The organism is Geodermatophilus sp. URMC 65 (genome assembly GCF_053502545.1).
Window position 1 is genome coordinate 4819418 of record NZ_CP199954.1, and the last position, 56908, is coordinate 4876325.

52 protein-coding genes and 2 riboswitches (2 of these 54 cut by a window edge) are annotated in these 56908 nt (G+C 75.5%); of the genes, 36 read left to right on the top strand and 16 right to left on the bottom strand.

Translation table 11 applies throughout. The features are described from left to right. On the bottom strand, positions 1-564 hold the start of the coding sequence (locus ACWIX7_RS23345; RefSeq protein WP_448618785.1) for a glycosyltransferase family 4 protein. 633 nt of this gene lie to the left of the window's left edge; the window shows 564 of its 1197 coding nt (coding positions 1-564); the start codon lies at positions 562-564; the stop codon falls past the left edge of the window. 93 nt (positions 565-657) lie between these two features. On the opposite strand from ACWIX7_RS23345, the gene ACWIX7_RS23350 reads away from it, so the two are divergent. Both ACWIX7_RS23350 and ACWIX7_RS23355 read left to right on the top strand, forming a co-directional pair. Next, positions 658-1764, top strand: a complete 1107-nt coding sequence (locus tag ACWIX7_RS23350) for a glycosyltransferase family 9 protein (RefSeq protein WP_448618786.1) — start codon at positions 658-660, stop codon at positions 1762-1764. Further along, a complete protein-coding gene (locus ACWIX7_RS23355; RefSeq protein WP_448618787.1) occupies positions 1761-2834 on the top strand; it encodes a glycosyltransferase in 1074 nt (357 codons plus the stop codon). Before ACWIX7_RS23350 ends, ACWIX7_RS23355 begins: the two co-directional genes overlap by 4 nt. Here the strand turns inward: ACWIX7_RS23355 and ACWIX7_RS23360 are convergent. After that, positions 2755-3777, bottom strand: coding sequence for a Brp/Blh family beta-carotene 15,15'-dioxygenase (locus ACWIX7_RS23360; RefSeq protein WP_448618788.1), 1023 nt, complete (start codon positions 3775-3777; stop codon positions 2755-2757). The two genes, ACWIX7_RS23355 and ACWIX7_RS23360, sit on opposite strands and share 80 nt — an antisense overlap. A 152-nt stretch (positions 3778-3929) precedes the next feature. Here ACWIX7_RS23360 and ACWIX7_RS23365 point away from each other — a divergent pair, with 152 nt between their 5' ends. The 3 genes from ACWIX7_RS23365 to ACWIX7_RS23375 are packed head-to-tail and all read left to right on the top strand — an operon-like array spanning position 3930 to position 6506. Beyond that, the gene (locus tag ACWIX7_RS23365; protein ID WP_448618789.1) at positions 3930-4106 is read left to right on the top strand and encodes a hypothetical protein; all 177 of its coding nucleotides are present in this window, start codon (positions 3930-3932) and stop codon (positions 4104-4106) included. Positions 4107-4152: 46 nt separating this feature from the next. Next, positions 4153-5577: an NADP-dependent succinic semialdehyde dehydrogenase gene (locus tag ACWIX7_RS23370; RefSeq protein WP_448618790.1), complete on the top strand. Its 1425-nt coding sequence runs from the start codon at positions 4153-4155 to the stop codon at positions 5575-5577. Next, positions 5574-6506, top strand: coding sequence for a quinone oxidoreductase family protein (locus ACWIX7_RS23375; RefSeq protein ID WP_448618791.1), 933 nt, complete (start codon positions 5574-5576; stop codon positions 6504-6506). Before ACWIX7_RS23370 ends, ACWIX7_RS23375 begins: the two co-directional genes overlap by 4 nt. Before the next feature lie 61 nt (positions 6507-6567). Here ACWIX7_RS23375 and pdxY read toward each other — a convergent pair whose 3' ends face one another. After that, positions 6568-7419, bottom strand: a complete 852-nt coding sequence (pdxY, locus tag ACWIX7_RS23380; protein WP_448618792.1) for a pyridoxal kinase PdxY — start codon at positions 7417-7419, stop codon at positions 6568-6570. Positions 7420-7526: 107 nt separating this feature from the next. Between pdxY and ACWIX7_RS23385 the strand changes: the two genes are divergently transcribed. Further along, on the top strand, positions 7527-8702 hold the full coding sequence (locus ACWIX7_RS23385; protein ID WP_448618793.1) for a cysteine--tRNA ligase: 1176 nt from the start codon (positions 7527-7529) through the stop codon (positions 8700-8702). A gap of 990 nt (positions 8703-9692) precedes the next feature. On the opposite strand, the gene ACWIX7_RS23390 is transcribed toward ACWIX7_RS23385, so the two are convergent. Continuing rightward, the gene (locus tag ACWIX7_RS23390) at positions 9693-10286 is read right to left on the bottom strand and encodes a TVP38/TMEM64 family protein (protein ID WP_448618794.1); all 594 of its coding nucleotides are present in this window, start codon (positions 10284-10286) and stop codon (positions 9693-9695) included. 61 nt (positions 10287-10347) lie between these two features. Here ACWIX7_RS23390 and ACWIX7_RS23395 point away from each other — a divergent pair, with 61 nt between their 5' ends. The 9 genes from ACWIX7_RS23395 (at position 10348) to ACWIX7_RS23435 (ending at position 21106) form a co-directional block, all read left to right on the top strand. Continuing rightward, positions 10348-11481 carry a hypothetical protein gene (locus ACWIX7_RS23395; RefSeq protein ID WP_448618795.1) on the top strand — a complete coding sequence of 378 codons (1134 nt, stop codon included), beginning with the start codon at positions 10348-10350 and terminating at the stop codon, positions 11479-11481. Between the two features lie 19 nt (positions 11482-11500). Further along, on the top strand, positions 11501-12043 hold the full coding sequence (locus ACWIX7_RS23400; RefSeq protein WP_448618796.1) for an N-acetyltransferase family protein: 543 nt from the start codon (positions 11501-11503) through the stop codon (positions 12041-12043). 89 nt (positions 12044-12132) lie between these two features. Further along, positions 12133-15366, top strand: a complete 3234-nt coding sequence (gene icmF / locus ACWIX7_RS23405) for a fused isobutyryl-CoA mutase/GTPase IcmF (protein WP_448618797.1) — start codon at positions 12133-12135, stop codon at positions 15364-15366. Between the two features lie 8 nt (positions 15367-15374). Continuing rightward, positions 15375-16175, top strand: coding sequence for a helical backbone metal receptor (locus ACWIX7_RS23410; protein WP_448618798.1), 801 nt, complete (start codon positions 15375-15377; stop codon positions 16173-16175). Positions 16176-16385: 210 nt separating this feature from the next. Continuing rightward, positions 16386-17525 (top strand): globin domain-containing protein, encoded by a 1140-nt coding sequence (locus ACWIX7_RS23415; RefSeq protein ID WP_448618799.1) that lies wholly within the window; start codon positions 16386-16388, stop codon positions 17523-17525. Continuing rightward, entirely contained in the window at positions 17522-18277 is a 756-nt protein-coding gene (locus tag ACWIX7_RS23420; RefSeq protein WP_448618800.1) for a DivIVA domain-containing protein, read from the top strand. Before ACWIX7_RS23415 ends, ACWIX7_RS23420 begins: the two co-directional genes overlap by 4 nt. A gap of 86 nt (positions 18278-18363) precedes the next feature. Beyond that, positions 18364-19602 carry a globin domain-containing protein gene (locus tag ACWIX7_RS23425; RefSeq protein WP_448618801.1) on the top strand — a complete coding sequence of 413 codons (1239 nt, stop codon included), beginning with the start codon at positions 18364-18366 and terminating at the stop codon, positions 19600-19602. Between the two features lie 123 nt (positions 19603-19725). Beyond that, entirely contained in the window at positions 19726-20691 is a 966-nt protein-coding gene (locus ACWIX7_RS23430; RefSeq protein ID WP_448618802.1) for a serine hydrolase domain-containing protein, read from the top strand. Positions 20692-20722: 31 nt separating this feature from the next. Further along, positions 20723-21106 carry a hypothetical protein gene (locus tag ACWIX7_RS23435; RefSeq protein ID WP_448618803.1) on the top strand — a complete coding sequence of 128 codons (384 nt, stop codon included), beginning with the start codon at positions 20723-20725 and terminating at the stop codon, positions 21104-21106. Between the two features lie 4 nt (positions 21107-21110). Here the strand turns inward: ACWIX7_RS23435 and ACWIX7_RS23440 are convergent, their stop codons facing one another. Beyond that, positions 21111-21566 (bottom strand): MaoC family dehydratase, encoded by a 456-nt coding sequence (locus ACWIX7_RS23440; protein ID WP_448618804.1) that lies wholly within the window; start codon positions 21564-21566, stop codon positions 21111-21113. 104 nt (positions 21567-21670) lie between these two features. Between ACWIX7_RS23440 and ACWIX7_RS23445 the strand changes: the two genes are divergently transcribed. The 3 genes from ACWIX7_RS23445 (at position 21671) to ACWIX7_RS23455 (ending at position 24359) form a co-directional block, all read left to right on the top strand. Then, complete coding sequence (locus ACWIX7_RS23445; protein WP_448618805.1) at positions 21671-22840, top strand: CaiB/BaiF CoA transferase family protein; 1170 nt, start codon at positions 21671-21673, stop codon at positions 22838-22840. Next, on the top strand, positions 22837-23601 hold the full coding sequence (locus tag ACWIX7_RS23450) for a crotonase/enoyl-CoA hydratase family protein (RefSeq protein ID WP_448618806.1): 765 nt from the start codon (positions 22837-22839) through the stop codon (positions 23599-23601). Before ACWIX7_RS23445 ends, ACWIX7_RS23450 begins: the two co-directional genes overlap by 4 nt. Positions 23602-23759: 158 nt before the next feature. Beyond that, a complete protein-coding gene (locus tag ACWIX7_RS23455; RefSeq protein ID WP_448618807.1) occupies positions 23760-24359 on the top strand; it encodes a YceI family protein in 600 nt (199 codons plus the stop codon). A 12-nt stretch (positions 24360-24371) separates the two neighbouring features. On the opposite strand, the gene ACWIX7_RS23460 is transcribed toward ACWIX7_RS23455, so the two are convergent. The 4 genes from ACWIX7_RS23460 to ACWIX7_RS23475 form a co-directional block, all read right to left on the bottom strand. Beyond that, positions 24372-24815 (bottom strand): acetyl-CoA hydrolase/transferase C-terminal domain-containing protein, encoded by a 444-nt coding sequence (locus ACWIX7_RS23460; RefSeq protein WP_448618808.1) that lies wholly within the window; start codon positions 24813-24815, stop codon positions 24372-24374. Then, positions 24812-25258 carry an alpha/beta fold hydrolase gene (locus tag ACWIX7_RS23465; RefSeq protein ID WP_448618809.1) on the bottom strand — a complete coding sequence of 149 codons (447 nt, stop codon included), beginning with the start codon at positions 25256-25258 and terminating at the stop codon, positions 24812-24814. The genes ACWIX7_RS23460 and ACWIX7_RS23465 overlap by 4 nt, the downstream gene beginning before the upstream one ends. Positions 25259-25475: 217 nt before the next feature. Further along, positions 25476-26009: a cysteine dioxygenase gene (locus tag ACWIX7_RS23470; protein ID WP_448618810.1), complete on the bottom strand. Its 534-nt coding sequence runs from the start codon at positions 26007-26009 to the stop codon at positions 25476-25478. Positions 26010-26237: 228 nt separating this feature from the next. Continuing rightward, a riboswitch (SAM riboswitch) is annotated at positions 26238-26350 on the top strand. A gap of 43 nt (positions 26351-26393) precedes the next feature. Next, entirely contained in the window at positions 26394-27320 is a 927-nt protein-coding gene (locus ACWIX7_RS23475) for a hypothetical protein (RefSeq protein ID WP_448618811.1), read from the bottom strand. 77 nt (positions 27321-27397) lie between these two features. Between ACWIX7_RS23475 and ACWIX7_RS23480 the strand changes: the two genes are divergently transcribed. Both ACWIX7_RS23480 and chrA read left to right on the top strand, forming a co-directional pair. Further along, on the top strand, positions 27398-28372 hold the full coding sequence (locus tag ACWIX7_RS23480; protein WP_448618812.1) for a sulfotransferase: 975 nt from the start codon (positions 27398-27400) through the stop codon (positions 28370-28372). Between the two features lie 23 nt (positions 28373-28395). Beyond that, complete coding sequence (gene chrA, locus ACWIX7_RS23485; RefSeq protein WP_448618813.1) at positions 28396-29769, top strand: chromate efflux transporter; 1374 nt, start codon at positions 28396-28398, stop codon at positions 29767-29769. Between the two features lie 12 nt (positions 29770-29781). Here chrA and ACWIX7_RS23490 read toward each other — a convergent pair whose 3' ends face one another. Further along, entirely contained in the window at positions 29782-31434 is a 1653-nt protein-coding gene (locus ACWIX7_RS23490; RefSeq protein ID WP_448618814.1) for a Na+/H+ antiporter, read from the bottom strand. A gap of 102 nt (positions 31435-31536) precedes the next feature. On the opposite strand from ACWIX7_RS23490, the gene ACWIX7_RS23495 reads away from it, so the two are divergent. The 4 genes from ACWIX7_RS23495 (at position 31537) to ACWIX7_RS23510 (ending at position 36121) form a co-directional block, all read left to right on the top strand. After that, positions 31537-31818, top strand: a complete 282-nt coding sequence (locus ACWIX7_RS23495; protein ID WP_448618815.1) for a DUF1905 domain-containing protein — start codon at positions 31537-31539, stop codon at positions 31816-31818. 88 nt (positions 31819-31906) lie between these two features. After that, positions 31907-33586, top strand: coding sequence for a PP2C family protein-serine/threonine phosphatase (locus ACWIX7_RS23500; RefSeq protein WP_448618816.1), 1680 nt, complete (start codon positions 31907-31909; stop codon positions 33584-33586). An 82-nt stretch (positions 33587-33668) separates the two neighbouring features. Beyond that, complete coding sequence (locus tag ACWIX7_RS23505; RefSeq protein WP_448618817.1) at positions 33669-34445, top strand: cyclase family protein; 777 nt, start codon at positions 33669-33671, stop codon at positions 34443-34445. Further along, positions 34442-36121 (top strand): thiamine pyrophosphate-binding protein, encoded by a 1680-nt coding sequence (locus ACWIX7_RS23510; RefSeq protein WP_448618818.1) that lies wholly within the window; start codon positions 34442-34444, stop codon positions 36119-36121. Before ACWIX7_RS23505 ends, ACWIX7_RS23510 begins: the two co-directional genes overlap by 4 nt. Before the next feature lie 341 nt (positions 36122-36462). Here the strand turns inward: ACWIX7_RS23510 and ACWIX7_RS23515 are convergent, their stop codons facing one another. Then, entirely contained in the window at positions 36463-37560 is a 1098-nt protein-coding gene (locus tag ACWIX7_RS23515) for a C40 family peptidase (protein ID WP_448618819.1), read from the bottom strand. Positions 37561-37574: 14 nt separating this feature from the next. Then, positions 37575-37715, bottom strand: a riboswitch (cyclic di-AMP (ydaO/yuaA leader). 764 nt (positions 37716-38479) lie between these two features. On the opposite strand from ACWIX7_RS23515, the gene ACWIX7_RS23520 reads away from it, so the two are divergent. The 5 genes from ACWIX7_RS23520 (at position 38480) to ACWIX7_RS23540 (ending at position 42217) form a co-directional block, all read left to right on the top strand. Beyond that, on the top strand, positions 38480-39307 hold the full coding sequence (locus ACWIX7_RS23520) for a S8 family serine peptidase (RefSeq protein ID WP_448618820.1): 828 nt from the start codon (positions 38480-38482) through the stop codon (positions 39305-39307). Positions 39308-39348: 41 nt separating this feature from the next. Then, a complete protein-coding gene (locus ACWIX7_RS23525) occupies positions 39349-39582 on the top strand; it encodes a ketohydroxyglutarate aldolase (protein WP_139177209.1) in 234 nt (77 codons plus the stop codon). Between the two features lie 63 nt (positions 39583-39645). Beyond that, positions 39646-39987 carry an STAS domain-containing protein gene (locus ACWIX7_RS23530; RefSeq protein WP_448618821.1) on the top strand — a complete coding sequence of 114 codons (342 nt, stop codon included), beginning with the start codon at positions 39646-39648 and terminating at the stop codon, positions 39985-39987. Positions 39988-40053: 66 nt separating this feature from the next. Beyond that, complete coding sequence (locus tag ACWIX7_RS23535) at positions 40054-40857, top strand: DUF1932 domain-containing protein (RefSeq protein WP_448618822.1); 804 nt, start codon at positions 40054-40056, stop codon at positions 40855-40857. A 331-nt stretch (positions 40858-41188) separates the two neighbouring features. After that, positions 41189-42217, top strand: coding sequence for an ATP-dependent 6-phosphofructokinase (locus ACWIX7_RS23540; protein ID WP_448618823.1), 1029 nt, complete (start codon positions 41189-41191; stop codon positions 42215-42217). 73 nt (positions 42218-42290) lie between these two features. On the opposite strand, the gene ACWIX7_RS23545 is transcribed toward ACWIX7_RS23540, so the two are convergent. Then, positions 42291-43709, bottom strand: coding sequence for a selenium-binding protein SBP56-related protein (locus ACWIX7_RS23545; protein WP_448618824.1), 1419 nt, complete (start codon positions 43707-43709; stop codon positions 42291-42293). A gap of 164 nt (positions 43710-43873) precedes the next feature. Here ACWIX7_RS23545 and ACWIX7_RS23550 point away from each other — a divergent pair, with 164 nt between their 5' ends. Continuing rightward, positions 43874-44587 carry a dienelactone hydrolase family protein gene (locus tag ACWIX7_RS23550; RefSeq protein ID WP_448618825.1) on the top strand — a complete coding sequence of 238 codons (714 nt, stop codon included), beginning with the start codon at positions 43874-43876 and terminating at the stop codon, positions 44585-44587. 36 nt (positions 44588-44623) lie between these two features. On the opposite strand, the gene ACWIX7_RS23555 is transcribed toward ACWIX7_RS23550, so the two are convergent. Continuing rightward, complete coding sequence (locus tag ACWIX7_RS23555) at positions 44624-46546, bottom strand: TIM barrel protein (protein WP_448618826.1); 1923 nt, start codon at positions 46544-46546, stop codon at positions 44624-44626. Next, positions 46536-47426, bottom strand: a complete 891-nt coding sequence (locus tag ACWIX7_RS23560; RefSeq protein WP_448618827.1) for a shikimate dehydrogenase — start codon at positions 47424-47426, stop codon at positions 46536-46538. Before ACWIX7_RS23560 ends, ACWIX7_RS23555 begins: the two co-directional genes overlap by 11 nt. A 243-nt stretch (positions 47427-47669) precedes the next feature. On the opposite strand from ACWIX7_RS23560, the gene ACWIX7_RS23565 reads away from it, so the two are divergent. Next, positions 47670-49058 carry an MFS transporter gene (locus tag ACWIX7_RS23565; protein WP_448618828.1) on the top strand — a complete coding sequence of 463 codons (1389 nt, stop codon included), beginning with the start codon at positions 47670-47672 and terminating at the stop codon, positions 49056-49058. A 166-nt stretch (positions 49059-49224) separates the two neighbouring features. Then, positions 49225-49911 (top strand): TetR/AcrR family transcriptional regulator, encoded by a 687-nt coding sequence (locus tag ACWIX7_RS23570; RefSeq protein ID WP_448618829.1) that lies wholly within the window; start codon positions 49225-49227, stop codon positions 49909-49911. Positions 49912-49997: 86 nt separating this feature from the next. Here the strand turns inward: ACWIX7_RS23570 and ACWIX7_RS23575 are convergent, their stop codons facing one another. Continuing rightward, entirely contained in the window at positions 49998-50345 is a 348-nt protein-coding gene (locus ACWIX7_RS23575; protein WP_448618830.1) for a UBP-type zinc finger domain-containing protein, read from the bottom strand. A gap of 87 nt (positions 50346-50432) precedes the next feature. Between ACWIX7_RS23575 and ACWIX7_RS23580 the strand changes: the two genes are divergently transcribed. Next, on the top strand, positions 50433-50801 hold the full coding sequence (locus tag ACWIX7_RS23580) for a thioredoxin family protein (protein ID WP_448618831.1): 369 nt from the start codon (positions 50433-50435) through the stop codon (positions 50799-50801). Positions 50802-50811: 10 nt separating this feature from the next. On the opposite strand, the gene ACWIX7_RS23585 is transcribed toward ACWIX7_RS23580, so the two are convergent. Then, on the bottom strand, positions 50812-51792 hold the full coding sequence (locus ACWIX7_RS23585) for a hypothetical protein (protein ID WP_448618832.1): 981 nt from the start codon (positions 51790-51792) through the stop codon (positions 50812-50814). A gap of 296 nt (positions 51793-52088) precedes the next feature. Between ACWIX7_RS23585 and ACWIX7_RS23590 the strand changes: the two genes are divergently transcribed. From ACWIX7_RS23590 to ACWIX7_RS23600, 3 genes are all read left to right on the top strand, one after another. Continuing rightward, positions 52089-53747, top strand: coding sequence for an FAD-dependent oxidoreductase (locus tag ACWIX7_RS23590; protein ID WP_448618833.1), 1659 nt, complete (start codon positions 52089-52091; stop codon positions 53745-53747). Between the two features lie 38 nt (positions 53748-53785). Continuing rightward, entirely contained in the window at positions 53786-55219 is a 1434-nt protein-coding gene (locus ACWIX7_RS23595) for an ATP-binding protein (RefSeq protein ID WP_448618834.1), read from the top strand. Positions 55220-55480: 261 nt separating this feature from the next. Further along, positions 55481-56908 carry the 5' portion of an MFS transporter gene (locus ACWIX7_RS23600; protein WP_448618835.1) on the top strand. Its footprint extends 90 nt past the window's final position, so 1428 of the gene's 1518 nt are visible here — the first part of the coding sequence; it begins with the start codon at positions 55481-55483; its stop codon lies off the right edge, out of view.

The window sequence follows — 56908 nt, forward strand, 5'->3', positions numbered from 1 at the left end:
CACGCCGTCGGCGGCCAGCGCGGTGGCGGTCCGGTCGGTGAGGACGACGACCGCGTCGGCCCGGCGCAGCGCCGACCGCTCGACCCACCCGCCCAGCGCCCGCAGCAGCCGGGTGCGCGGGCCCCGGCCGGTCAGCGTGTGCCCGACGCTGCAGTGCACGGTGACCACCAGCGGGCAGCGGTGCCGCCGCGCGGCGAGCCGGGCCAGCGGCAGGGTGGCGAGGTCCTCGCCCTGGTGGGCGTGCACGACGTCCACCGGCCGCGCCGGCCGCCGCAGGACGACGCGCAGCGCGTCGAGGGCCCACAGCTGGCGCAGCGACGGCACCCGCAGCCCGGTGCGGTGCACGACGGCGGAGCGGCCGAGCCGGGTGACACCGCGCCGACCGGCCAGCCGCGAGGTGACCACCGTCTGCGCGTGCCCCTGGGCGTCCAGGCAGCGGGTCAGCGTGGCGGTGTGGTTCTGCATGCCGCCGATCGGGTCGTACCGCGCGGACCGTCCGTCGACCCGCACGGGCTCGAACACGCTGCACAACCGCAGCACGTGCGGGCTGGAGGAGTGCACCACCGGACCTCCCGCACGCATGGGACCTGCCCGTTCTGGACAGGACCCGCAGTACAGCAGACCCGGCGGACGCCCGCCGGGGGGGAGGACGGGCCGGTGAGCGGACCCCTGGTCGACCCGGCGGTGCGCCGGATCGCGCTCGTGCGGCTGCGCGTGGGCCTGGGCGACCTGCTCTGCTCCCTGCCCGCGCTGCGCCGGCTGCGCGCCGCCCGGCCCGACCTGCGGGTCAGCCTGGTCACCTGGCCGGAGACCGCCGCGGTCGTGGCGCGGATGGGGGACGCCGTCGACGAGCTGCTGCCCTTCCCCGGGGCGGACGACGTCCCCGACCGCCCACCCGGCCGCGAGCCGGACCCGGCGTCCTGGGCGGCCTTCACCGCGGCGGCGGCCGAGCGGCGCTTCGACCTGGCGCTGCAGGTCTACGGCGACCGGCCCGCCGCCAACCGGGTCACCGCGGCCCTGGGCGCCCGGCTCGTCGGCGGCTTCGCCCCGACCGGCTGGGAGCCACCGCCCGGCACGGAGCACCTGCACCTGCGCTACCCGGTGCACCTGCACGAGGCCGAGCGGCACACCCGGCTGTTCGAGCACCTCGGCCTGCCGCCGGCCGGCCCGCCCGAGATGGCCTTCCCGATGACGCCCGCCGACGCGGCCGAGCACGCGGCGACGCTGGCCCGCACGGGCCTGGTGCCCGGCGGCTACGCCGTGCTGCACCCGGGAGCCTCCTCGCCCACCCGCATGTGGCCGGCCGAGCGGTACGCCGCCGTGGGCGACGCGCTGGCCGCCGACGGGCTGGCCGTCGTCGTCACCGGTGGGCCGGGGGAGCGGGCGGTCGGCGCGGCGGTGGCGGCCGCGATGCGCGCCCCGGCGGTCGACCTCGCCGGCGCCACCAGCCTGGGCGGACTGGCCGCGCTGCTGCGCGACGCCGCGGTCCTGGTCGGCAACGACACCGGCTCGGCGCACCTGGCCGCCGCGGTGGGCGCCCGAAGCGTCACCGTCTTCCTGCCCGGTGACCCGGTCCGCTGGGCGCACCCCGGTCCGCGGCACCGCGCGCTGGTCGCCGACGTGCCGTGCGCGCCCTGCCCGCACCTGGTCTGCCCCATCGACTTCCGCTGCGCCGACTCGGTGCGGCCCCGGGACGTGCTCGCCGCGGCCCGCGAGCTCGTCTCCGGCCATCTTCGCGGAGAAGGCCGGGAGGCCGTCGCATGACACGCGTCTCGCTGGTCTGCGACTCCGAGAACTGGGGCGGCGCCGAGGTCTACCTGACCCACCTGCTGCGCCGCGCCGGCGACCAGGGCCGGACGGCGTGGCTGGTGTGCGCCGAGCCGCTGGCCGGCCGCTTCGCGCCGCTGCTGCCGCCCGACCGGCTCGCCGTCGTCCCGCTGGCCCGGCACTCGGGCACCGCGCCGGGGGTGCGGGCCGCGCTGGCCGCGCAGCGCCCGGACGCCGTGCTGGTCAACCTCGTCGACCCCGGGTCCAACGCGGCGGCGGTGGCGGCGGCGCTCGCGGTCGCGCCCACCGTCGGCGTCCTGCACCTGCCCGGCGATCCCGGGACGGAGCGGCCGCACCTGGCCGGCCTCTACCGCGCGATGGCCGCCGTCCTCACGCCGGCCGCCGGCGCCCGCGACCAGCTGGTCACCGAGCTGGGCGTGCCCGCGCACCGGGTGCACGTCGTCCCGAACGGCGTCGACGTGCCCGCCGACCCGGCCGGGCCGGCCGGGCGGGCGGTGCCGCGGATCGGTGCGCTGGGCCGGCTGACCGCGCAGAAGGGCTTCGACGTGCTGCTCGACGCCGTCCGGGTGCTGACCGGCGAAAGCGTGCCGGTCGAGGTGGTGGTCGGCGGCGAGGGGCGGGACGGCGACCGGCTGCGCGCCGCGGCGGCGGGGCTGCCGGTCACCTTCTGCGGGTTCGTCGACGACGTCCGCGGCTTCCTCGCCGGCCTCGACGTCTTCTGCTTGTCCTCCCGCCGCGAGGCGCTGCCCCTGGTGCTGCTGGAGGCCATGGCGGAGGGGGTGCCCTGCGTGGCCACCGACGTGGGGGACGTCGCGGTCGCGGTCGGCACCGACGCCGTCGTCGTCCCGCCGGAGGACGCCGGGGCGCTCGCCGCGGCGCTGGCCGGCCTGCTCGCCGACCCGGCCACGCGCGCGGAGCTGGGCCGGCGCGCGCGAGCCCGGGCGGTCGCCGCCTTCGACGCCGACCTCATGGCCCGCCGGACGTTCGCCGTGCTCCCGACTCCAGGCGGTCCAGCCAGCCGACCACCAGGACGTGCGGGAGCGTGAGCGCCGCCAGCACCGGCACGTCGGTGGCCACGAACGCCCGCCACCCGCCGGCGGTCGACCACAGCAGCGCGAGGACGACGAGGACCGCCGCCGTGGGCAGCGCCGCCTGCACGGCGAAACGCCGCAGCGGCCGGCCCAGCCGACCGGCGACGAGGTCGGCGCGGTTGCCCGGGTCCTCGGCTCCGACGCGGGCCACGTGCCGGACGGCGTGCCAGCAGCCGAACCAGACCCCGAACGCGGCCAGCGGCGGGACGACCAGCACCAACGCGGTCAGGACGCCCAGCTCGGCGGCGTCCAGCCACCGCCGGGCGCACAGGTGGGTCCCGGCGAGCACGGCGGTGGCTGGGAGGACGACGCCGAGGACGACGGCCGCGAGCTCCGACGGCAGGCGTCCGTCCGACCCGGGGACGACCGCGGCGACGACGGCGGCGGTCCCCTCGGCGCCGCGGACCAGCGGCACGAGCAGCACCAGCGCCCCGACGACGACGGCCGCGGGCACCCGGCGCCGCACCGGGCGGCCGGCGCGCAGGTCGGCGAAGGCGGTCTCCCCGCTGCCGAAGTGCCACACGGAGACGGCGACGAACGCCAGCAGGGCCGCACCCGGGGCGGCGCGGAACGCCAGCCAGCCGGCCGCGGCGAGGACGGCGTAGCCGGCGGCGAACCCGGCGAGCACCCGGAGCCGCCAGCCCAGCCGGAACCCGGGGACCAGGTGGTCCACCGCCCCGTGCGGCAGGCCGAGCAGCAGCCCGGCCACCAGTACGGCCGGCGCCGCGTCCGCCCAGCCACCCGGGACGGTCAGCTCGACCAGGCACGCCGTCCCCGCCGCTCCGATCGAGACCGCGGTGGCGGCGCGGACGGGTCGGGCGAGGGCCTCCCCGGGCGGCAGCCCCTCCGGGGCCGGGGCGGACGCGACCCGGCTCCCGAGGGCCGGCGAGCGGGGCATCGTGCTCCTCGGAGGAGGGGTCCCGGGTGCGGACCGGGTCTGGACCGGGCCGCCGGTACCCCCGCGGCGAGCGGCCAACCCCTGCCGGCGGACGACCGGAGGCGTCACCTCCGGCGGGTGTGCGCGCCCCCGCTGCGGGGAACCGGACCCCCATGAGCAAGAAGACGAACCAGCAGGAGCAGCAGGCCGCCGCCCGCCAGGCCAAGAAGGAGGGGCTCTCACCCAGCGAGGCGGGCGTGACCACCGGCGCCAGCAAGCAGATGCGGCACGTCAGCACGGGGGACGACCGGCACGAGCACTCGAGCGCGCAGGGCAAGAGCAAGACCTGATCCCCCGGGCTCCAGCCGAGACCGAGCGCCCCGAGAGAGGACACCCATGGCCATCGCCACGATCAACCCCGCCACCGGCGAGACGTTGCAGACCTTCGAGCCGTTGTCCGACGACGCCGTCGACGAGCGGATCGCCCGGGCGGCCGCGGCGTTCGAGGGCTACCGGCTGACCAACCCGCGGCAGCGGGCCGGCTGGCTGCGGGCCGCCGCCGACGTGCTCGACGCCGACGCCAAGAGCGTCGCGGAGCTGATGACCACCGAGATGGGCAAGACGCTGGCCTCGGCGCAGGCCGAGGTCGGCAAGTGCGCCAAGGCGCTGCGCTACTACGCCGAGCACGGCGAGGACATGCTGCAGCCCAAGCCGGCCGACGCGCAGGCGGTCGGTGCGACCGAGGCGTACGTGGTGCACCAGCCGCTGGGCGTGGTGCTGGCGGTGATGCCGTGGAACTTCCCGCTGTGGCAGGCGATGCGCTTCGCCGCTCCGGCGCTCATGGCCGGCAACGTCGGCCTGCTCAAGCACGCCAGCAACGTGCCGCAGACCGCGCTGTACCTGGAGGAGCTGTTCCGCAAGGCCGGCTTCCCCGACGACGTCTTCCAGACCCTGCTCATCGGCTCCGGTGCGGTGGAGCGGGTGCTGCGCGACGACCGGGTGGTGGCCGCGACGCTGACCGGGTCGAACGCCGCCGGGCAGGCGGTGGCCACGGTCGCCGGGGACGCGCTGAAGAAGACGGTGCTGGAGCTGGGCGGCTCGGATCCGTTCATCGTGATGCCCTCGGCGGACCTGGACCGGGCCGCGGAGGTCGCGGTGACCGCGCGCTGCCAGAACAACGGGCAGAGCTGCATCGCCGCCAAGCGGTTCTTCGTCCACGCCGACGTCGCCGAGGAGTTCACCCGGCTGTTCGCCGAGAAGATGGCGGCTCTGACCGTCGGGGACCCGATGGACGAGGGCACCCAGGTCGGCCCGCTGGCCACCGAGTCGGGGGTCCAGGACGTCGAGGGGTACGTGCAGGACGCCGTCGAGAAGGGCGCCACCGTGGTGGTCGGCGGGAAGCGGGTGGACCGGCCCGGCTGGTTCTACGAGCCGACCCTGGTCACCGACGTGACCCCGGAGATGGGCATCTGGTCGGAGGAGGTCTTCGGGCCGGTCGCCGCGCTGCACACCGTGGCCGACCTGGACGAGGCGATCCAGCTGGCCAACGAGCACGTCTACGGCCTCGGCTCGAACCTGTGGAGCGAGGACCAGGGCGAGCGGCTGCGGTTCATCCGCGACATCCAGTCGGGGATGGCCTTCGTCAACGGGATGACCACCAGCTACCCGGAGCTGCCCTTCGGCGGGGTCAAGCAGAGCGGCTACGGCCGGGAGCTGACCGAGGTGGGCATGTACGAGTTCTGCAACGCCAAGACCGTGTGGATCGGACCGCCCAGCAGCCAGCAGGGCGAGGGCAACACCGCCGCAGCCGCGTCGGAGTGACCCGCGTCGTCCTGGCGACCGCCTACGGCGGTCCCGAGGTGCTCACCGTCGTCGACCAGCCGGTCGCCGACCCCGGCCCCGGGCAGGCGCGGGTCCAGGTCCGCGCCGCCGGGGTCAACCCGGCGGACTGGAAGAGCTACACCGGCGCGTTCGGCACCGACCCGGCCGCGCTGCCGCGGCGGCTCGGCTCCGAGGTGTCCGGGGTGGTCACCGCGGTCGGTCCGGACGTCGCCCTCGCCGTGGGGGACGAGGTCATCGGGTTCCGGGTCTCCGGCGGGTACGCCGCCGAGCTCGTCGTCCGCGCGTCGGCGCTGGTGCCCAAGCCGGCGTCCCTCGGCTGGGAGCAGGCCGCCGGGCTGATGCTGACCGGCGCCACCGCCGTGCACGCGCTCACGGCCACCGGGGTGGGGGAGGGCGACACCGTGCTGGTGCACGGCGCCGCCGGCGGGGTGGGCCTGATGGCCGTCCAGCTGGCGGCGCTGCGCGGTGCCCGCGTGATCGGCACGGTCGGAGGCGGCGGCGGCGAGCTGGTGCGCCGGTTCGGCGCCGAGACGGTGCGCTACGGCGACGGGCTGGCCGACCGGGTCCGCGAGCTCGCGCCGGACGGCGTGGACGCCGCCGTGGACCTCGTCGGCACCGACGAGGCCGTCGACGTCTCCCTCGAGCTGGTCGCCGACCGGCAGCGGATCGCCACCATCGCCGCCTTCGGCCGCGCCGCGAGCGAGGGCATCAAGGCCCTCGGCTCCGGGCCGGGCGCCGACCCCGGCACCGAGCTGCGGGACGCCGCCCGGCTGGACCTGGCCGACGCCGCCGGCGCCGGTCGGCTGGAGGTCGTCGTCGCAGGGACCTTCCCGCTGGAGGAGGTCGCCGCGGCGCACCGGCAGGGCATGGCCGGCCACACCCACGGGAAGTTGGTGCTGCTGCCCTAGAGAAAGGACCCGCTCCTCCCGACCCTCGCACGCTCGGGCCGGGCCCCTGGAGCGGGCCGGTTCAGACCTCCTCGACCGCGAAGGTGCGGCTCGGGGACACGACCTCCTCCTGCGCGGCGACCAGCAGGATCTCCCGCGAGCGCGCCTGCTCGGTGGCGGCCAGCAGGCCGTGCACCGACGCGGCGGCCGCACCGAGCGCGGTGCCGGCGTCCCGGCCGGCCAGCCAGTGGGCGAGGAAGAGCGCGGCGATGGCGTCGCCGGCGCCGTTGACCGCGACGTCCAGCCGGGGGGTGCGCACCCGGAAGTGCCGGCCGCCCTCGGAGGCGAGCAGGTCGACGGCGTCCCCGGGGGTGTCGTCGGTGACCAGCGAGGTGGTCAGCACGACCCGCGGGCCCATCGCCTGGACGGCGGCCACGGCGTCCCTCACCTCGCCGAGCGTCCGCGTCGTCGCCCCCGCGAGGTGGTCGAGCTCGTAGTGGTTGGGGGTGACCAGGTCGGCGGCGGGGACGGCGACCTCGCGCATGAAGTCGGGGATGCCGGGGCGGACGAAGACGCCGCGGCCGACGTCGCCGATGACCGGGTCGCAGCAGTAGACCGCCGCCGGGTTGGCCTGGCGCACCCGCTGCACGGCGCCGACGACGGCGTGCCCGATGTCGGCCGAGCCGAGGTAGCCGGAGAGGACGGCGTCGCAGCTGCCCAGCACGCCGCGCTCGGCGATGCCGTCGACGACCTCCTCGATCGCCGGGCCGTCGAAGACCCGGCCCTTCCACTCGCCGTAGCCGGTGTGGTTGGAGAACTGCACGGTGTGCACCGGCCACACCTCGATGCCCAGGCGCTGCAGCGGGAAGACGGCCGAGGAGTTGCCGACGTGGCCGTAGGCGACGTGGGACTGGATCGAGAGGACGGCGACCATGGGGGAACGTTCGCACAGCCCCCACCCGGCGCCGATGACCCGTTCCGGCTCCGGCAGCGTCCTCGGGCTGCTGCAGGAGGGCTGACCGCGGCGGGCAGGATGGCGGCATGGCCCCGTCTCCAGTCACCTCTCCCGGGATCGTCGGCGTCGCCGGCCGCGTCACCGAGCCGGTCGACGTCCGCAGCGCCGACCTGCGGCTGGGCGGGCGACCGCTGCCGGTGGTCAGCCCCGCGCGCGTGTACGTCTGCGGGATCACGCCCTACGACGTGACCCACCTCGGGCACGCGGCGACGTTCGTGTGGGCCGACGTCCTCGGGTCGGTGCTGCGGCTGGCCGGCGCGGACGTGGTGACCAGCCGGAACGTGACCGACGTCGACGACGTGCTGACCCGCGCCGCCGACGCCCGCGGCCGGCACTTCGACGAGTTCGCGCTGTGCCAGGAGTTCGCCTTCGAGCAGGACATGCGGGCCCTGGGCGTGCGCCCGCCGACCCACGCACCGCGGGCGCGCCACCACATCGCGCACGTGCAGCAGCTGGCCGCGGCGCTGCTGCGGGCCGGCCGGGCGTATGAGCGGGAGGGGCACGTGTTCTTCCGCGGTGCCGAGGCGGTGGCGGCATCGGGGCTGCCTTCCGACCGGGCGCGCGAGCTGGCCGCCGAGTACGGCGACGGCCCGGACGACCCGCTGCGCGAGGACCCCTTCGACGTGCCGGTGTGGCGGCCCTCCGGCGAGCAGGACCCCGCCTGGCCCTCCCCGTGGGGCTGGGGGCGGCCGGGCTGGCACGCGGAGTGCGCGGCGATGGCGACCGCGACCCTGGGCCACGGCGTGGACGTCCTGGTGGGCGGCGCCGATCTGGCGTTCCCGCACCACGCGCACCAGGCGGCGATGGCCGAGGCGGCCTCGGGGGTGGCGCCGTTCGCGCGCAGCCGGGTGCACGTCGGGGCGGTGTCCCAGGACGGCGCCAAGATGGCGAAGTCGACCGGCAACCTGACGCTGGTCGCGGACCTGCTGCGGGTGGCCTCCGGGCCGGCGCTGCGGTTGCTCGTGCTGGACCGGCCGTGGTCGCAGCCGTGGGAGTACCGGCCGGAGCTGCCGGAGAGGGCGACCGCGCGCTTGGACGCGCTCTTCTCCGCCGCCGGCCGGTCCGCCTCGTCGCCGGCAGCAAGCCGCGCGGTGGCCGACCGGCTGTTCGACGACCTGGACGTGTCCGGCGCCCTGGACGTGGCCATCACCGACGGAGGGGACGCCGCCCGCCAGCTGGTGCGGGTGCTCGCGCTCGGCTGAGGGTCAGCCGCCTGCCTCCGCGAGGAGCCCGGCGAGCGCGCGGAGGCGCCCGACGTAGCGCCGCTCGTGGGGTCCGTCAGCCCGGGCAGCAGTCGGTCGAGGTCCTGGAGGCAGGCGTGGGCGACCGACCGCTCTGCCGGGCCGATCCGGCCTCCGTGCCGCCACGTCTCCACGAGTCCGGACAGGTCCGCGTCGAGGATCGTGGCCTCCACGCCGGACGGGTCCTCGTCGCGGAGCCGCTCCGGGAACCTGGCCCGCCGGTGCTCCCCGGACAGGCGGAGGGCGGTGTCGGCCCGGTTCCCCTGAACACACCCCGAACCCACGGCCGGCGTACGACACATTCCGGCCCCTCACCAGCGGAGACGATGACCGGCGCGGTCCTGACGGGTTGATCATGGGGTTGTTGCAGGGGACACGCGTGGACGCGCCGCGCCCGGCAGCACCAACCCCATGATCAACGGGCCAACGACGAGCGGTGCAAGTCGGAGCGGATGACGGCGATCCGCCGAACCGCCCTACGTCGATCATGGGGCCGTTGCAGGCGACACGCGCAGAAGCGCCGCGCCCGGCGGCGACAACCCCATGATCACGGCCGCCGGGCTCCGACGACCGGTGGCAGTCGGGTGCCGGCCGAGCCGGGCGCGTGGGAGTCGACGGGGCGGAACCCGGAGGACCTGACCGGGTGACCTGCGTCGAGACGCCGCGAGACCCCGCCGATCACCGGGGAGCGGCGGGGTCTCGCGGGGAGGGTGGGTCAGGCGGCGCGGAGCGTGGCCGGAGCGGCGGTCGGGTGCGCCGTCGGCTTGGCGGGCACGGTCCAGCGCATCTCCATGTGCCGGTGACCGGCGCTGTCCACGACGGGGACCCAACGCACCTGCGGACACGGATTGACACGCATGACAGCCACCTCTCGTTCACCTGTTGTTCACCATTGTGACAGCAAGCACCCCTTGTGCAAACCGGACACGACGGGGTGACCCGGAAGCGGGGTTAGAGCCAGCCGACCACGGAGGCGCCGATGCCGACGTGCAGCACCGCTCCCGGCACGACCCCGACGACGGTGCCGAGCGTGGCCGGCAGCCACCGGATGCTCGACAGGCCGGCGGCGTAGCTGACGATCCAGAAGGGCACCGGGCTCAGGCGCGCCAGCACGACGGCGAGGAAGCCGCGGTGCCGGAACAGCCGGTCGGCGCGTGCCAGCCGCGGGCCGGTCAGCCGGGCGACGGCGTCGCGACCCAGGTACCGGCCGAGGGCGAACCCGCCCATCCCGCCGGACCAGCCGGCGAGCACGGCCACCGCGAGCCCCGCGGGGAACCCGGCCGCGGCGCCGAGCAGCACCGACAGCGCCGTCCGGGGGACCGGGGTCATCAGCGCCGCGGACACCCCCAGGACGACGGTGGCCCAGCCGAGGGGGCCCGCGTGGTGGAGCCAGGCCTGCAGCGTCGGGACGCCGGGCCGCTCCACCGTCAGCGCCACCACGGTGGCCGCGGCCAGCAGCACCCCCAGGACGGCGAGCCGCAGCCACGGTCGGCCGGTCGGCGGGCTCTCCGGCTCCGGCTGGGGGGATCCGGACCCGGGGCGCACGTCGCCCACGCTACGGGCGCGGCCGGAGAACCCGGTTGCGGCCGCTGCGACGCTGACGGCGATGACCGACCGCCTGCTCGTCGACTTCTTCTACGCCCAGCAGCTGGGCCACGCCGTGGAGGCGCTGCAGTACTGCGTCGGGCACGCCGCCGCCGTGCCCGGGCGCGAGGTGTCGGTGCTGCTCAACGCGGCCACCCCGACCGAGCTGGCCACCTGGTGCCCGGGGGTGTCGGCGGTCTTCCCCGTCGACGGGCCGTTCCTCGAGGCCGACCCGGCCGCCGCGCGGCGGCTGGCGGCCGTCCCGCGCCACTGGGACTGGGTGGTCGACGACACCCGCCGCCACCAGCCCTTCCAGCTCGACCTCTTCCCGGGGATGCGCGACCACTACGCCGCCTCCGACGCGCACCTGCGCGCACGGCGGGGCCGCTCGGTCGTCGGCGCCGACCGCGTCGGTTACCTCCCGCACCAGCCGGTGCGCCTCGACCTCCCCGCCGCCGCCCGGGCCGCGGCTCCCCGTCGGGTCGGCGACGACGCGCGCCCGCGGATCGCCGTCCTCCCCGCCGGGTCCAGCGAGCCGTCCCTGTACCCCTCGGTCGCCTCCTGGCTGCTGGTGCTCGACGCGCTGACCGACGCCGTCCCCGGCCTGCAGCTCGTCCTGGTCGGCCGGCTGGCCCGCGACGAGCGCAGCTCCACCTCCTGGCGGCGGGAGGACGTCGACGCGCTGCTGGCGCACCGGTCGCGCCCCGTGGACTGCGTGGACGTCCCCCTCGCCGAGCAGCTGGCCGTGGTCGAGGCCTGCGACGTCCTGCTCGCCCCGCAATCGGGCTTCGGGATGGCCGCGCTCGCCGTCGGCACGCCGTGGCTGGCGCTCTCGGGCGGGCGCTGGTTCGAGTACTGGGCGAACGCCGGCGTGCCGTTCCGGTCGGTGCTGCCCGATCCGGCGAGGTACCCGGCGTTCAGCCAGTTCGACCCGGCGGACGTCGTCCTCGACGGGGACGACGGCCCGCGGACGCCGAGCATGACGCGGGCGCGGGTGCGGGAGGACCTCGGCCGCCTGGTCGCCGGCGCTCGCGAGCTGCTGGCCGGGGAGCTGACCCACGAGCGGGCGCTCGCCGAGTACTACCGCGACCTGCGCGCGGCCGTCGGCGCGGAGGCGATCTGGTCGATCGACGGCGTGCACGCCGCGTACGCCTGACGCCGTGCACCATGGCCGGGTGGCGGAGAGCCGGCTGGTCAGGGACGCGACGGTCGAGGACGCCGCGGCGTGCGCCCGCATCTACGAGCCCTACGTCCGCGACTCCGCCGTCTCCTTCGAGCTGGAGCCGCCGACGGCCGCGGAGGTGGCCGGCCGCATCGCCGCTGCGCTCGCCCGGCACGCCTGGGTGGTCCTCGAGGACGGCGGCCGGGTCGTCGGCTACGCCTACGGCTCGGTCTTCAACGCCCGCGCCGCCTACGACTGGTCGACGTCGGTGAGCGTCTACACCGAGACCGGACGGCGCCGCACCGGCGCCGGCCGCGCGCTCTACACCGCGCTGCTCGACCGGCTGGCCGCCCGCGGCTTCCGCACCGCGCTGGCCGGCGTCGCGCTGCCCAACGACGCCAGCATCGGCCTACACACGGCGATCGGCTTCGAGCCGGTCGGCACCTACCGCCGGGTCGGCTGGAAGCTCGGTCGCTGGCACGACGTCACCTGGTTCCAGCGCCCGCTCGGTGATGGTCCGTGGGACGACGGGGCCCCGCCCGCCCCTCCGCGGTGACCGTGGACAGGGCGGCCCTGCCGGGAGATACTAGGACGTCCAACTAAATCGGCGCGGGTGGCGAACCGGCGTCCGACCCCGGGAGCGGCATGCCGTCCGACCTGCACGTCCCCACCCACCCGGTCCGCTTCGTGACCGCGGCGAGCCTGTTCGACGGCCACGACGCCGCGATCAACGTGATGCGCCGGCTGCTGCAGTCCCAGGGCGCCGAGGTCGTGCACCTCGGGCACGATCGCAGCGTCGACAGCGTCGTCCGCGCGGCGCTGGAGGAGGACGTGCAGGGGGTGGCGATCTCCTCCTACCAGGGTGGGCACGTCGAGTACTTCGGCTACCTGGTGGAGCGGCTGGCCGAGGCCGGCGCCGGGCACGTGAAGGTCTTCGGCGGTGGCGGGGGCGTGATCGTGCCCGAGGAGATCGCCGCGCTGCGGGAGCGGGGCGTGCGGATCTTCAGCCCCGAGGACGGCCAGCGCCTCGGCCTGCCCGGGATGATCAACGAGCTGATCCGCGAGTGCGACGTCGACCTGACCGAGCACGGCCCGGACCTCGACGCCCTGCTCACCGGCGACCCCGCCGCCCTGGCCCGCGCCATCACCGTGCTCGAGGCCGGTCGCGACCCCGAGCTCGCGACCCGGGTGCGGCAGGCGGCCGAGGGCCGGACGGTGCCGGTCCTCGGCATCACCGGCACCGGCGGCTCGGGCAAGTCCTCGCTCACCGACGAGCTGCTGCGCCGGCTGCGCACCGACCAGGAGGACAAGCTGCGCGTCGCCGTCCTCGCGATCGACCCGACCCGGCGCCGCGGCGGCGGGGCGCTGCTCGGTGACCGGATCCGGATGAACGCGCTGGAGACCGGCGAGGGCAGCCACACCTTCTTCCGCTCCATGGCCACCCGGTCGGCCGGCGCGGAGACGCCCGAGCACCTGGACGACGTGCTGTGCGCGGTCAAGGCCGCGGGCTTCGACCTGGTCATCGTGGAAACGCCGGGCATCGGGCAGGGCGACGCCGGGATCGTGCCGTTCTCCGACGTCGCGCTGTACGTGATGACGCCGGAGTTCGGCGCCGCGTCGCAGCTGGAGAAGATCGACATGCTCGACTTCGCCGACGTCGTCGCGATCAACAAGTACGAGCGGCGCGGGGCCGAGGACGCCCGGCGGGACGTCGCCCGGCAGATGGTGCGCAACCGCGAGGCGTTCGGGCAGCCCTGGGAGGACATGCCGGTCTTCGGCACCAGCGCCGCCCGGTTCAACGACGACGGCGTGACCGCGCTCTACCAGCACCTGCTCGGCCTGCTCGTCGGGAAGGGCCTGCCCGCGGGCGCCGGCGTCCTGCCGCGGGTCGACGTCAAGGCGTCGAGCGGGCTGACCAGCGTCGTCCCCGCACAGCGCGCGCGGTACCTCGCCGAGATCACCGAGGCCGTCCGCGGCTACCACGCGGCCACCGAGGCGCAGGCGGCGGTCGTGCGCCGCCGGCAGCACCTGACCACCGCCGCCGAGGTGCTCGACGGGGACGCCGCCGCGGCCGCCCGGGCCGCGGTCGAGGCAGCCGACCGCGAGCTGCTGCCCGAGGTGCGCGACCTGCTCGACGAGTGGCCGGCGCGGGTCGAGGCGTACTCCGGGGACGAGTACGTCTACACCGTCCGCGGCAGGGAGATCCGCACGCCGCTGACCCGCGAGACGCTGTCCGGCTCGAAGGTGCGCCGGGTCGCGCTGCCGCGGACCCAGGACGACGCCGAGCTGTTGCGCTTCCTGCGCCGGGAGAACCTGCCCGGCGCCTACCCGTTCACGGCCGGCGTCTTCCCGTTCAAGCGGCAGGGCGAGGCGCCCGCGCGGATGTTCGCCGGCGAGGGCGACGCCTTCCGCACCAACCGCCGCTTCACGCTGCTCAGCCAGGGCAACGAGGCCACCCGGCTGTCGACGGCGTTCGACTCGGTCACCCTCTACGGCCGCGACCCCGACCCGCGCCCCGACGTCTACGGCAAGGTCGGCACCTCCGGCGTCTCCATCGCCACGTTGGACGACATGGAGGTGCTCTACAGCGGGTTCGACCTGTGCGACCCGACGACGTCGGTGTCGATGACGATCAACGGCCCGGCGCCGGCGATCCTGGCGATGTTCCTCAGCACCGCGATCGACCAGCGGCTGGACCGGTTCCGCGAGGAGGAGGGCCGCGAGCCCGACGCCGCGGAGGCCGAGGAGATCCGCGCCTGGGTGCTGGCCAACGTCCGCGGCACGGTGCAGGCCGACATCCTCAAGGAGGACCAGGGCCAGAACACCTGCATCTTCTCGACCGAGTTCGCGCTGCGCTGCATGGCCGACATCCAGGAGTGGTTCATCGACCACCGGGTGCGGAACTTCTACTCGGTCTCGATCTCCGGCTACCACATCGCCGAGGCCGGGGCGAACCCGATCAGCCAGCTGGCCTTCACCCTCGCCAACGGCTTCACCTACGTCGAGGCCTACCTGGCCCGCGGCATGGCGATCGACGACTTCGCGCCCAACCTCTCCTTCTTCTTCTCCAACGGCATGGACGCCGAGTACTCGGTCATCGGCCGGGTGGCCCGCCGCATCTGGGCGGTGGCGATGAGGGAGCGCTACGGCGCCGGGCCGCGGTCCCAGCAGCTGAAGTACCACGTGCAGACCTCGGGCCGGTCGCTGCACGCGCAGGAGATGGACTTCAACGACATCCGGACGACGCTGCAGGCCCTCTGCGCCATCTACGACAACGCCAACAGCCTGCACACCAACGCCTACGACGAGGCCGTGACCACCCCGAGCGAGCACTCCGTCCGCCGGGCCCTGGCCATCCAGATGATCATCGACAGGGAGTGGGGGCTGGCCGACAACGAGAACCCGCTGCAGGGCTCGTTCGTCATCGAGGAGCTCACCGACCTGGTCGAGGAGGCGGTGCTGGCCGAGTTCGACCGGATCGCCGAGCGCGGCGGCGTGCTGGGCGCGATGGAGACCGGCTATCAGCGCGGCAAGATCCAGGACGAGTCGATGCTCTACGAGCACCGCAAGCACGACGGCAGCCTGCCGATCGTCGGGGTCAACACCTTCCTCGACCCGCACCGCGACGAGACCCCGCCCAAGCCCCTGGAGCTGGCTCGCGCCACCGAGGCCGAGAAGCAGTCGCAGCTGCAGCGGCTCGCGGACTTCCACGCCCGGCACGCCGACGAGGCCCCGGCCGCGCTGGCCGAGCTGCAGCGGGCGGCGACCGAGGGCGGCAACGTCTTCGCCGCGCTCATGGACGCCGTCCGGGTCTGCTCGCTCGGCCAGATCAGCGACGCCTTCTTCGAGGTGGGCGGCCAGTACCGGCGCAATGTGTGAGGACCCCCGTGCCCCCCACCGATCGCAAGCTCACGGCGGGCCCCTGCACGAGGGCCGATGACCTCGGCCACCCGGTCGAGCTGCCGCGGCCGCCGCGGCGGGTGGTGTCGCTGGTGCCGTCGCTCACCGAGGCGCTGGCGGAGACGGTCCCCGAGCGGCTGGTGGGCGCCACCGACTGGTGCACCCACCCGGCCGGGCTCGAGGTGACGCGGGTCCGGGGCACCAAGAACCCCGACCGCGCGGCGATCGCGGCGCTCGAGCCGGACCTCGTGGTCTGCAACCGGGAGGAGAACCGGCGGCTGGACGTGGACCGGCTGCGGGCGGCCGGCGTCCCGGTGTGGGTGACGGTCATCGAGTCGGTCGACGAGGGGCTGGCCTCGATGCGCCGGTTGTTCGCCGAGGTGCTGGACGTGGGGGAGCCCGGCTGGTTGACGACGGCGGCCGCGGAGTGGGCCCGGCCGGTGCCCGCGCCGCCGTGCCGGGTCGCCGTCCCCGTATGGCGGGACCCGTGGATGGTGGTCGGCCCGCGCACCTTCACCGGCGACGTGCTGGCCCGGCTCGGGCTGGTCAACGTCTTCGGTGCGGGGGAGGACCGCTACCCGCACGTGTCGGTCGAGGCCGTGCGGGCGGCGGGACCGGACGTCGTCGTCCTGCCCGACGAGCCCTACGTCTTCACCGCGAACGACGGGCCCGAGGCGTTCCCCGGGATCCGCACCGCGCTCGTCTCCGGCCGCGACCTCACCTGGTACGGCCCCTCGCTCGGCCCGGCCCGGCAGCGGCTGCTCGACGGGATCCGCCCGGACCGATGAGGCCCGCGCGCGTCCCCCAGGAGGGAGGGGGACGACGTCACGAGGTGACCTTGGTCAGGGCGACCGCCTCGTGTCACCGAAGCAGGCGTGAATCCAGGCATCGCCATCGGGCCCAGCCGTCGTTACGGTCGTCCCCGGGCTACCGCTCGGCGGCGGCTGCGGGAGACGGAGCGAGCAGCGGAGTCGACCAGCGCGGAAACGGAGGTGTGCATGGACATCCCCGCCATGCGGGCGAGCTTCGCCAAGGCAGCAGCTGCCGGGGACGAGGCGCCGCTCTACTTCTACTCCCACTTGTTCCTGAGCCATCCCGACACCCGGCAGCTCTTCCCCGTCTCGATGGCCCACCAGCGGGACCGGCTGTTCCAGGCACTCGGTGACGTGGTGGCTTACGTCGACGACCTCGACCGGCTCGTGCCGCTCCTGCAGGCGCTGGGTCGTGATCACCGCAAGTTCGGGACCGTCGCCGATCACTACCCGGCCGTCGGTGCGAGCCTGATCGCCACCCTCAAGCACTTCGACGACGAGTGGAACCCCGCACTCGAGGCGAGCTGGACCGAGGCGTACGGCCTGGTGGCGGAGGTCATGATCAAGGCGGCGGACGCGGCGGCCGAGCAGCCGCCATGGTGGGACGCCGAGGTGATCGCGCACGAGCGCCGCACCGTCGACACCGCGGTCATGTGGCTGCGGCCGGAGCCGGAGTACGCCTACCAGGCGGGGCAGTCGGTCTCGCTGGAGACCGACGTCCGGCCTAAGCTGTGGCGCTACTACTCGCCGGCCAACGCGCCCCGCTCGGACGGGGTGATGGAGATCCACGTCCGGGCCTACGACGGCGGCCCGGTCAGCGCCGCCCTGGTCCGCCAGATCGGCAAGGGCGACGTGCTGCACCTGGGACCGCCGCTGGGCCACATCGCATTCGACGCCGAGTCCGACCGCGACCTCCTGCTCGTCGCCGGGGGCACCGGGCTGGCGCCCCTCAAGGCGGTGGTCGACCACGTCGCCCGGATCGGGCCCCCACGACGGGTGGACCTGTTCGTCGGTTCCCGTACCGAGGAGCGGCTCTACGACCGCACCGACCTCGAGCGCCTGGCGGAGGAGCACAGGTGGCTGACCGTGACTTTCGCCGTCTCGGGCGACGACCTCTCGCCGCTGGAGCAGGGTGACGTGGGGGAGGTCGTCGTGCGGCACGGTCCATGGTCGAGCCGGGACGTCTACGTCGCCGGGCCGGCTCTGATGGTCGAGGACACCACAAGGCGGCTCGTCCAGGCCGGCGTCCGTCCCGGACGGATCCGCAGCGAGGTCTTCGCCCCCAGCCGGCTGGGACCCAGCCTTGACGGAGAGGTGACCGAATGACCGCCCAGCACCACGAGTCGGAGCGCAGGGAGCGGCGGCTGAGCCCCGGCGACGTGCGCAGCGTGCACCTGCCGCGCGCCACCATGCTGCGGCCGGGGTACAACGATGTCGAGGTCGAGCGCTTCCTCGACCGGGTCGCCGACGAGCTCGCACGGCTGCACGCGGACAAGGCCGAGCTCCGCGACCAGGTCCGCGCGCTGCAGGAACAGGTGGCCGGTGCGGCCGTGCAGGAGGCACCGAGCGACCAGGCCGTACGCATCCTGGCCGTCGCGCAGCAGACCGCCGACAGCTACGTCGCCGATGCCGAGGACTTCAGCCGCCAGATGACTGCGGACGCGCGGGCGCAGTACGAGGACCAGGTGCGACGGGCGCGGGACAACGCCGGCGCCATCATCCAGGCGGCACAGGAGGCCGCTGCTCGGATGACCGCCGGCGAGCGTCCGCCTTCTACTGACGGCGCCCCGGGGAACACCCAGGAGCTCGAGGCCCAAGTCGCCTACCTCAAGGCATTCGGGCAGGCCTGCCGGACGCAGCTGCGGGCCTACCTCGAGGCGCTGCTGGTCGACATCGAAACGGAGTGGGGTCGCGCCGACCCCGGTGTGCTCTCGAGGCCGCCTGTCCAGCGGTCGGCCGCCGCCGGGGGCACTCTGGCACCGGAGCCGAACGTGGCACAGGAGCTGCCGCCGGACGACGACGGGGACGGGGAGGCCAGGACCGGCCAGGAGAGCGGAGCCGAGCCCTCCGTGCGGTGACGGCTCACGCCGCCGTCAGGAGCAGTACCACATCCACGGCCGGGGAGGCGTCAAGCCCGCGGCCCGGGACGACGAGGTGATGTTGCATGCTGTCCGATCGGGCCCGACCGGTTGTCGAGGCGACGCTGCCGGCGGTGGCCGACAACATCGGTGAGATCGCACGCCGCTTCTACCAGCACATGTTCGCCGCCCGACCGGAGCTGCTGGACGGGCTGTTCAACCGCGGCAACCAGGCCGAGGGCACCCAGCAGGTCGCGCTCGCCGGGTCGGTGGCCGCCTTCGCCTCCGCGCTGGTGGGGACGCCGGAGCAGCTGCCCGAGCAGCTGCTGAACCGCATCGCGCACAAGCACGCCTCGCTGGGCCTGCACCCCGACCAGTACCGGATCGTGCACGAGCACCTGTTCTGGGCGATCGCCGACGTGCTCGGCGACGCGGTCACCCCCGAGGTCGCCGCCGCCTGGGACGAGGTCTACTGGCTGATGGCCTACGCCCTGATCAACCAGGAGCGGGGTCTGTACAGCGCGCGCGGGGTGCGCCCGGGCACCGTGTGGCGGGACTGGCGGGTCGAGGAGAAGACCGCCGAGACCGACGAGGTGGTCACCTTCCGGGTCCGGCGGGTCGACGACCGGCTGGTCAAGACCTCGCTGCCGGGCCAGTACGTGTCCGTCAAGGTGCGCATGCCCGACGGGGTGCACCAGCCGCGGCAGTACAGCCTGACCGCGGCCGACGACGGCGAGCACCGCCAGTTCTCCGTCAAGCGGGTCCGCGGCAACGGCAAGCCCGCCGGCGAGGTGTCCACCCACCTGTGCGACACCGTGCAGGTCGGTGACGTCCTGACCCTCTCGCTGCCCTTCGGTGACGTGGTGCTCGACGACTGGCGTCCGGCGGTCTTCGCCTGCGCGGGCATCGGCATCGCCCCGATGGCCGGCATGCTCTCCCACCTGCGGCACGCCGGCTCCGGGCTGCCGATCACCCTGCTGCACGCCGACGCCGACGAGGCGTCCTTCGCCCTGCGCCGCCAGGTGCTCGACGACGCCCGGGCGCTGCCGAACGCCACGGTGCACGTCTGGTACGAGTCCGGCGCCGACAGCGCGCTGCCGGTCGACGGCGTGCACGCCGGGACGATGGACCTCGGCGCGGTCGACCTGCCCGACGGCGCGGCCTACTACCTGTGCGGTCCGCTGCCGTTCATGCAGGCGGTGCGCAGCGCCCTCGTCGAGCGGGGCATCCGACCCCAGGACATCCAGTACGAGGTGTTCGGGCCGGACCTGTGGCAGGCCGACCTCCGCACCGAACCCGCACCCAGCAGCGGCGCCGCCACCTGAGCCTCGCGCGTTTTGGCAACGCGCGGGAGCGCGGTGCCTGGCTCAGGCGGGGCAGCCGTGCCCGCGTCCGTGGCACGAGGAAGCCCGAGCGGCGGCGGCCTAGTACTACAGCCGCACTTCTAGATGGCGTTCAAGCCGGTCGCCGGCGCGCTCACCCTCGCCCTGGCGGAGGACGGCGTGCTGGGCCTCGACGACCCGGTCGCCGAGTGGCTGCCCGAGCTGGCCGCCCCACGGGTGCTGCGCGACCGGACCGGGCCGCTGACCGACACCCTCCCCGCCGAACGACCGGTCACCGTACGGCACCTGCTCACGAACACGCCCGGCTTCGGCGGCCTCTGGGACGGCAGCCCGCTGGACCGGGCGATCGAGGAGCGCGCCATCGGCCCCGGGCCCTGGCCGCCGCAGGTGGCCCCGGACGAGTACCTGCGCCGCCTCGCCGAGCTGCCGTTCGCCGCCCAGCCCGGCGAGCTGTGGCTGTACCACATGGCCGCCGACGTCCTGGGCGTGCTGCTCTCCCGCGCCGCCGGCCGGCCGGTGTCGGCGCTGCTGGCCGAGCGGGTGACCGGCCCGCTGGGGCTGACCGGCACGGCCTTCACCGCCGCCGACCCCACCCGGCTGGCGACCGTGCACCAGGCGACCCCGGACGGCCTCGTCCCGGTCGACGCGCCAGACGCCACCGTCCCGCCGGCGTTCGAGAGCCTGGCAGCAGGACTGGTCGCCACCGCGCCGGACGTGCTCGCGATCCTGGCCGCGCTGGCCGACGGCGGCGCTGCGCTGCTCACGCCGGCGTCGGTGGCCGCGTTGTCCGCCGACTCGCTCACCCCCGCACAGCGGGCGGGCGCGGCGGACTTCCTCGGGCCCGGGGTCTCCTGGGGGCTGCAGAGCGGCGTGTGCGTCGAGCCGGCCGAGCCGTGGACCACCCCCGGCCGCTTCGGCTGGGACGGCGGCACCGGCACGAGCGCCTGGGCCGACCCCGCCCGCGACGTGGTCGCCGTCCTGCTCACCGGCCGGCTCTGGTCCGGCCCGGACGACGAGCCGCGCGACTTCTATCGGACGCTGTACGGCTGCCTCCCGGCCGCGCCGCGTTGACGCGGCCGGTCCCCGCCGCCAACCTGTGCTGGTGACGGTGCTGCCGCTCCCGGCTCGCGGACGCTGGGTGTGGGACGCCCGCGACCGGGCCCGCGCGGTCCGCGTCGCCACCCACGACGAGGTCGGCCTGCTCAACCTGAGCGTGTGGCGGGGCGGGACCTGCGTGGGGACGGTCAAGCTGCGCCCCGAGGAGGCCGCGGACCTGGTGGGTGCGCTCACCGAGGGGCTCGCCCGGCTCGCCGCGGACCGGACGCCCGCAGCCGCTGTCCCGGAGACGGCGCGCCTGGCCGAGCTCGAGGGCCGGCTGGCCGGCCTGGAGTCCCGGCTGACCACCCCACCCTGGCGGCAGGCGGTGGCCGACGCGGGGACGGCGGCTGCCGCGCTGGCCGGGCGGCTCCTGCGGCGACGGGGCTGAGCCTCTAGGCGGGGCGGACCCGGACCAGGTTCATCGCGGTCATGGTCAGCACGACGGTGCCGTCCTGCCGCAGCAGCTCGACGTGGGTGCGCACCAGCCCGCGGTCGGGCTTGGACCGCGACGGCCGGGCCTCGGCGACCGTCGTCCGCAGGGTGAGCTCGTCGCCCGGCCGCACCGGGGCCACCCACCGCAGCTCGTCGACCCCGGGGGAGCCGAGGCTGGAGACGGGGGAGAGGTACTCGTCGGCCAGCAGCCGCATCATCAGCGCGCAGGTGTGCCATCCGCTGGCGATCAGCCCGCCGAACGGCCCCGCCGCCGCGGCCCCGGGGTCGACGTGGAACGGCTGCGGGTCGAACCGGCGGCCGAAGTCGACGACGTCGTCCTCCTCGACCCGCAGCGGTCCGTGCTCGGCGGTCGTCCCGGGCACGTAGTCCTCGAACCAGCGCTCGCTCGGAGACATCGGTCCACTCCCGCGGGACGCTCCGCTCCTCGCTCGTTCGTCGCTGACGGGCTCCCGTCCCTGTCCGCTCACGAGGTGGACCGTAGGGCGTTACGGTGCGTCCCGTGCTGCCGCCCACCGGCCCCCTCGCGGGCACCCGCGTCGTCGAGCTGGCCGGTCTCGGTCCCGCCCCCTACGCCTGCCTGCTGCTGGCCGAGCTGGGCGCCGACGTCGTCCGGGTCGACCGGCCCGGCGGTGGCACCCAGCTGGTGCCCCCGGAGCGGGACGCGCTGAACCGCAGCCGCCCCTCGGTCGCCGTCGACCTCAAGAGCCCGGCCGGCCGCGACGTCGTCCTCCGGCTGGTGGACAGCGCCGACGTGCTGGTCGAGGGGCTGCGCCCGGGTGTCACCGAGCGGCTCGGCGTCGGCCCCGACGACGCTCTCGCCCGCAACCCGCGGTTGGTCTACGCGCGGATGACCGGCTGGGGCCAGGACGGCCCGCTCGCCGACCGCGCCGGGCACGACATCAACTACCTGGGGCTCACCGGCGCCCTGCACGCCATCGGGACGGCGGAGGCGCCGGTGCCGCCGCTCAACATCGGCGCCGACTTCGGCGGCGGCGCGATGTTCCTCGTCGTCGGCGTGCTCGCCGCCCTGCTCGAGCGGCAGACGAGCGGGCGCGGCCAGGTGGTCGACGCGGCCATGGTGGACGGCGCCAGCTCGCTGGTCACGATGGTCTACGGCCTGCTCGGTGCCGGCGCCTGGCAGGACCGCCGCGCGGCCAACCTGCTCGACGGCGCCGCCCCCTTCTACGCCACCTACGCCTGCGCCGACGGCCGGCACGTGGCGGTCGGCGCGATCGAGCCGCAGTTCCACGCCCAGCTGCTCGCCGGCCTGGGCATCGACCCCGACGGCCACGGCGACCAGCTCGACGTCGCCCGCTGGCCGGAGCAGCGCGCGCGGATCGCCGCCGCCTTCGCCACCCGCACCCGCGACGAGTGGGCCGAGGCCTTCGGCGGCACCGACGCCTGCGTAACGCCGGTGCTCGGGCTGACCGAGGCGCCGCACCACCCGCACCTGGCCGCCCGCGGCACCTTCGCCGACCGCGGCGGACACCCGGAGCCCGCGCCGGCGCCGCGCTTCTCGCGCACTCCCGGCGCGGTCCGCGGAGCACCCCGTGCGCCCGGCCAGGACACCCGCACGGCGCTGGTCGCGTGGGGCTTCGGCGAGGAGGAGGTGGCCGGCCTGCTGGAGGCCGGCGCCGTCGTGCAGGCGGAGCGAGGGGGGCAGCGGTGACCGACGGGGTGCTGGTGGAGCGGCGCGAGGGCGTCCTGGTCGTCACGATCGACCGGCCGGAGGCGCGCAACGCGCTCGACCGCGCCGTCGCCGAGGGCGTGGCCGCCGCGGTCGACGAGCTCGACGCCGACGAGGAGCTGCGGGTCGGCGTCCTCACCGGCGCCGGGGGCACCTTCTCCGCCGGCATGGACCTCAAGGCCTTCCTGCGCGGTGAGACCCCCGCGATCGAGGGCCGCGGGCTGTGCGGCATCACGCAGACCCCGCCGCGCAAGCCGCTCGTCGCCGCCGTCGAGGGCTGGGCGCTGGCCGGCGGCTTCGAGCTGGTGCTCGCCTGCGACCTGGTGGTGGCCGCCGAGACGGCGCGCTTCGGGGTGCCCGAGGTGAAGCGCTCGCTGGTCGCCGCCGGCGGCGGCGCGCTGCTGCTGCCGGCGCGGGTGCCGCGCAACGTGGCGATGGAGATGCTGCTGACCGGCGACCCGATCGACGCCCGGCGGGCCGCGGAGGTCGGCCTGGTCAACCGGGTCACCCCCGAGGGCGGAGCACTGGAGGGCGCCCTCGCCCTGGCCGCGACGATCGCCGCGAACGGCCCGCTGGCCCTGGCCGCGACCAAGGCGGTCGTCCTCGGCAGCGCCGACTGGGCCACCGCCGAGGGATGGGTCAGGCAGGCCGATCTCGTCGTGCCGGTCTTCGCCAGCGAGGACGCACGGGAGGGCGCGGCGGCCTTCGCCGAGAAGCGCCGCCCCGTCTGGCGGGGCCGCTGAGCGTCCCGCACGGGGGTCGCACCACGGGGCTCCGCCCGGCGGCCGGTGCGCGCTCTCGGGGCCGTGACCTGCGCAACCGGCCGGTGCGGCCCCCTGGCGTGTCGCCGCCGGACGGGATCAGCCAGGATGGTGCGGGAACAGGGGGAAGGAGGGCCACCGTGGGCAAGCACCGGGCACCTGACGCGGACCCCACCGACTTCGACGCGGCGACCAGCGCGCTCGTCGACGTCACCGGGGACTACGAGGTCGACGTCGCGCACACCCGGATCGGGATCCGCGCCCGGCACGCCATGGTGACCACCGTGCGCGGGTCGTTCGGCGACTTCACCGGGACGGCGCACCTCGACGTCGCCGACCCGGCGGCCAGCTCGGTGTCGCTGCGCATCCGGACGGCGAGCATCGACACCGGTCAGGCCGACCGCGACGCGCACCTGCGCTCCCCGGACTTCCTCGACGTGGAGACGTACCCCGAGATCGTCTTCGTCTCCACCGACGTGGAGCAGGTCGACGAGGAGACCTACACGGTCACCGGTGACCTCACCATCCGGGACACCACCCAGCCGGTGTCGGTGGACTTCACGCTGACCGGTTCGGCGAAGGACCCGTTCGGCAACATGCGGGTCGGCTTCGAGGGCGCGCTGGCGATCAAGCGCAGCGACTGGGGCCTGACCTGGAACACCGCGCTGGACACCGGCGGCGTGCTGGTCAGCGACCGCATCCAGATCGAGTTCGACGTCTCCGCCGTCCGCGTCTCCTGAAGAAGGACCGCGTCAGCGCGGGGGCAGCATCGAGCCCTCGGCCAGGTAGCGGGTGTGCCAGCTCAGCGCCTCGGCCAGCAGGTGCGGGGTGTGCCGGCCGGGCGAGTCGCGCAGCGCCCGGTCGTAGTAGTCGCGCAGCAGTGGGCGGTAGTCCGGGTGCGCGCAGCGCTCGATGACCAGCTCCGCCCGCCGCCGCGGCGGCAGGCCGCGCAGGTCGGCCAACCCCTGCTCGGTGACGATGACGGCGACGTCGTGCTCGGTGTGGTCGACGTGGCTGACCATCGGCACGATCGTCGAGATCGCGCCGCCCTTGGCCGTCGACGGGGTGGTGAAGAAGGAGATGTAGGCGTTGCGGGCGAAGTCGCCCGAGCCGCCGATGCCGTTCTGGATGCGGCTGCCCATGACGTGCGTGGAGTTGACGTTGCCATAGAGGTCGGCCTCGATCAGTCCGTTCATCGCCAGCACGCCAGCCGCGGGCCACGTGCTCGCGGACGTGCGGCAGGCAGACCTCCTGCGGCGGCAGGGTGCGGAACCGCGCCACCGCCGTCCCGAGGTCGGCGTACACCCGCTGCCCCAGCGACCGGGCGCACCCGCTGCTCCTCGGGCGGCTGCCGGTCCAGCGGCGAGTCGATGACGGCGACGCCCGCGACCTCGTCCCCGTGCTCGACGCCGACGGTCAGCGCCACCCAGCCACCCATGCTGTGCCCGAGCACCACCGGGCGGTCGAGGCCCTCGGCGGCCGCGACGGCGAGCACCTCGCGGGCCCACTGCCCGGTGCCGTAGTCCGCGCGCCGGTCGCTGTCGCCGTGGCCGCTCAGGTCGAAGGCGACCACGCGGTGCGTGCCGAGCAGCGGGGCGACGTGGTGCCACCAGCCGGAGTGCGCCGCGCCGCCGTGCACGAGGACCAGCCCGGGTCGGCCCGGCTCGCCCCACCCGCGGTAGTCGACCCGCGCGCCATCGACGACGACGTCCCGGTGCTCGGGGGCGCTGGCCAGCGCGCGGGCGAACCAGGCGGGGACGGCCTCACGGGACCCCGGGGCCCCGGACGTCGGGAGCCGCGACGGACGCTACGCAGCGCCGTCCGACGGGTCGCCCTGGGCCCGGGGGCGGGGTCCCTCACCAGTCGACGCCGGCGCGCTCGGTGCCGGTGCGCACCAGCAGCCGCCCCTCGACGCGGTAGGTGTTCATCACCGTGAGCCGCGGCGTGTAGACGTGCACGCTCACCGCCTCCTCGGCGCGGGAGTTGGTCACCCGGTGCACGTGGTGGGGGCCGAAGTGGCGCACCCGGCCCGCGGTGAGCTCGGTGGCGCCCGCCCGGGCGCCCACCGCTTCGGACAGCGTGCCGCGGACGACGGCGAGGGCACCGGCGGAGCCGCCGTGGTCGTGCAGGCCGGTGCCCTGGCCGGGCAGCCAGGACAGCAGCCAGACCTGGGCGCGGGCCAGGTCCTCGTGCAGGGACGGGTCGAGGACGCCGGCGGCGGCGTCGTGGGGGAGCGGTGCGCTCCACCGGCTCTCGGCGCGGTACTCGACCAGCGGCAGCCAGCGGTCGGCCGCGACGGCCAGGGCCGCGGCGAGCGCGGCGGACCCGGTGCGGCGGTCGGCCGGGCGGGCCGGGCGCAGGTGGGCAGGGGACAGCAGGGATCGGGACACGACGGGTCTCCTCGGGGAGGTCGGGGTCCGGTCGCGCGGGTCGGCGGCCGGCGGGGGAGGGACGCCGTCAGCGACAGGCGGCGGACCAGACCCGGCCGAGGTCGACGTGCACGCGCCGGACCAGCCGCGGCGGGGCGGCGGAGGCGGTTCGGGCGGCGGGCACGGACCTATCCCTACCACCCCGATCGGGTTTGACGGGAATCGGGGCGGCGTGTCACGCTCCCGGCGGGTCACGAGCGCCAGCGACGAGCCCCGGCTCGCTGGCCGGCAACCCTCCTCCGCGGTGGGGTGCCCCGGGTGACGACCTGGCGGGTGCCGACCGGCACCCGCAAGCGCGGCCCCCTCACGCCGGGCCCCGGAGGCGAGGAGCGCTGCGTGCCGCGGTCAGGCGTCGAGCAGCACCGTGCGCAGCTCGTGCGCGCCGTCGGGCCGGGTGGCCTCGTAGAACCACCGCGCACCGCCCCCGGGCAGCGCGACCACGTCGGCGTAGCGCAGTCCGTGCGGTGGGTGCGGGCTCTGCAGCAGCGGGCCGCTCGCCGCGGCGGTGAACCGGCCGTCGCCGCCGGCCTCCGCGAGCCCGGTGCGCTCCTCCCAGTTCTCGCCGGCCGTGGCGCGCCCGTCGTAGAGGGCCCAGGCCCGGTCGCCGTCCAGGACCACGGTCGCGAACCGGACCCCGCGGGCGTCCCAGCTGCCCGGGGTGCCGGCCAGGGCGGTGCCCTGCCAGGTCCAGTCGACGCCGTCGGGGCTGGTGGCGTGCTCGGTGGTCATCCGGTCGGTGGCGTCCGGGTCGTCGAGCGGGTGCACCGAGGCCCACAGGTGCCACTGCCGCCCGTCGTGGCGGACCACCGGGTCCTTGACCGCCTCGTGCTCGGTGCCCGGCAGCACGGTCCGCGGCTCGGCCGTCGCCAGCCCCTCGACGTCGTCGGCCTCGAGCAGGTCGACCCGCCAGTGCTTGGTGCCCGGCGTCGCGCAGCTGACGTAGAGCCGCCACCGGCCCTCGGGCGTGTGCACGAGGGCCGGGCGCTCGAGCGACTCGGCGCCGAGGCGGTCCTTGCCGACGGCGACCACCGGGGTGAACCGCACGCCGTCGTCCGACCGCGACACCACGTTGGCGAACCCGCGGCCCTCGCCCACCGGCCGGCGCAGCCGGGCGGCCAGCCACCACGTCCCGTCGACCAGCTGGACCGACGGGCCGCCGGCCCAGGAGCCCGGCCGCGGGTCCTCCGGCTCCAGCACCACCTCGGCGTCGGCCCAGAACCGGTCGGGGGCCGGCGGGCGCACCGGGGACGTCGGGGCGGGGTGGGTGGGCACGCGGCAGCTCCGGGTTCGACCGTGGGGGACGCCGCCCAGTGTGCATCCGACCGCGACCCGACCAGGAGGACCACACCGTGACCGGACGCCTGCCGCAGTTCGTCATCGCCGGCGCCCCCAAGGCCGGGACGACGGCGCTGCACGCCGCCCTGGCCACCCACCCCGGCCTGTACCTCTCGCCGGTCAAGGAGCCGAAGTACTACCTCACCGACGGCCGGCCGCCGCCGCGGTCGCAGCAGCGCGGCCCCGGCGACGCGCACAGCGCCCGGGAGTGGATCTGGCGGCGCGACGACTACCTCGCGCTGTTCGCCGCCGCGCCAGAGGAGGCCGTCCGCGGCGAGAGCACGCCGTTCTACCTCTACGACCGCGCGGCCCAGGCCCGGCTGGCCGCCGACGTGCCGGACGTCCGGGTCGTCGCCGTCGTCCGGGACCCCGTGGACCGGGCGTGGTCGAACTGGGTGCACCTGCGCGCCGACGGGCTCGAGCCCGAGGGGGACTTCCTGACCGCGGTGCGGCGGGAGGAGCGGCGGATCGCCGGCGGGTGGGCGCCGTTCTGGCACTACCGGGCGCTGGGCCGCTACGGGGAGCAGCTGCGCGACCTGTACCGACAGGTGCCCCGGGAGCAGGTCCTGCTGCTGCGCTACCGGCAGGTGGTCGACAGCCCGCGGGAGACCCTCGACCGGGTCAGCGCCTTCCTCGGCGTGGCACCCGGCGTCGCGCACGCCGTCCCGCCGGAGAACGTCAAGCCCCACGTCGCCGACACCGCCCGGTACCGCGCCCTGTCCCGGGCCGTCCGCGCCGGCGCGGCACTGGGCGCGTACGCGCCGCCGCAGGTGTGGCGGCAGGTCAGCCGCCCGCTGGTCGCGGCCCTGCACGTCGGGCGGACCCCGCGGCCGCCGATGCCGGTCGAGGTCCGCCGCGAGGTGCTCGAACCGCTGCTGCCCGACATCGGGCTGCTCGAGGAGCTGACCGGCGAGTCCTTCGCCGACTGGAAGGGCGACACCGGCCGCGGCGACTTCCGCTCCCGGTCGGCCGGGAGCGAGGCCCGGTGACCGCGCCGCGGGACGATGCCGCCGTGGAGCGACCCCGTCCCGGCGAACAGGCCGTCGTCCCGTTCGGGACCGCGGTGCGGGCGTGGTTCCGCATCTCGCTGCAGACCTTCGGCGGCCCGGCCGGGCAGATCGCGGTGATGCAGCGCACGCTCGTCGACGAGCACCGCTGGATCGGCCAGCGCCGGTTCCTGCACGCCATGAACTACTGCATGCTGCTGCCCGGTCCCGAGGCCCAGCAGCTGGCCACCTACGTCGGCTGGCTGCTGCACGGGACACGTGGCGGGCTGGTCGCCGGGGGGCTGTTCGTGCTCCCCGGCGTCGTCGTACTGCTGGTGCTCTCGGTGGTCTACGTCGCCTTCGGCGACACCACGACCGTCCTCGCGGTGTTCGCCGGGCTCGCCCCGGCCGTGCTGGCGATCGTCGCCCAGGCCGTGCAGCGGGTCGCGAAGCGGGCGCTCGACAGCCGGGCGCTCATCGCGATCGCCGTGGCCGCGTTCCTCGCCCTCGCCCTGTTCGGGGTCCCGTTCCCGGTGGTGGTGGCGCTGGCCGGCGTCGCCGGCTGGGCGCTGGGCCGCTGGCGCCCGGGCGCGCTGCCGCAGAAGGCGGCCGCCGCGGGGGACGACGGCCCGCCGCCGGTCATCAGCGACGACGTCCTGCACTCCGAGGCGCCGACCGCGCGCCGGACGCTGCGGGTGCTGCTCGTCGGGCTGCTGGTGTGGGGCGTGCCGGTGGCCGCGATCGCGCTGCTGACCGGCGTGGGCAGCGTCTTCACCCAGCAGGGGCTGTTCTTCTCCGGCGCCGCGGTGGTCACCTTCGGTGGCGCCTACGCGGTGCTGGCCTACGTGGCCCAGCAGGCGGTGCAGGTCTACGGCTGGCTGCAGCCGCGCGAGATGGTGCGCGGCCTGGCGCTGGCCGAGACCACGCCGGGGCCGCTGATCATGGTCGTGCAGTTCGTCGCCTTCCTCGGCGCCTACCGCGACCCCGGCGCCCTCGACCCATGGGTCGCCGCCGTCCTGGCCTCGCTGCTGGTCACCTGGGTGACCTTCGTGCCGAGCTTCCTGTTCGTGCTGCTCGGTGCGCCGTACATGGAGCGGCTGCGCGGCAACCGGTCGCTGTCGTCGGCGCTGACCGGGATCACCGCGGCGGTGGTCGGCGTGATCGCCAACCTGGGCGTCTACTTCGCCGTCCACACGCTGTTCTCCGGGACCGTCGACGTCGACCGCGGGCCGCTGCACCTGGCGCTGCCCGACCCGGCGACCCTGCGGCCGGTGCCGCTGGCGATCGCGCTGCTCGCGGCGGTGCTGCTGTTCCGGCTGCGCTGGTCGGTGCTGCGGACCCTCGGCGTGTGCGCGCTGCTGGGCCTCGTAGCGGGGCTGGCCGGGTTGCCGGTCGCCTAGGGAGGAGCGGCCTCAGCCGCGGGCCGGCAATCGGCCCTCCTCGTGGTCGAGCTCGCGCTCGAGCCGGCGCAGCCCCTCGTCGGGCAGCCGGCCCACGTCGCGCCAGTGCAGCAGCTCCTCCCGCTCGGCGTCGAGCACCGCACGGCGCACCCGCAGGGCCGCCTCGTACTCCGGGGACATCGGCACCTCGCCACCCTCGACGCCCTGCAGCATGTCCAGCCGCCGCCGGTAGCGGTCCAGCCGGCCCTGCAGCTGGGAGCGGATCACCTCGATGGCGTCGTCGTCGACGTGGTCGTGCTGCTCGGCGGCCAGCTCGTCCAGCCGCCGCAGCCCGGCCTCCACCGACGCCGCCCGCGCCTCGTTGCGCAGCCGCGCCTGGTCGGCCTCGTCGGCGCGCAGGCCCAGCGCGCGCACCAGCGGCGCGAAGGTGAGCCCCTGCCCGACGAGGGTGACCAGCACGGCCAGGAACGCGCAGAAGAGCAGCAGGTCGCGGTCGGGGAACGGCGCCCCGGTCTCCGTCGTCAGCGGCAGGGTGAAGATCGCCGCCAGGCTGATCACGCCGCGGGTTCCCGCCCAGCTGAGGACGACGATCTCCCGTCCGCTGAGCCGCAGCAGCGCCGTCCGCGGGTCACCGTCGTCGCCGGCGACGTCCTCGCCGCCCAGCCGGGTGTGCAACGCCTGCGGCAGGTGCTCGGTGAGCCACAGCCACAGCGGCCGCAGCAGCAGGACGGCGCCGACGGTGATCGACGCCGCGGTGACGACCGTGCTGGTGTCGTAATGGCCGAGTCCGCTGATCACCGCGGGCAGCTGCTGGCCGATGAGCAGGAAGACGACGCCCTCGAGGAGGAAGTCGACCAGCCGCCAGACCGCCTCGGTCTGCAGCCGGCTGGCGCCCGACGCCCAGCTCGGGTTGTTGTGCCCGATGACGAGCCCGGCGACGACGACGGCCAGCACCCCGGAGACGTGCACCGTCTCGGCCAGCAGGTAGGCGACGAACGGCGTGGCGAGGGAGATCGCGTTCGACGACAGCGGATCGCGCCGGACCCGGCGCAGCGGCCGCACGGCGTGCGCGACGAACACCCCGACGGCGACGCCACCGGCCGCGACCACGACGAACCGGCCGAGGGCCGCCGGGGTGGAGAACCCGTCGCCCACAGCGGCGGTGACCGCGACCGACAGGATGGTCAGCGCGGTCGCGTCGTTGAGCAGGCCCTCGCCCTGGACGAGCGTGACCAGCCGCGGCGGCAGGCCCACCCGGCGCCCGACGGCGAGGGCCGCGACGGGGTCCGGGGGCGCCACCGCGGCGCCGAGCGCGATACCGGCCGCCAGCGTCGCCCCGCCGACGAAGAGCGCGAAGCCGACGCCGATGAGCAGGGCGGTGGCCGTCACGAGGAGGACCGAGAGGCTGACCACGGTGCGCAGGTTGTTGCGGATCGCCGTCAGCGAGCTGTCCAGCGCGGCGCTGTAGAGCAGCGGCGGCAGCACCAGCGTGAGCACCAGCTCCGGGTCGAGGTCGACGTTCGGCCCGGGCAGGTAGGCGTAGGCGATGCCGGTCAGCGTCAGCAGCGCCGCAGCCGGCAGACCGGTCCGGTCGGCCACCCAGCGCACGGCGACGATGAGGGCGACGGCGCCGAGGACCAGCAGCAACAGGGTCTCCACGTGCACCTGGACATCCTTCCCCGGCCGCGGGGGCCGGGCAGGGCGGCCCGATGAGTTCCGGCTCCCCGCACTGTCTGAGCAGGCACACCCGAGGAGAGGACGGCGACGATGCCCACCACCCCGCTGGACACCGCGTTCACCGCGCCCCTGGTCCGCAGCTCCGCGCCCGGAGGCTGGACCTACGTGCAGATGCCCGGTTCCGCGGAGTTCTTCGGGACCCGCGGCCTGGTCAAGGTCCGCGGGTCCATCGACGGCCACCCGTTCCGCAGCTCCTTCATGGCCCTCGGCGACGGCACGCACAAGCTGCCGGTGGCCGCGGACGTCCGCCGGGCCATCGGCAAGGAGGCCGGCGAGGAGGTCACCGTGCACCTCGAGGAGCGCCTCGGCTGACCGCCTCGGCCGCTCCCGGGACGGCGGCGGCGCTGGCGTAGATTCCCTCCGTCAACGGCGGTTGCGACGACCGGAGGCGGGGGGCGACGTGAGCGAGGCGGCAGCGTCCGCGGCGATCCCGGCGTCCCCGAGGGCAGACCTGCAGGTGCCCGGCGTCGCGGTGTTCGACGGCGACTGGACGCTGGTCTCGGTCGACCAGGCCACGGCCGACCTGCTCGACCGCCGGCGCGAGGAGCTGACCGGCCGCAACATCTGGATCGCGCTGCCCGAGCTCGCCGGCACGATCTTCCACAGCTTCCTCCTGCACGCGCGCAGCGTCGGCGGCCGGGTGACCTGGCGTGGCTTCTACCCGCCGGCCGGCCGCTGGCTCGACGCCACCGCGCAGCGGGCCGGCGACCGGCTGCACGTCTCGCTGCGGCCCAGCACCGGCCCGGTGCCCGAGGGCACGGCCGGCCCCGCCGCTGGGGCGGCCGAGAACGAGCGGCTGCGCTACCTCGCCGAGGTGAGCGAGTCGATGGTCAGCACCCTGGACCCGCGCGAGTCGGTGGCCACGCTCATCGACCTCGTCGTCCCCCGGCTGTGCGACTGGGCCATCGTCAGCGTGACCCGGGACGACGGCGTCTCCGCCGACGAGGGCTGGGCGCACCGCGACCCGGCCCTGGCAGCGGACCTCGACCTGTACCTCAGCAAGCGGGTGCGCAGCGCCGTCGAGGACAACCCGCTGGCGACCGCGCTGCTCACCGGCGAGCCCATCCACCTGCCGGTCATCGACCCGGCGATGGTGGAGCCGGCGTTCGGCGGCAGCGAGGAGGTCCGCGCGGCCTGGGAGCGGCTGGACGCCGGCTCGATCACCGTCGTCCCGCTGCGGGCGCGTGCGGAGACCTTCGGCGTCCTCGGGCTGGTCAACGGGTCGGCCCGGCCGCCGCACAGCGAGATGGAGATCGCCACGGCGGTGGAGGTGGCCCGTCGCGCCTCGCTGGCCATCGACAACGCCCGGCTCTACGGCCGCCAGCTCGCCGTCGCCGAGACCCTGCAGCGCAGCCTGCTCACCCCGCCGCCGCAGCCCGACGACCTGGAGATCGCCGTCCGCTACCTGCCGGCGTCGAGCACGCTGCACGTCGGCGGCGACTGGTACGACGCCTTCCAGCAGCCCGACGGCGCGACGCTGCTGGTGATCGGCGACGTCGTCGGCCACAACGTCGACGCGGCCGCGGCGATGGGGCAGGTGCGCAGCATCCTGCGCGGCATCGCCTACGACCGGAACGAGGAACCGGCCCGGGTGCTGGCCCGGGTGGACGCCGCGCTCACCGGCCTGCGGATCGGCACCCTGGCCACCGCGCTGATCGCCCGCCTCGAGCAACCGCCGGAGCTGGCCGGCAGCGGGCGGCGGGTGCTGCGCTGGTCCTCGGCCGGGCACCTGCCGCCACTGCTCCTGCACGGCGACGGCCGGGTGGAGCTGCTGGCGAGCGGGCCGCAGACGCTGCTCGGCGCCGAGTCGACCCGCCCCCGGAGCGACGCGGTGGCCGAGGTCGGCGCCGGCGACACGCTGCTCTTCTACACCGACGGGCTGGTCGAGCAGGGCCGCACCGGCATCGACGAGGGCACCGACCGGCTGGTGGCCGCGGTCCGCGAGCTGGGGGCGGTCCCGGTGGACCGGCTGTGCGACGCGCTCCTCGAGCGGATCGTCGGGCACCGGCCGGACGACGACGTCGCGATCGTCGCCGTCCGCTGCCATGCCCAGGACGACATGGCGCAGGGCGGCACGTGACCCGTGCCCCCGTCGCGGCCCGCTGACCTGGGCGTGCGGCATGCTCGGCGGGCCGCACCCCGAGCCCGTGGAGGACCCGCCCATGTCGACCCTGTCCGCGTTCGCCGCCGCACTGACCGGAGGGGGCATCGAGGTCGTGGACCTCACCGCCCCGCTGTCGGCGGAGACGCCGGTCATCGCGCTCCCGCCCCAGTTCGCGCAGACCGCGCGCTTCGAACTGGAGGAGCTCAGCCGGTACGACGACCGCGGCCCGGCCTGGTACTGGAACAACTTCCGGACCGGTGAGCACACCGGCACGCACTTCGACGCGCCCAACCACTGGGTCACCGGTGCCCACGGCGACGACGTCGCCTCCGTCCCGGCCGCCCGGCTGGTCGCCCCGGCCGCCGTCCTGGACTTCTCCGCCGAGGCGGCGGCTGACCCGGACTTCCTGCTCGAGGTCGACCACGTCCGGGCGTGGGAGGCCGAGCACGGCCCGCTGCCCGAGGACGGGTGGCTGCTCTACCGCACCGGGTGGGACGCCCGCAGCGCGTCGCAGGAGCAGTTCCTCAACGCCGACGACACCGGCCCGCACACGCCCGGCCTTTCGCCCGAGTGCGCCCGCTGGCTGGCCGAGGAGGCGCCGGTGTTCGGGCTGGGGGTCGAGACGGTCGGCACCGACGCCGGCACGGCGCACTCCTTCGACCCGCCGTTCCCCTGCCACGCCGCGCTCATGGGCAGTGGCAAGTACGGGCTCACCCAGCTGCAGAACCTGGCGCTGCTGCCGCCGACCGGGGCGGTGCTCGTGACCGCGCCGCTGCCGATCGTCTCCGGCTCGGGTTCCCCGGCCCGGGTGCTGGCTCTGGTCGAGCGGGGATGAAGCGGCTGGGGGTGGCTCGGGCGGGGACGGGTCGGATCACCACCGTCGCGGAGGCGGTCGGGACCGCGCTGGTCGGTTGTGGCGTCGACACGGTCGTCGGCGTCGTCGGCTCGGGCAACTTCGCCGTCACCAACGCCATGGTCGCTGCAGGCGCCCGGTTCGTGGCCGCGCGGCACGAGGGCGGCGCGGCGACGATCGCCGACGCGCACGCCCGGATGAGCGGCCACCCGACCGCACTCACGCTGCACCAGGGCTGCGGGCTCACCAACGCGCTCACCGGGATCACCGAGGCGGCGAAGAGCCGGACGCCGCTGGTCGTGCTGGCCGCCGAGGCCACGTCGCCGCGGTCGAACTTCGCCGTCGACCAGGCTGCGCTGGCCACCGCCGTCGGCGCTGTCCCGATGCGGATCTCCTCGGCAGCGGGGGCACTGGACCAGGTGGCCGCCGCCGTCGGCACGGCCGTCCACGGCCGGCGCACGGTGCTGCTCAACCTCCCGCTGGACGTCCAGGCCGCGGAGCTGGCGCTGCTGGCGCGCCCGCCGGAGGTCCCGGCGCCGCTCCCCGCGGTGCCCGGTGCCGCGGAGGTCGACCGCCTGGTGACCGCCCTGCGGTCCGCCCGGCGCCCGGTGTTCGTGGCCGGCCGCGGTGCCCGCGGACCCGGTGCCCGTGTGGCGCTGGAGACGCTGGCCGACCGGTGCGGCGCGCTGCTGGCCACCTCGGCGGTGGCCCGGGGCCTGTTCCGCGGCAGTCCCTGGTCGCTGGACGTCTCCGGCGGCTTCGCGTCCCCGCTGGCCGCCGAGCTCATCGGCGGCGCCGACCTGGTGGTCGGCTGGGGGTGCGCGCTGAACATGTGGACGATGCGGCACGGCCGGCTGGTCGCCGAGGGCGCGGTGGTCGCGCAGGTCGACGACGACCCGTCCGCGATCGGCGCCCACCGCGACGTCGCCGTGGGCGTGGTCGGCGACGTCCGGCGGACGGCGGAGGCCGCGGCGGCCGCGTTCGGCGACGAGGCCGCCCCGGGTTACCGCAGCCCGGAGCTGCGGACGGCGATCGCCGCGCGGGTGCGCTGGCGCGACGTGCCGTTCACGCCCTCGGGTGGGCCGGACCGGATCGACCCCCGCACGCTGACCATCGCGCTGGACGACCTGCTGCCGGCCGAGCGGGTGGTCGCCGTCGACTCGGGCAACTTCATGGGCTGGCCGAGCGTGTTCCTCGACGTCCCCGACGAGTTCGGCTTCTGCTTCACCCAGGCCTTCCAGTCCGTCGGGCTCGGGCTGGCGACGGGGATCGGCGCCGCGCTGGCCCGGCCCGACCGGCTGCCGGTGGCCGCGCTGGGCGACGGCGGCGCGCTGATGGGGGCGTCGGAGCTGGAGACCGTCGTCCGGCTGGGCCTGCCCATGGTGGTCGTCGTCTACGACGACGCGGCGTACGGGGCCGAGGTGCACCACTTCGGCCCCGACGGGCACCCCCTGGACACCGTCCGCTTCCCGGAGACCGACTTCGCCGCGCTCGCCCGCGGCCACGGGTTCACGGCGGTCACCGTGCGGGCGCCCGGGGACCTGGCCGGGGTGGCCGAGTGGGTGGCCGGTTCCCGGGACATGCCCCTGCTCGTCGACGCCAAGGTGGCCGCGGACGAGCCGTCGTGGTGGCTCGCGGAGGCGTTCCGCGGCCACTGACGGCGGCGTTCGCAGCGGTTGACGGGGTCGGGGTGACCGGCGCGGGCGAGTCGGCCGGCGGCACCTGATCGGTGCCGTGCTCGTCCGGCGCCGGACCGTGCCCACCGACGCGGACCGCGTCCCGAGGCACGGCTGCCGGACGCCTTCCGCGGAGGCTCCACCCCTGCTCACAGGAGGAAGCAGGGGTGGAGCCCCCGCGGGGGTACTGCACCTCGGGAGGTACTGCACCTCGCGGGCTCGTCGGCGGTCAACCGGTGCTCGACCCGGGGGAGCGGGGGCACGGCGCCGTGACCACCGGATCCCGCTCGGGGGTGGTCACCGCGCCGTGGTCGCGGAGGGGGTCAGCCGATCCGGCGGGCGCTGTTGTAGCCGCCCATCGCGTCGATGGGGGCGACCTTGACCGGCTGGCCGTAGGTCGAGGCGTGCACCATCTGCCCGTCACCCACGTAGATGCCGACGTGGCTGACCGGGCTGTAGAAGAACACCAGGTCGCCGGGCTGCAGCTGCGACCGCGACACCGGCGTCCCCAGCTGCGACTGCATCGTGCTGGAGTGCGGCAGGCGCACGCCTGCGGCGGCGTAGGCGTACTGCACCAGGCCCGAGCAGTCGAAGGCGTCCGGCCCGGCGGCGGCCCACACGTAGGGCTCGCCGAGCTGGGCCAGGGCGGTGTCCACGGCGGTCCGCGCGGCGCCGCCGGCCGCCGCGACCCACGGCGCGGGCGCCGGGGCTGCGGCGGGCGCGGTCTCGCCGGAGGAGCCCTCCGACGGCCCCGGGGTGGGCGCCTCCGCCGAGGTCTCCTCGGCGGCGTGCCGCTCGGCGGCCTCGCGGGCGGCCCGCTGCTCCTCGGCCGCCAACCGGTCGTACACGGCCTGGAAGGTGGCGACCTGCCGGTCGAGGTCGGCCTGCTGGGCGGCGACCCGGTCGAGCAGCGCGGCCGCCTCGGCCTGCGTGCGCTCGGCCGCGCTGCGCGCCGCGGCGGCGCTGTCCGTGGCCTGCACGGCGCCGCCGAGGACGCCGTTGGTGTGGTCGGCGATCGCCTGGAGCGTGCCGACCCGGTCCAGCAGCTCGTCGGGGGAGTCGGCGGTGAGCATCGCCGAGAGCGTGGTCAGTCGGTCGCCGGTCCAGGCGCCGCGGGCGACGCTGCGGACCTGCTCGCGTGCCGCGGCCAGGGTGGCCTCGGCGGCGGCGACGTCCCGGGCGGCCTGCGCGGCGGCGTCCTGGCTGGCGCGCAGCTGCTCGCGCGCCTCGTTGAACTGCTCGGCGACGACCTCGAGGTCGTGGGCCCGCTCGGAGACGAGGGCGGCAGCCTCGGCGGAGGTCTCCGGGTCCTCGGGACTGGCGGCGGCGGGGACGGTCGCGAGGGTGAGGCTGCCGACGGCGATCAGGCCGATCACGATGCGGGGGACCGCACGGCGGGCAGGGGTGAGGGCACTCGCCATGGAGGCGGGTTCGTCCTTCCTTCCACGGCCGCCTACCGAGTTAGCTGACGGGTTCGGGCGGGAAGTCGCCCGGCGCTGCCCGGCCTGGCGGCCGGGTGGCGCTTCACCCCGGTGCTGCGGTGGGTCCCCGGCCCCCGATCCGGCGAGACGGGCCGGTACGGGGTTCGGCGGCGTCCGCCCGGTCGCCACGGGGAGTGGCGGAGACGACCCGGTCGGACGGCCGGAACGGTAGGTCCGTGACCTGGTCGTGACAAACGGCGGGACGGGTTCGGGTGGACACCCCGAGCCGGAGTGACCCACGGTGACTGAGACCGGCACGGTGCGTCCCGAGCGCAGGTCAGCGGCGCCTTGGCTGCTGAGGGTGCGGGCAGGATGGCGTGGGTCACGATGACCTCCGGCACCGGGCCGTCCGCCGGGCCACACCGGACGAGGAGGCAGCCGTGATCGGACGACCGACGGCCGGAGGTGACCCGGGACGGGCGCGGATCGGTGTCCCCTCGCGGGCGGCGACGACCGGCCGCTCCGTGGTGGTCTTCGCCGACCCGGACGAGGACGGCGCGGCCGCGCTGCGCCGGCTGGCCGGGCTCTCGGACGTCGTCGACTCCCGCGACGCCGAGCCGCGGGACGCCGACGCGCGGGCGCTGCGGCAGGCCGACGCGGTCGTCCTCCCCGGGCTCGGGCTGGCCGTGGCCGCCGTCGACCCGCGGCGGCTGGCCGAGGACGGGTCGGTGCTCGCGGTGACGCCCGAGCTGGTCCAGCACGTGCTGCCGGAGGTCCCCGAGGGCCACCTCGCCGGGTACCGGGACGCCGTCACCGACCTCACCGGGCGGCTGCTCGACCTGCCCGGGGCACCGCCGAGCCCACCATCCCGCCCTTCGCCGACACCTGCCAGTACACCTGGGGCCTGCAGGTCACCGAGGTGCCGGCCTCGCCGCGCACCGGCCGCGGCATCCGGGTGGCCGTCCTCGACACCGGCTTCGACCTCGACACCGGCTTCGACCTCGACCACCCCGACTTCGCCGGCCGCGCGGTCACCGCCACCTCGTTCGTCGCCGGGCAGTCGCCGCAGGACGTGCACGGTCACGGCACGCACTGCGTGGGCACCGCCTGCGGCCCGCGCACCCCGCGAGGGTCCCGCGGCTACGGCGTCGCCTCGGACGGGGAGGTCTTCGTCGGGAAGGTGCTCAGCGACGAGGGCTCGGGCACCGACGCCGAGATCCTCGCCGGCATCGCCTGGGCGGTGCGCAACGGGTGCCAGGTGATCTCGATGTCGCTGGGCGCCGACGTCGTCGAGCCCAGCCCGGCCTACACGGCGGCGGGCCGGCGGGCCCTGGACCAGGGGTCGCTGATCGTGGCGGCCGCGGGCAACAACGCCGATCGGGAGAACGGGGACGTCGGCTTCGTCGGGGTGCCGGCCAACAGCCCGGAGATCCTGGCCGTCGGCGCGCTGGACCCCGCCTCCGCGGTCGCCCGGTTCTCCGCCCGCAGCAGCCCCGTCCCGGGTGGGCAGGTCGACCTGGCCGCGCCCGAGGTGGACGTGTACTCGTCCTGGCCACTGCCGGACCGCTACAACACGATCAGCGGCACCAGCATGGCGACGCCGCACGTCGCCGGCCTGACCGCGCTGTGGGCCGAGGAGACCGGGCTGCGCGGGCGGGAGCTCTGGCAGACGCTGACCCGGGCCGGGCGGCGGCTGACCGCGCCGTCGGCCGACGTCGGCTCGGGGCTGCCGCTCGCGCCGCGGTGAGAGCCCACCCCGGCGGTGCCGTCCGGGGCTACCGTTCCCCCGTGACCGCTGTGATCGTCACCGTCGACGACGCGCACCGCGCCCAGCTGGACGCGGTCGCCGAGTCGCTGCGCCGGCACGGCCTGCAGGTCGAGCAGGTGCTGGCCGAGGTGGGCCTGATCGCCGGGCAGCTGCCCGCCGGGCGGGCGCTCGGCGAGCTGCGGGTCGAGGGCGTGGCCGCGGTGGAGGAGGCCCGCACCGTCCGGCTGCCACCGCCGGACGCCCCCGTGCAGTGACGGTCGGGTGACACTCCCCGGGGCCTGGTTGTCGCCGCGGACGGGCGCGGCCACAGTGGGGGTGTGCACCGCCTGAACCCCGGGTCCGAGCCACCGAGCGGCACCTACCGGGTGGTGCAGGAGGACGCCGGCCCGGTGCTGCACCTGCTCGGCGACGTCGACGAGCCCCTCGTGCGGCGGATGCGCGCCGAGGGCGTCGACGAGCGCGAGCTGGTGGCGGTGCAGGTCGGCTCGGTCGGCTACATCGACTCGACCGGGCTGTCGCTGCTGGTGCGGTGGGCGCAGTCCGCGGTGCGGAACGGGCGGCCGGCGGTGCTCCGGTCGGCGTCCCCGCGATTCCGGAAGGTGCTCGACCTCGCCGGCATCTCGGTGCTCTTCGTCCTCGCGGACGACGGCCGCGGCTGACCGGCCGCACGGGTCCGGCCTACAGTCCGCCGGGGCGGCCCGCCGGGGCCGCAGGAGGTGGGGACCGTGGACCGACCGCCGGCGATCGCGTTGCTGGGACTGGGGGAGGCCGGGGCGGAGATCGCCCGAGACCTGGTCGCCCTCGGTGCCGACGTCCGGGGCTACGACCCGCGGGTGGCCCCGCCGCCCGGCGTGCTGCCGCGCGCCGACGAGGCCGCCGCCGTCGCCGACGCCGACGTGGTGCTCAGCGTCAACAGCGCCGCCGACGCGCCGGTCGCGCTGCGCAACGCGCTGCCCCGGCTGCAGCCCGGAGCCGTCTGGGCCGACCTCAACACCGCCGCCCCCGGCGTCAAGCGGGACCTCGCCGCGACCCTCGCCGGCCGGGGCGTCCCCGTGGCCGACGTGGCGCTGCTGGCGACCGTCCCCGGGCGCGGGCTGCGCACCCCGATGCTGGTGTCCGGCGACGGCGCCCGCAGGTACGCGCAGGTGCTGGCCGGTTTCGGCGTGACCGTGGACGTGCTCGACGGCCCACCCGGTGCGGCGATCTCCCGCAAGCTGCTGCGCAGCGTCTTCTGGAAGGGCGTGGCCGCCGCCGTGGTGGAGGCGGTGGAGGGCGCCGAGGCGGCCGAGGTCGGCGACTGGCTGCGGCGCGACATCGCGGTGGAGCTGGACCGTTTCTCCGCCTCCGACCTCGAGGTGTTCCTCACCGGGTCCCGCCAGCACGCCCGCCGCCGGGCCGCGGAGATGGCGGCCGCCGCCCAGCAGCTGGCCGACCTGGGTGTGCCGTCCCGGGTGGCCGCCGCCGCGCGGGACCAGCTGGCGGCCCTGGCCGACGTGGTGGCCGCGGGCGAGGACGACGGCCGGCCCTGACCGGCGTCCAGCGACTGCCAGCGCGGGTCCGGGCGACCCCCGTGCCAGACCCTCGACGCCGGCACCGGCGCCCCGCCCGATGGCGTGATGTCGGTCACCGTCGTGGCCGCCTCGCTCACCGACGCCGCCCTCGGTGCCACGGCCGCATACGCCCAGGGCGCGGATGCTGTGCGGTGGCTGGCGATGCGTCCGGGGCGCACGGGGCTGGTGGTGTGGGCGGACGGGACGGCGAGCGCGGTCGAGGGAGACTGGGTGGACGTGTCGCGGCGTCGTCATGTCGTCATGACGTATGGTCGACGGCGACCCGGCCCACGACCCAGGGAGACAGCCGGTGCGCATCGGTGTCCTGACCGGCGGGGGCGACTGCCCCGGCCTCAATGCCGTCATCCGCTCGGTCGTCCGCACCGCGGCGACCCAGTACGGCAGCTCGGTGATCGGATTCCGCGACGGCTGGCGCGGCCTGCTCGAGAACCGGACCACGCCGCTGGACGTCGCCGCCGTCGACGGCCTGCTCACCCGCGGCGGGACGACGCTGGGCTCGGCCCGGGTGGCGCCGGAGAAGCTGCACGCCGGCCTCGACGACATGAAGGCCGTGCTGGCGCAGCACGGGGTCGACGTGCTCATCCCGATCGGCGGCGAGGGCACGCTCACCGCGGCCCACCTGCTGTCGGAGGCCGGCGTCCCGGTGGTCGGCATCCCCAAGACCATCGACAACGACATCGACTGCACCGACCTGACCTTCGGCTTCGACACCGCGGTCAGCGTCGCCACGGAGATGATCGACCGGCTGCACACCACCGCCGAGTCCCACCAGCGGGTGCTGCTGGTGGAGGTCATGGGCCGGCACGCCGGGTGGATCGCGCTGCACGCGGGCCTCGCCGCCGGCGCGCACCTGACCCTGGTGCCCGAGGAGCCCTTCGACGTCGCCGAGGTGGCGAAGATCGTCGAGGACCGCTTCGCCCGCGGCGACTCGCACGTCATCGGCGTCGTCGCCGAGGGCGCGTCCCCGCTGCCCGGCACGATGCTGGTCCGCGACGGCGGCGTCGACGAGTACGGCCACAAGCGGTTCACCGGTGTGGCACAGCAGCTCGGCGAGGAACTGGAGCGGCGCACCGGCAAGGAGGTGCGCACCACCGTGCTCGGCCACGTGCAGCGCGGCGGCACCCCGACGTCCTTCGACCGGGTGCTGGCCACCCGCTTCGGCCTGCACGCCACCGTCGCCGCGCACGACGGCAAGGTCGGTCAGATGGTGGCGCTGCGCGGCACCGAGATCGAGCTGGTGCCGCTGGCCGACGCCGTCGCCCGGCTCAAGACGGTGACGCCCACCCGGCTGGCCGAGACGCTGGCCTTCACCGGCTGAAGGACCCCCTCTCCGGGCGGCCCCGTCCAGAGGCTCGCCGCGAGCTCGCGAGTGGTGAGGAGGACGGGGTCCTTCACCGGTAGCAGTACGAATCCGAGGAGGCGTCACCGCCCTGCAGTCGCACCTGGTGCGGCCGCAGACCGCGCCAGTCCTCGCCGTGCGGGAAGAACCGCTGGTCGAGGGTGAGGCCACCGGTCCCCGGGTCGGTGTCGATCTTGGCCATCCAGGAGCCGGTGCCGTCGGGGAAGAACTGGTCGTCCCACGCGCCGTACAGCGAGTTGGTGACGTAGATGCGCCGGCCGTCGCGGCTGACCTCGACCATCTGCGGACCGCCGGCCAGCGGTTCACCGGGTGCGGCCGGGTGGGCGGTCTTCCGCACCACGCCGCCCAGGTGGACCGAGCCCACCTCGCGCGGGTGCGCCGGGTCGCTGACGTCGTACTGCTTGAGCTCGCCGATGCCCCAGCACGAGACGTAGAGCATCCGGTCGTCGACCGACAGGTCGATGTCGGTGACCAGCGGCGGCACCGCGGAGAACGGCTTCAGCGCGGGCGGCAGGTCGTCGGGGTCGGCCGGCTCGGCGGGGATGGTGATCACCTGGTCCGCCGTCCAGCGGTCGCCGTCCCGGTGCCAGCGCCACACCGACGCCGACAGGTCGGCGGTCGAGACGACGACGCCGACGAACCCCCAGGTGGCGTCCGGGTCGTGGGAGGGCCGCAGCTCCAGCACCATCTGGTGCTCGGGGCCGAGGTCGACCTCCTGCACGTGCCTGCCCTCGGCGAGGTCCCAGAAGTGGATGCGGTGGCCGTACTCGTTGTCCAGCAGCAGCTCGGGCACCAGCCCGTCCTCGACCATCGAGGGGGTGCCCCACTCGCTGGAGACCAGGGTGTTCTGGTTGAGGTGCCACCACGCGTCGTAGGCCAGGTACTGGGGGCCGCGGTCGGTCTCCCACGCCCGCAGGACGTCGAAGGTGCTGTGGTCCAGCAGCGCGATCCCGCCGGGGCCGTCGTCCCCGTCCCCGCTGCCCAGGCAGGTGAGGAAGACGCCGTCCGGCCCGCAGTGCAGCGTGTGCGGCCGTGAGTAGCCGGCCTTCTCCGCCAGCTCCTCCGCCCCGATCGTCTTGTGCAGCCGGGGCGCGCGCGGATCGGGGTGGGTGTCGTAGACGTACACGTTCGAGCTGCGCAGGCCGGGCAGCAGCAGGTAGCGGCGCTGCAGGCCGTCGTGGCCCATGTCGTGCCCCTCGTGCATCAGCGCGCTGGAGCAGGCGTTCCAGCCGAAGTGGTGCAGCTCGTCGCCGACCGTGGGCAGCTCGGCCCAGCCGACGATCTGTCCGTAGGTGGGGGAGTCGGCGTCGGTGTCGACGACGGTCAGGGCGTCGGGCCTGCTGCCCGCGCGGTCGAACGCGACCACGTAGGCCAGTCGCTCGGTCGGTGCCGCGATCGCCTCGGCGGCGCTGCGGTAGAAGGTCGGGTCCATCCGCGTCGGGGTGCTCATGCCGTGGCCTCCTGGACTGGCGGGGTCCCGACCATCCCGCGCCCGACGGCCGCGTGGAAGACACTGCTGCGTCAGCCCACGGGCGCGGCCCGTCCTCTCGCGCTGCCGGGCCCGGCCGCGCTGGGTAGCGTCCGGGACCACACGCCAGGACGACTGGAGGCTCCGTGCCCGACACGACCGTCCCTGGTGGGGCCAGTGCACCGGAACTGCGCGCGCACCTCGCGGTGCCGCCCGTGCCGGAGGGGCCGTGGCCGGGCGTGGTGGTGGTGCACGAGGCCTTCGGGTTGAACGACGACACCCGCCAGCAGGCCGACCGGCTCGCCGCCGCCGGCTACCTCGCCCTCGCTCCCGACCTGTTCAGCGCCGGCGGCGCCGTGCGCTGCCTGAAGCGCACCTTCGGCGACCTGTTCCGCCAGGACGGCCCGGCCTTCGGCGACCTGGAGACGGCGCGCAGCTGGCTGGCCGGCCGGGAGGACTGCACCGGCCGGGTCGGCGTCGTCGGCTTCTGCATGGGCGGCGGGTTCGCGCTGCTGGCGGCCACCCGCGGCTTCGACGTCGCCGCGCCGAACTACGGGATGCTGCCGAGAGACGCCGAGCGGGCGCTGGCCGGCGCCTGTCCGGTCGTGGCCAGCTACGGGCGCAGGGACCGCGCCCTCCGCGGGGCGGCCCAGCGGCTGGAGCGGGTGCTCACCGAGCACGGGGTACCGCACGACGTCCGCGAGTACCCCGACGCCGGGCACTCGTTCATGAACCGGCACGACGTCGGGCCCTTCGCCGTCCTGGAGCGGGTGGCCGGCCTCAGCTACCACCACCCGTCGGCCGAGGACGCCTGGGCGCGGATCCTCCGCTTCCTGGACACCCACCTGCGCGCCGGCTGAGCCGCCCCGTCGCGCACCGCTCCCGGCGGTCCCCTCTCAGGGCGCGATCGGGACGACGGCCGCCTGACGCCGGCGGCGGTGGGCGGCCATCCGCACCGGCGCGTCGGCGGTCCCGTAGCCGTCGTAGCCGCCCAGGCGCTGCACGACCTCGACGAACACCCGGTCGCCGAGCAGCTCGGTGGCCAGGTGCAGGTAGCCGCCGGCGCCGTCCTCCTCGTACATCAGCCCGTGCTCCCGGACGGCGGCGAGCAGGTCGGGGGGCAGGTCGAAGCGGGCCTCGAGGTCGTCGGCGTAGTTGGCCGGCAGGGTCAGCAGCGGCGCCCCGGCCGCGCGCAGCGCCGCCGCGGTGGCGACCAGGTCGTCGGTGGCCAGGGCGACGTACTGCGGCTCGGGCACACCGGGTGCCCAGCCGCCGCGGCGCAGCGTCGCGGCCGACAGGGCCAGCCGCACGGAGCGGTCGGGATCGGTGACCGCACGGGTCCGCACCAGGCCGAACGGGGCGGCCAGCTCGGTGACCTCCTGCGACTCCAGTCCGAGGACGGCGCGGTAGAACAGCCCCGCCTCGTCGAAGGAGTCGAACGGCTGGGTCAGCCCCACGTGGTCGACGTGCGTGATCCCCGCACCCGGCCCGGGCCGCTCCCCGGTGGGCAGGAAGTCGGCCGGCCAGCCGTCGGGGACGGTGCGGGTGAAGAAGACCTGGGTGCCGTCGGGCGCGGCCACGGCCGACAGCTCGGCCTCCGCGACGCCGCGGGTGCGGGGGAGGACCGGGGCGCTCATCGCCTCGGCGCGGGCGGCCGAGCGGCCGGGGTCCGCGCTCTCCAGGCCGAGCGCGGCGACCGACGCGACACCGGCCGCGGCCGGGCGTACCACCGACGCGTTCAGCAGCACCCGCGCGCGGCCCTGCTCCCACAGCTGCACCGGCTTGGAGCGGTGCTGGCCGGTGTGGGTGAAGCCGAGCGCGGCGAGCACCTCGGCCACCCGCGGACCGGAGACGCCGTCGATGCCGAGCTCGGTGAACGACCAGCCCGACAGCGCGGGTGCGGCCGGGGGCAGCGGGAGGCCGGACGCCGGGTCGCGCAGCGCCAGCGCCTCCTCCAGCCACTGCAGCGAGCGCATCGCGTCCACCGCGGTCCGGGCCGGGTCGGCCTGCCGGTAGACGTCGTTGAAGACCTCGAGCGACAGCGGCCCGGTGTAGCCGGTGGCGAGCACCGCGGCGACGAAGCCGGGCAGGTCGAAGGCGCCCTGACCCGGGAAGAGGCGGTGGTGCCGGCTCCACTGCAGCACGTCCATGGCCAGCTGCGGGGCGTCGGCCAGCTGCAGGAAGAACAGCTTCTCCCCGGGGACGTCGGCGAAGCCGGCCGGGTCGCCGCCGCGGGAGAGCACGTGGAAGCTGTCCAGGCACAGCCCGAGGGCGGGGGAGTCCGCCCGGCGGACGGCGTCCCACGACCGCTCCCAGGTCGACACGTGCCGGCCCCAGGCCAGTGCCTCGTAGGCGATCCGCAGGCCGCGCTCGCCGGCGCGGGTGGCGGCGGCGGCCAACTGCCCGGCCAGCCGGTCGGCGTCCTCGACGGCGTCCGGCGCGACCGAGGAGCACACCAGCACGGTGTCGACGCCCAGCGCGGCCATCACGTCGAACTTGTGCTCGGCCCGGCGCAGGTTGCGGGCGAAGCGGTCGGGATCGGTGGAGTCCAGGTCGCGGAAGGGCTGGTAGAGGTCGATCGACAGACCGAGGTCGGCGCAGCGGGCGGCCAGCTCCGCGGGTGACCAGGGGGAGGCGACCAGGTCGGGCTCGAACACCTCGATGCCGTCGAACCCGGCGGCGGCGGCCGCGGCGATCTTGTCCTCGAGGGTCCCGGAGAGGCAGACCGTCGCGATCGCGCGACGCGGGCAGCGGGCGGGTCGGCCCCGTCCCGAGCCTGCGAGGAGTGGGGAGGACTCGGTCCTTGCTCTAGCCGACACGGACGTCGTGCCCCGGGCCGGAGACCAGCGTCGTGAAGTGGGCCAGCATGCGTTCGGCGTCGGGCTCGACGCCGGTGAACAGCCGGAAGGCGTCGACGGCCTGGAACACGGCCATCCCGCCGCCGTCGAGCACCCGGCAGCCCAGCTCGCGGGCGGTGCGGACCAGCGCGGTCTCCAGGGGCCGGTAGACGATGTCGGCCACCCACAGCTGCGGTCGCAGCAGGCCGGCGTCCAGCGGCAGCCCGGGGTGGGCGGCCATGCCGGTGGGCGTCGCGTGCACCAGACCGTCGGCGCGCTCGAGTGCGGCCGGGAGCGCGCCCAGGTCGCTGCCCGCGGCGCGGTCGGCGCCGAAGCGCCCGCCCAGCGATGCGGCGAGCTCGCCGGCCCGTCGGCCGTCCGTGTCGAGGACGGTCAGCCGGCGGGTGCCGAGAGTGAGCAGCGCGTGGGCGACCGCGGCGCCGGCGCCGCCGGCGCCGAGCAGCACGACCTGGTCCAGCGGGGCCTCGGGCAGGCCGCGGTCGAAGGCCCGGGCGAAGCCGGACCAGTCGGTGTTGTGCCCGACCGCCCGGCCGTCGCGGAGGACGACGGTGTTCACCGCACCGAGGGCCGCGGCGTCGGGGGAGAGCTCGTCGAGGTGCTCGAGCACCAGCTGCTTGCAGGGGTGGGTGACGTTGAGCCCGTCGTAGCCGACCAGCCGGGCGGCGGCGAGGACCTCCCCGATCGCCGACGCCGGCCGCTGCAGCCGGTCGAGGTCCAGCCGACGGTAGAGGTAGCGCAGGCCCAGCTCGTCGGCCTCGCGCTCGTGCAGCGGTGGGGACAGCGAGGGGCCGATGCCGCTGCCGACCAGACCGACCAGGAAACCCTGCGAACCGTCCGTCACGGGACCGCCCCCTCTTATGTACCAACTGGTGAGTTGCTGTGCAGCAGACCACATCCGGCCGTCCCGCACCAGCCTCCACCGGCGGATCGCGACCGCTCGCGGGCCGGGGCTTGTGTTCCACGCCACGCTAATGTACCAATTAGTTCATTGCGGACGTGGTGCCGGTCACCGCGCTCGCTCTCCGCACCGAGCACCGCCGTCCCCGCGCCCGCCGGCGCACCCCCTTCCCTCCCAGGAGGACCGATGCGCGACGCAGTGGCCGAGCCCGGCTCGCACGAGCCCAGCGAGTTCAAGAAGACGCCCAAGAAGGCCGCGGCCAGCGGCTGGATGGGCAGCGCGCTGGAGTACTACGACTTCTTCATCTACGCCCAGGCCGCCGCCCTGGTGTTCCCGACGATCTTCTTCCCGGAGTCCGACCCGCAGATCGGGATCATCGTCTCGCTGGCCACCTTCGGGGTGGGCTACGTCGCCCGGCCGATCGGGGCGTTCGTCCTCGGCCACTGGGGTGACACCCGCGGCCGCAAGAACGTGCTGGTGCTCTGCATGCTGCTGATGGGCGTGTCCACGTTCCTCGTCGCGCTGCTGCCCACCTACCAGCAGGTGGGCCTCCTGGCCCCGGCGCTGCTGGTGGCGCTGCGGCTGGTGCAGGGCTTCGCCGTCGGCGGCGAGATCTCCGGCGCCAGCGCGATGATCGTCGAGCACGCGCCCTTCGGTCGGCGCGGCTACTACGCCAGCTACACCCTGCAGGGCGTCCAGGCCGGGCAGATCCTCGCCGCCGCGGTGTTCCTGCCGCTGGCGGCGATCCTGCCCGAGGAGGCGTTCCAGTCCTGGGGTTGGCGGATCCCGTTCCTGCTGTCCGCCCTCGTGGTGATCGCCGGCGTCATCATCCGACGCCGGGTCGACGAGACGCCGGTCTTCCAGGAGGAGGCCGTGCACGGCGAGGTGCCCAAGGCGCCGATCGTCCAGGCGGTCCGGGAGAGCGGTCCGGACATGCTGCGGGTGGTCTGCATGGCGCTGATGAACGCCGTCCCGGTGGCGACCACCGTGTTCGGCGCCACCTACGCCACGCAGGAGGCGTACGGCATCGAGTTCAGCCCCGCCACCTACCTGTGGATCTCCGTGGTCGGCAACGCGGTCGCCGTGCTGCTGATCCCCTACGTCGGCAACCTGTCCGACCGCATCGGCCGGCGGCCCTGCATCATCGTCGGCGCCCTGGGCTCGACGGCGCTGTCCTTCGCCTACCTCTACGCGATCAGCCAGGGCTCCGTGGTCTGGGCCTTCGTGTTCGCCATCCTGATGTGGGGCGTCGTCTACCAGGGCTACAACGCGGTCTTCCCGGCCTTCTACCAGGAGCTCTTCCCCACGCGGACCCGGGTCACCGCCTTCGCGGTCTCGCAGAACCTGGGCACGATGATCACGGCGTTCCTGCCCACCCTGTACGCGATCATCGCCCCTGGCGACGCCAACGTGCCGCTGATCGTCGGCGGCATCACCTTCGGCATCGGGATCATCGCGGCGACGGCCGCCTGGTCGGCCCGGGAGACCCACCGGGTGCACATGGACGACCTGGGCCGCGACGACGCACCGGTGGTGCCCCGCGAGGAGTACGAGCGCATCCGCGCCTCGCTCTGAACCCCGTACCCCACCCCGGTGGCCGGGCCGACTCCCGTCGGCCCGGCCACCGGCCCCTCCGACGCCGGGGAGGCGACGTGATCGGGGATCCGGTCGACCTGCCGGGACCCGCCGCCAGCCGTCCTAGGCTCGGGGTCAGTCCACCGACGTGAAGGGGTCCGCAGCCGTGTCGTCCGCCGCCCAGCCGCTGCCCGACGAGCCCGTCCCCTCGGTCGCAGCCGTCCCCGATCCGCCGCGGCAGCGCGACGCCGAGCGCACCCGCGCGGAGATCCTCGACGTGGCCACCAGCGAGTTCGCCGACCGCGGCTACGCCGGGGCGCGGGTCGACGAGATCGCCGCCAAGACGAGCACCACCAAGCGGATGATCTACTACTACTTCGGCGGCAAGGAGCAGCTCTACGTCGCCGTCCTGGAGCGGGCCTACAAGCGGATCCGCGGCCTCGAGCAGCAGCTCGACGTCGAGCACCTCGACCCGGTGCAGGCGGTGCGCGAGCTCGCCGGGCTGACCTTCGACCACCACGAGGCCCACCCGGAGTTCATCCGGCTGGTCAGCATCGAGAACATCCACCGCGCCGAGCACATCGCCCGTTCCGAGGCGCTGTCCGGGCTGGCCAACCCGGTGCTCGACGTCCTCGGCCGGATCCTCGAGCGCGGCTGGGACGCCGGGCTGTTCCGGGACGACGTCGACGCCCTCGACGTGCACCAGGTGATCAGCGCCTACTGCGTCTTCCGGACGGCGAACCGGCACACGTGGCGCGCCCTGTTCGGCCGGGACATGCTCGACCCCGAGCGGCGCGAGCACCAGCGCCGGATGCTCGGCGACCTCGTCGTCGCCCACCTCACCGCCCGCTGAGCACGCGCCGCCGCCCCGAGTGCGACGAACTCGTGGTCATCGCGCGCTGATGACCACGAGTTCGCAGCACCCGACGGGGCCGGGCCTCAGTGCAGGCGGGACTGCCAGTCGGCCGGCACCCGGTCGCGCGGGCCCGGTGCCGGCTGGTCCAGCGGGTGGTGGGCGGGCGGCGCGAGCTCGGGGCCGGGGACGACGTCCTCGCGGGTGAAGTCCCAGAACCAGCTCTCCCCGGGCTCGAAGCTGCGGATGACCGGGTGCCCGGCCTCGGCGGCGTGCCGGCGGGCGTGCTGCGAGGGGGAGGAGTCGCAGCAGCCCACGTGCCCGCAGGCAGCGCAGCGGCGCAGGTGGAACCACCACCCACCGGTGGCCTCGCACTCCAGGCAGCCCGTGCCGCTCGGCGGCACGGACGGGTCGATCGCAGCGGCAGCGTCCACGACCGTCACGGTAGGGACGGCGCCCCGCTCCGCGGAAGCCGTCGCGCGACGGGCGGAGCACACTCGGTCCGGGGGACGGAGGTCAGCATGGGGACGGTCAGCCTCTCGGGGGACGACTTCGCGGCGGCGACGCAGGCCGCGGGGATCGTGCTGGTCGACTTCCGCGACGCGGGGTCCGGGTCGAGCCGGGCCTTCGCGCAGGTCTTCGACGCCGCCGCGCAGCGCCACCCGGACCTGCGCTTCACGACCGTCGACCTCCGCGCCGAGCCGGGGCTGGCTGCGGCGGTCGGGGTGAAGCGGGCGCCGAGCCTCATGGTCTTCCGCGACGGCGTGCCGGTGTTCGCCGAGCCGGGCTGGTTCCCCGAGGACTCCGTGGAGCTGCTCATCGCCACCGTCCGCGAGCTCGACATGGTCGCCGTCCGCGAGACCTTCCCGGAGCCGGTCCACCGCCCCTGAACGCCTGTGGTCACCCCGTGCTCCTGCGACCTCCGACGTCGGGGGACGGGACGGCGACGGGCTCTCCCGTCAGGCCACTGGGGCGAGGGGGGTTGGCGGCGTCGTTGGCAGCCGCGTCCGCCGCGCCGGTGATCTTCGCCAGGATGCCGAGGATGAAGGGCTCGGAGAAGCCGGCCGCGAAGGCGTAGACGACGAACGAACTGGTGCGGGCCGTGTTGCTCGTCGCGTCGGACCCGGGGAGCGACAGGATCGGGGACTGGAGCACCGCGTACACGAGCAGGCCCACGGCTGCTCCCACCGCCGGCTGGATCCACCACCACGCCTGGAACCCACGGGCTCTGGTGAGGTTCACCGCGTCGCGGAGCGCACGTGTGCCGCTCAGCGCCCCACCTGTGGCACCGGCCAACGCCGTGAGCAGGAGACCGCCGACGTCGTCGGCGACGATGATCCCGACGACCGTGGACGTCAGCACGAGGGCCCACAGGATCGCGCCGACCCGCTGCAGGTAGTGGGTCCTCAGCGCGGCCCGGGCCCGTTCGTGGGAACCGCGCTTGCGTCTCGCGTCGTGGTCGTGCAGGAGCCACACACGCAGGTGGGCAGCCCGTTCGGCGGCACTGGCGGACGTCGCGGGCCTCGGCACCGGGTGCTCGCTCGCGTAGGCGAGGAGTGCGTCCTCGGAGGCCAGGTCCAGCCACAGGGCCCGCAGCGCGTCCGCGAGCTCCCAGGCCTGCTCGGGCGTCGGTGGACGAGGGTCTTCGTCGCCGGTGAGCCACTCGGTCCTCCTCAGCAGCGCACGCAGCCTGCAGTCGCGCGCGTCGGACCGCATCGCCGGGTCACACAGCCGGCGCAGCCGGTCGCTGGTGTTCTCCAGCGTCTTGCGCACCTCGGGGTGTCCCACTGCGTGCCGTTGCGGCACTGCGCGGGGTGGGGGTCGCCGCTCGCCCAGGAGTCGGACGACGCGGCGCTGCGCCTCGAGGAGGTCGTCGGGCACGTCGGTGCCGGGAGCCCTGACCCCGGCCGCACCACCGTCTCGGTGCGTCGGGACCGACTCCTGGAACACGGCATCGGCCCTCCGGGTCCTCCGCGCGGACCGTCCGTCGCGGATCGCCCGCAGACTCCCGCTCGCGGCGTCACCGCAGCGTCACCGGACGATTGCTGAGCCCATAGGCGCTCGTGCCCGCGAGGCTGTCGCCGGGGCGGCACCGCGGGCTAGCGTGGCAGCAGCCGGCGACGACGCCGTCCTCCCGCACCCACCCGGCCCGCGGCGGGCCCGGACTGGAGGCCGCCATGGGCCGACCCGTGCTGCTCACCGTCGACGACGACCCGCAGGTCTCCCGCGCCGTCGCCCGGGACCTGCGCCGTCACTACGGCGAGGCGTACCGGGTGCTGCGGGCCGGCTCCGGCGGCGAGGCCCTCGAGGCGCTGCGCGAGCTGAAGCTGCGCGGCGACCCGGTGGCGGTGCTGCTGGCCGACCACCGGATGCCGGAGATGAACGGCATCGAGTTCCTCGAGCGGGCGATGGACCTGGTCCCGCGGGCCCGCCGCGCGCTGCTCACGGCCTACGCCGACACCGACGCCGCGATCGCGGCGATCAACGACGTCGACGTCGACGCCTACCTGCTCAAGCCCTGGGACCCGCCCGAGGAGAAGCTGTACCCCACCATCGACGCGATGCTGGCCGCCTGGCACGACACCCCCGACCCGGAGGTGCACGGGGTCAAGCTGGTCGGGCACCGCTGGTCGGCGCCGTCCTTCCGCGCCCGCGACCTGCTGGCCCGCAACGCCGTCCCGTACCGCTGGTTCAACGCCGACGAGCCGGACGGACAGCGGATCCTCGCCGCCGCCGGAGCCGGGCCGGACGACGTCCCCGTCGTCGTCACCGCCGACGCGCAGGTCCTCAAGCACCCCGGTGAGGCGGAGCTGGCCGCCGTCGCCGGGCTCGCCGTCGACCCGCGGGAGGAGTTCTACGACCTGGTGGTCGTGGGCGGGGGGCCGGCCGGGTTGGGCGCCGCCGTGTACGGCGCCTCCGAGGGGCTGCGCACCGTGCTGGTCGAGCGGGAGGCCACGGGCGGGCAGGCCGGGCAGAGCAGCCGGATCGAGAACTACCTGGGCTTCCCCGACGGCGTCTCCGGTGGGCAGCTGGCCGACCGGGCCCGCCGGCAGGCGGTCAAGTTCGGCGCCGAGCTGCTGCTGGCCCGCGACGTCGTGGCCCTCGAGGCGCACGGGCCCAAGCGGGTGCTGCACCTCGACGACGGCCGCCGCATCGGCGCGCACGCGGTCGTCCTCGCCACCGGCGTCTCCTACCGGAGCCTCGGTGTGGACGGCGTCGACGACCTGACCGGGCGCGGCGTCTACTACGGCTCCGCGATGACCGAGGCAGCCGCGTGCGCCGACAGCGACGTCTACATCGTGGGCGGGGCCAACTCGGCCGGGCAGGCGGCGGTGTTCTTCTCCCGGTACGCCAGCTCGGTGTGCCTGCTGGTGCGCGGTCCCTCCCTGGAGGCGTCGATGTCGGCCTACCTCATCGAGCAGATCGCCGGCATCGGGTCCATCTCGGTCCGCACCTGCACCACCGTGGCCGGCGCGCAGGGCGACGGACACCTGGAGGCGCTCACGGTGGAGGACGCGCGGACCGGTGAGCGGGAGACGTTGCCGGCCAGCCACCTGTTCGTCTTCATCGGCGGCGCGCCGCGGACCGGCTGGCTGGACGGCGTGGTGGCGCGCGACGAGCGCGGCTTCATCCCCACCGGCCCGGCGCTCCTGCGCGAGGGGCGCCGTCCCGCCGGATGGGACCTCGACCGCGACCCGTACCTGCTGGAGACCAGCCTGCCCGGCGTGTTCGTCGCCGGGGACGTGCGGGCCGACTCGGTCAAGCGCGTCGCCTCGGCGGTCGGCGAGGGCGCGATGGCGGTCACCCTGGTGCACCGCTATCTGGAGGACCGATGACCGAGCTCGCGCGGTCGTCCGAGGGGGGAGCACCACCGATGACCACGGCGGCGGCCCGGCTGGGCCCGGGGGAGCTGCGCGAGCTGTTCCTCTTCGCCGATCTGGACGACGAGCAGCTGGCCTGGGTTGCCGAGCACGGCGCCGTCGTCGCGTTCCCGGCCGGTGCGGAGGTGTCGGTCGAGGGCGAGCCGGCCCGGTGCTTCTCGGTCCTGCTCGAGGGGACGCTGAGCATGTCCCGCCGGGTGGGCGGCAGCGAGGTCGAGATCGTGCGGACGTCGCACCGCGGTGTCTACTCCGGTGCGGTGCAGTTCTACGTCGGCGAGCGGGTCGAGCAGCGCTATCCGGCGACGGTCCGGGCGGTGGCCGACTGCCGCTTCCTCGAGCTGCCCGCGGCCGAGTTCGCCGCGCAGTTCCGGCGCTGGTACCCCATGGCGGTGCACCTGCTGGAGGGCATGTTCATCGGCCAGCGGAACTCCGCCGAGCTGGTCGGGCAGCGGGAGCGGCTGCTGGCCCTCGGCAAGCTGACCGCCGGCCTCACCCACGAGCTGAACAACCCGGCCGCGGCCGCGTCGCGGGCGGCCGCCGCGCTGCGGGAGCGCTTCGCCGGGATGCGCCACAAGCTGGCCCTGCTGTCGGAGGGCCGGCTCGACGGCGCGGTGCTGCGCGCGCTCACCGGGCTGCAGGAGGAGCTGGTCGCCCGCGTGGACAGCGCCCCGGAGCTCACCGCGCTGGAGCGCTCGGACCGGGAGGACGAGCTCGGCGACTGGCTCGACGAGCGGGAGGTCGGCGGCGCGTACGAGCTGGCCGGGGTCTTCGTCGGCGCGGGTCTGGGCCCGGCGGACCTGCAGCGGGTCGCCGACGCCGTGGAGCCGGCCGCCCTGGAGTCCGCGCTGCGCTGGCTGGCCTACGCGGTGGAGACCGAGTCGCTGCTGGCCGAGATCGCCGACAGCACCGGCCGCATCTCCGGCCTGGTGGACGCCGCCCGCCAGTACTCGCAGCTGGACCGGGCCCCGTACCAGCCCACGGACCTGCACGCCGGGCTGGACGCCACGCTGGTCATGCTCAGCGCCAAGGCCCCGCCGGGCGTGCGCGTGGTCAAGGACTACGACCGGTCGCTGCCCCCGGTGCCCGGCTACCCGGGGGAGCTCAACCAGGTGTGGACCAACCTGATCGTCAACGCCCTCGATGCGATGGCGGGGGAGGGGACGCTCACCCTGCGCACCGCCCGGGACGGCGACTGCGCGCTGGTGGAGGTCGCCGACACCGGGCCGGGGATCCCCGAGGACCTGCGGCAGCGGGTGTTCGAGCCGTTCTTCACCACCAAGCCGGTCGGCCAGGGCACCGGCCTGGGCCTCGACGTGTCCTACCGCGTCGTCGTCACCCGGCACGGCGGCGACCTGCGGGTGCGCTCGGAGCCCGGCGACACCCGCTTCCAGGTGCGGCTCCCGCTGACCGAGGCGGCCGCCACCTGACTCCGTGCGGGGTGCGGGCCACGTAGACCGAGTCGAACGGGTCGTCGGGCACGCCGTGCACCGTCACGTCGACGAAACCGGCCTCGTCGAGGGACGTGGTCATCGTGCACCTCCGTGGTCGTCGGGAGTGGCCACGCCAGGAGCGCGAGGGGGCGGACAGAGCCGGAGGCCCCGTCCTGCGCCCCCGCCGGGAGCGGCGGAGTATCGGGGGGACGGCGGGCGCGCACCGGGCGCCGCCACACCAGACCCCCGGAGGCGCCCGTGACGGCCCGGCCCGACCTCGACCGGTCCGCGCGGGACGCCGACGGCGATGCGGAGGAGGAGTACCGGCCCGACCCGCGCCGCTGGCGGGCGCTGTCGGTCACCCTCGTCGCCGGGTTCATGAGCCTGCTCGACGTCAGCATCGTCTCGGTCGCACTGCCCACGCTGCAGCGCGACCTCGGGGCCTCGCCGGCGGCGGTGCAGTGGGTGGTCTCCGGCTACGCGCTGACCTTTGCGCTGATGCTCGTGCCGGCGGGCCGGCTGGGCGACGCCCTCGGCCGGCGGCGGATGTTCCTCGTCGGGCTGGCGGGCTTCGTGCTGTGCAGCGCGGCGGCCGGCGCGGCACCGAGCGTGGGGCTGCTCATCGCGGCCCGCCTGGCCCAGGGGCTGGCGGCCGGGGTCCTGGCCCCGCAGAACTCCGGGCTGATCCAGCAGCTGTTCCGCGGCGGCGAGCGGGGCCGGGCGTTCGGGCTGTTCGGCGCCGTCGTGGGGGTGTCGACCGCGGTGGGGCCGATCGCCGGCGGGCTGCTGCTGCGGGTGGCCGACTGGCGCTGGATCTTCTACGTCAACGTGCCGATCGGCGTCATCGCGTTCGTCCTCGCCTGGCGGCTGCTGCCCCGGAGCGGGGCGGGCGGGCGCGGGCACATCGACGTCGGCGGGGTCCTGCTGCTCGGCGGCGGGGCGCTGGCCCTGCTGCTCCCGCTGGTGCAGGCGGAGGCCGGCGGGCTCTCGCAGCTGTGGTGGCTCTTCCCGGTCGGCGTGCTCGTGATGGGCGGCTTCGTCGCCTGGGAGCGGCGGGTGGTCAGGCGCGGTGGGGAGCCGGTGTTCGACCCGCGGCTGGTCACCCAGACCCGCGGCTACGGCCTCGGGGCGGCGCTGGGGACCGTCTACTTCGTCGGCTTCAGCGGCATCTGGCTGGTCTTCGCGCTGTTCTTCCAGACCGGCCTGGGGCTCACCCCGCTGCAGTCGGGCCTGGCGGTCACGCCGTTCGCGCTGGGCTCGGCGACCGCCGCTGTCGTGGCCGGACGGCTGGTCGAGCGCGTCGGGCGGCTGCTCACCGTCATCGGCCTGGTCGGGGTGCTGACCGGCCTGGGGGCGACGGTCGCCGTCCTGCTCCTCGTGCCGGCCGACGCCGTCCCCTGGGCGGTGGCCCCCGCGCTGCTGGTCGGCGGGCTCGGCGGCGGTTTCGTCATCTCGCCGAACATCACGATGACGCTGCGCGACGTCCCGGTGCGGATGGCCGGCGCGGCCGGGGGCGGGTTGCAGACCGCGCAGCGCTTCGGCGCGGTCATCGGGACGGCGGCGCTGCCCGGCCTGTTCTACGTCGTCCTCGGCGCCACCGCCCAGGACTACTCGGCCGCTGCGGCCGCGGGCCTGGCCGTCGCCCTCGCCGGGATCGTCGCGGCCCTCGTGCTCGCCGTCGTCGAC

Excerpts from the sequence above, each read along its gene's own strand:
- ACWIX7_RS23355 (WP_448618787.1), top strand. The coding sequence starts at position 1,761 with ATGACACGCGTCTCGCTGGTCTGCGACTCCGAGAACTGGGGCGGCGCC.
- ACWIX7_RS23360 (WP_448618788.1), bottom strand. The coding sequence starts at position 3,777 with ATGCCCCGCTCGCCGGCCCTCGGGAGCCGGGTCGCGTCCGCCCCGGCC.
- ACWIX7_RS23365 (WP_448618789.1), top strand. The coding sequence starts at position 3,930 with ATGAGCAAGAAGACGAACCAGCAGGAGCAGCAGGCCGCCGCCCGCCAG.
- ACWIX7_RS23370 (WP_448618790.1), top strand. The coding sequence starts at position 4,153 with ATGGCCATCGCCACGATCAACCCCGCCACCGGCGAGACGTTGCAGACC.
- pdxY (WP_448618792.1), bottom strand. The coding sequence starts at position 7,419 with ATGGTCGCCGTCCTCTCGATCCAGTCCCACGTCGCCTACGGCCACGTC.
- ACWIX7_RS23385 (WP_448618793.1), top strand. The coding sequence starts at position 7,527 with ATGGCCCCGTCTCCAGTCACCTCTCCCGGGATCGTCGGCGTCGCCGGC.
- ACWIX7_RS23395 (WP_448618795.1), top strand. The coding sequence starts at position 10,348 with ATGACCGACCGCCTGCTCGTCGACTTCTTCTACGCCCAGCAGCTGGGC.
- icmF (WP_448618797.1), top strand. The coding sequence starts at position 12,133 with ATGCCGTCCGACCTGCACGTCCCCACCCACCCGGTCCGCTTCGTGACC.
- ACWIX7_RS23415 (WP_448618799.1), top strand. The coding sequence starts at position 16,386 with ATGGACATCCCCGCCATGCGGGCGAGCTTCGCCAAGGCAGCAGCTGCC.
- ACWIX7_RS23420 (WP_448618800.1), top strand. The coding sequence starts at position 17,522 with ATGACCGCCCAGCACCACGAGTCGGAGCGCAGGGAGCGGCGGCTGAGC.
- ACWIX7_RS23425 (WP_448618801.1), top strand. The coding sequence starts at position 18,364 with ATGCTGTCCGATCGGGCCCGACCGGTTGTCGAGGCGACGCTGCCGGCG.
- ACWIX7_RS23430 (WP_448618802.1), top strand. The coding sequence starts at position 19,726 with ATGGCGTTCAAGCCGGTCGCCGGCGCGCTCACCCTCGCCCTGGCGGAG.
- ACWIX7_RS23440 (WP_448618804.1), bottom strand. The coding sequence starts at position 21,566 with ATGTCTCCGAGCGAGCGCTGGTTCGAGGACTACGTGCCCGGGACGACC.
- ACWIX7_RS23460 (WP_448618808.1), bottom strand. The coding sequence starts at position 24,815 with ATGAACGGACTGATCGAGGCCGACCTCTATGGCAACGTCAACTCCACG.
- ACWIX7_RS23495 (WP_448618815.1), top strand. The coding sequence starts at position 31,537 with ATGCCCACCACCCCGCTGGACACCGCGTTCACCGCGCCCCTGGTCCGC.
- ACWIX7_RS23505 (WP_448618817.1), top strand. The coding sequence starts at position 33,669 with ATGTCGACCCTGTCCGCGTTCGCCGCCGCACTGACCGGAGGGGGCATC.
- ACWIX7_RS23510 (WP_448618818.1), top strand. The coding sequence starts at position 34,442 with ATGAAGCGGCTGGGGGTGGCTCGGGCGGGGACGGGTCGGATCACCACC.
- ACWIX7_RS23515 (WP_448618819.1), bottom strand. The coding sequence starts at position 37,560 with ATGGCGAGTGCCCTCACCCCTGCCCGCCGTGCGGTCCCCCGCATCGTG.
- ACWIX7_RS23545 (WP_448618824.1), bottom strand. The coding sequence starts at position 43,709 with ATGAGCACCCCGACGCGGATGGACCCGACCTTCTACCGCAGCGCCGCC.
- ACWIX7_RS23565 (WP_448618828.1), top strand. The coding sequence starts at position 47,670 with ATGCGCGACGCAGTGGCCGAGCCCGGCTCGCACGAGCCCAGCGAGTTC.
- ACWIX7_RS23580 (WP_448618831.1), top strand. The coding sequence starts at position 50,433 with ATGGGGACGGTCAGCCTCTCGGGGGACGACTTCGCGGCGGCGACGCAG.
- ACWIX7_RS23590 (WP_448618833.1), top strand. The coding sequence starts at position 52,089 with ATGGGCCGACCCGTGCTGCTCACCGTCGACGACGACCCGCAGGTCTCC.
- ACWIX7_RS23595 (WP_448618834.1), top strand. The coding sequence starts at position 53,786 with ATGACCACGGCGGCGGCCCGGCTGGGCCCGGGGGAGCTGCGCGAGCTG.